Origin of the sequence: Paenibacillus sp. RC84 (genome assembly GCF_041260495.1) — a bacterium.
Lineage (GTDB): Bacteria > Bacillota > Bacilli > Paenibacillales > NBRC-103111 > Paenibacillus_F.
On record NZ_JBGBYL010000002.1, the window covers coordinates 230,686 to 288,356 of the forward strand.

The window sequence follows — 57,671 nt, forward strand, 5'->3', positions numbered from 1 at the left end:
GACCGGTGCGCTTAACCAGGAAGCTGCGGAGGCCATTATGAATCTACTTTCCGAAATCAACGCGGCGGGTACTGCGATTATGCTTGTAACCCATGACGCCAAGATTGCGGCGAAGACGGAGCGAATAATGTTTATGTGCGACGGAAAAATCGTGAGCGAAATGCGGCTTCCGAAGTATAGTGTTGTAGATATTGAGGATAGGATGGAGAAGGTCATGGCGAAAATGCGGGAGATCGGGATATAACTCTGCTTGATAAGAGTCAATCACTTACAAACCCGGCTCCGATGTAAGATTCGGGAGGAGCTATGAGGGAATTGACCGTTTGCTCCGGTTCTCTTGGTATTTGACAGTAGCTCGGGAAGCTTCACGTTTTAAAACTATAGGGCGGTGATGCATGTTGCTTAAAGAGGTAGCAATGCCGCCGTGCGTCAATGGCAGGAGGTAGCGGTGACGGTGTGGCGCCCCCTGGATATGGTGAGGAAGTACGCTTCCTACGGGTATCTGGCCTATGGCCGCCCACTGTCGAATGTCATATTGAAAAAGCCGGACGGTTCCCCATCCTGTTCCCCGTTGTCGGCGGCGAAATGTCGTGGCAAAAATCCATCCTGTAAATGGTTTGATGGTGGATATTTCCTCTTTGCTGCGCCTGCGGCAGAAAAAATACGCTGTGATATAATGGCTATAATTTAGAGCTTAATATGAGCTTGAAGGAAGGAATCGCTATCCATGATCATCGCTGTCGATGTGTATTATGAGGAAAATCAAGCGAAATCAGTGGGGGTTATTTTTCAGAGTTGGGAAGATTCTAAACCACTCGAAGTCATCATCTCTTATACGGAAAACCCTCACGAATACGAAACGGGTTTTTTCTATAAACGAGAGCTTCCTTGTATACAGGAACTGTTGAACCTTACTGATATAAATCAAATACATACCATTGTTGTGGATGGCTATGTGTACTTAAACAATGAGAAAAAGCCCGGGCTCGGACATTATGTTTACACGGATTTTGCAGGAAAAATTCCAGTGATCGGTGTTGCAAAAAGTGCCTTTCACGACAACGAAGCCTTTGTCCAAAAGATTTACCGAGGCAGCAGCTCCAAGCCTTTGTATATCACCTCTATCGGCATGGAGCTAGCAGTCGCTGCCGAGCACATACAGAGTATGTACGGAGAATACCGATTTCCGCATCTGCTGAAATTGCTGGATAAGCAAACGAAGGAAGCCCGGCTATAATCAACAGGGGGAATTCAATATGTTGTTTTGGAAGAAAGAAACGCAACTTGATCGAATAAAAAACAAGCTCGAAAAGGCCATGCGTAAAGATACGGCTTTTTCGGTGTTTGGAGCATCCTCACACAAATACAGGGTTTATGAAAAGCTTACAGCAAAAGAGCTTGCAGACTGGCAAGCAAAGAATCAGGTCACACTTCCGGAGCCTTATACGCAGTTTTTAACGAGAGTTGGAAATGGAGGTGCCGGGCCGTATTACGGGATTTATTCGATTGAAAAGGCAACTTCTTATACCGATAGTGCACTCACTACAAAATGCGTTCTGCACCCCGGAATGACAAAAGAGGAATGGAACCATTTGACCGAGCCCCTGATCAGTGATGAGGACATCTCCGATTTGGAATACGACGCCGCCCGTGATAGGGTGTTGGGCGGCATGTTGTGTATTGGCACACAAGGCTGCGAATACGATATGTATCTTGTAATTGAAGGGAAACACAGGGGGAAAATCGTTTACACTTCAGATTTTTATCCGGATCATCCCTTTTTCTTTGTCTATGAAGACAACTTTCTGGACTGGTATGAGCGCTGGCTGGACGAAATTATTCTGGATTATGATATCGCGTGGTTTGGCAGCAGAATGCCGGGCGATGAAAATGCATTGATACAGGTTTATCAAAACGCCCCAAACGAAGAAATCAAATCAAAAGCGCTTGATGGAATGTTCAAGTTTAAGAAAATCTCGCAGCCAACCATTGATTTTTTAGAAAGCGTTGCTGAGCAAAGACAAAATGATCGCACCACAGCCATTCAGCTAATCTGCAAAACCTCTGTTGACGCGGGAAGAGGCTATCTTCTGGAGCTGTTGCATTCGGATAGAAATGAGGATTTATTACACGCTTTACAGATTCTGAACTGGTACGGTAAATCTTTTGATTTAGCGGAATTTATACAAGTGATAGTGCAAAGTCTTGACAGGGTTCACGACCCGGAGACGCTGCGTCATGTGGGGTATGTTTTGGAATCTTCCGGCGCGATTACACTCCAAAACTTTGCGCCCTTTTTGTGTCACACCGACTCGAATATACAAACTGCCGCAATCTATGCGACACGCGATTGCAATGACAAATCGGAAAGTTGGGAGATCATTCGAGAGATGTTCATGGGTGGCGGCAAGGAGGTTGTGAAAAACACTATTCAATATTGGGGCCTTATCCCTCATGAGAAGTTATTGCCTTATTATAAGGCTGCATGGCCGGAATATAAAAGCAATCCTAATTTCAGGGAAAAATTTATGGCTTGTTTGAAAGAATTAAATTTGCCAGATGATTATTTTGACAAAGAATAATTTAACTACTCAATATCCATACAATTGAAAACTCGCGCAGCTTTGCGTAGGGCACCCAATTAGATGGTTCAACTTTGCATATCGCCGTCGGTCATGATTTTCTCGCTGTTCTGACACCCGCCAAAACTGAGTCATGATCAAAAAACTTCGGCATTATCGTGCCGGAGCTTTTTTGCATGCAATCAAAGAGCCAAACGGCATGAAATGTTGACATACATAGCCGACTGGCAGTTTTCATGTAGAGTGAAAAGATGTGATTGACACGACACTGAATGGTGTCCTATAATCGAAAGAGACACCAAATGGTGTCTAATCGAGAGTTAGTCATTTAGGAAGATATGGAACCTGAATAAGTTTCACTTAAAACAATGAGGAGGAAACAAAATGAGTACAATCATCAGTGCGGAAACAACCGCGAAAGTAGTAACCCGGCACCGCGGAAAAATGATTGCTTATTGGACCGTCACGTTACCCTCGGCTTAAAGAATGGGCTTACGCCGGTATTTTCTTCTTAATGACGGGTGCGGCTTTATCTCATGCGTTTGCTAACGATTATGGTGATTACGGGTTTCATTTTATCCTTCCGCTTTTCTATGCCGCACTAACTATCGCCTCGTGGGCGCTGCGTCCGAAAAGCCGCAAAATGTGCAAGGAGGTGGTGAAATTATCGGCCGCCCCTTCGTACAACCAATAGATGACTACTGCAAAACTAATAATTTGGAGAGACTGTATTCGGTACCCTCCTGTTTTAAGGAAACCAAAAAGATAAGAGGAGAGATGGAAATGTCGTCTATCGTTGATTTTAAAAATGTGTCCACGGTTGGTTTAGAGTCTTCACCTGTAGCAGAAGCGCTTGCTGGATTACGTGCTAATGAAGCCCGTTACTTTATGAACAAATACAAGCATGAATTTACGGTAGTACCCGCTAGCGAAAGTCAGGAGAACCTTGATTATGTGAACCGAATTTTGAAAGAAGAACGTGATCTTGCGTTTGCGGCCAAGCCTTTAGAAACGTCGCGTTTTCAAGTGGAAAATATCCGATTTACCTACGTCTTTTATGAAGACGGGCTTGCGCTCAATGTCATGTATACGGTTGATGACCCTAAGAAGCGGGCCGTTGGTTTTAAGCTTTCCGAGGGGATGGAGGTACCGCAGGAGTTAGAAGGGAAGTTTAAGTTTGCCAGGCAGAAGTCTAAACTAGCCGGAACCATTCGAGGTTCGTTTTTTGTAATCAAAGGAGAATATTAAGGGCAGCAAAAATGTAAGGGAGAAATCGTTGTCCGAGCATGACAAGACTTACAGGCTGCTGATCGAAAAAATTTGGAACGCTTTCCCCGGATTGGAGACCGAGCCTGTCTCATCAGTCCGCTCACAGGAAAAGCGGCCGCCTTCCTCTTCGGAAGGCGGCCGCTTTTTTTATTTGAAGAGGAGGGGCAGGGCCGGTTGGGTCCGTTGTGCGGGTAGGGGACTCGTTCCTCCTTTCTGAGATTATCCTATGCGAGATTGATAGAAAGATGGCGGCGGCCGCCCGAATCTATGAAAAAAGGGTTTATCGATCCGATATGAAAAAAGTACTTTTATGTTCACTATGGTTATGATACACTTAAAACGAACTTAAATAAACATAAACGCACCTTATAGGAGGTTACCCCATATGGAAATCCGTCACACGACAAACCCGGCTGACTTTAAAACTTTTACAACCGAACGCATGAGAAATGACTTTTTGATCGAAAATTTGTTTCAGGAAGAGCGCATTTCGATGGTCTACACCCATTATGACCGCATGGTCATCGGAGGCGCGGTTCCCGTCAAGGAAACGCTTGAACTTGAAGCGGCCGACACGCTCAAAACGGAGTACTTCCTGGAGCGCCGCGAGGTTGGATTCCTGAACATCGGCGGAGACGCCGTCATTACGGCGGACGGAGAGAGCTTCGAGCTGGGCCGTCTGGATGCGCTGTACGTGGGCAAAGGAAACAAGAAAGTAACGATCGCCAGCAAGGATTCTTCGAATCCGGCCCGCGTTTATTTCTGTTCGGCGCTCGCTCACGCGGAAATCCCGTCGAGAAAAATTTCGATCAAGGAAGCGAATCCGAACCACCTCGGCTCTCTGGAAACGTCCAACGAGCGGATTCTGAACCAGTACATTCATGCCGACGGCATTCAAAGCTGCCAGCTGATGATGGGCGTAACTCAGCTCAAAACGGGAAGTGTATGGAATACGATGCCGGCTCATATCCACGACCGCAGAATGGAAGCTTACCTGTACTTCGATCTGAAGGAAGACGCGCGCGTGTTCCATATGATGGGCGAGCCTTCGGAAACGCGTCACCTCGTGGTTTCCAATGAACAGGGCGTCATTTCGCCGAGCTGGTCCATCCATTCCGGAGCGGGAACCAGCAACTATTCGTTCATCTGGGCTATGGCCGGCGAAAATTATACCTTTAAAGATATGGATATGGTGCCTATGAACGAGTTAAAGTAGAAGCATGAACCTGTTTGACAGGCAAGGAGGAATTATTCATGCTGGCTGCTGAACGCCATCGTACCATTCTGGAAGAACTGGAAAGCCGGAAAAGCGTCAAAGTTTCCGAGCTTAGCGATAAATTTCAGGTCACGGAAAAGACGATCCGCGAGGATCTCGAGAAGCTGGAGGAGAAAGGGCTTCTGAAGCGGACCCACGGGGGAGCTGTCCCTTTGCCCGACGAAGAGAGCCTACTGCCGCAGATTCCGAATATCAAGCATGTCCGCGAAAAATCCGCCATCGCCGAATACGCGCTGACTTTCATCGAACCGCACGACATCATTGCGCTCGACGCCGGGAGTACGACGCTGGAAATCGCCCGCAAGGTAAAGAACATGCCGCTCACCGTCCTGACCAACGATCTGCTCATTATCCGCGAGCTCACGGCTAAGGACCAGATCCGGCTTGTCGTGCCGGGCGGGTACCGGCATCATAACCTGCTCGTCGGCACCGATCCGGATTGGGTGAAGAAACTCAACGTGCATAAGCTGTTTCTGTCCGCCACCGGCATTCATCCTGACTACGGGCTGACCATTTTCACAGAGGAGCTGACAAGGCTCAAGCGCGTCTACATGGAATGCGCCAAAACGATTTACTGCGTCGCCGACCACAAAAAGTTCGGCAAAGGGGCCTTGATCACGTTTGCCGGCCTTGACGAGATCGACTACTTGATCACCGACAGCGGCATCGGTTCCGAGACGCTGAGCAAATACGGGGAAGCCGTCAACATTTTGCAGGCCCCCCTCTAATAACCGTTAGGCTAAGGAAGGTGTACGGAATGAATTTATTTGATTTGTCCGGCAAAAAAGCCGTCGTAACCGGGGCGGGCCGCGGCCTGGGCGCCGCTATCGCGATCGGTCTGGCCGAGGCGGGAGCGGACGTGGCGCTGGTGACGAACCGGACTCCCGCGGATGACGTCAAGGCACGGGTCGAGAGCTTCGGCCGCCGCGCGGTCACCATCCAGGCGGATGTCTCCGACCGCAGTCTGCTGCCTGGCGTAATCGGCCAGGCCCTCGAAGGCCTGGGTGGACTCGACATCCTGGTCAACAACGCGGGCATCATCCGGCGCAAGCCGGCCGCCGAGCATGACTACCAGGACTGGCAGGATGTGCTGGACGTGAACCTGAACTCCGTGTTCACGCTCTGCCAGCTTGCCGGCCGCCATATGATCGCACAGGGTTCCGGCAAGATCATCAACGTGGCCTCCATGCTGTCGTTCCAGGGAGGCATCAACGTGCCCGGCTACACGTCCAGCAAGCATGCCGTAGCCGGCCTGACCAAAGCTTTGGCGAATGAGTGGGCCTCCAAAGGCATTCAAGTCAACGGTATCGCACCGGGCTACATGAGCACGGACAACACCGAGGCGCTGCGCGAAGATCCGGTCCGCAGCAAGCAGATTCTCGAGCGCATTCCGGCGGCACGCTGGGGCACGTCCGAGGATCTGATCGGACCGGCCGTGCTGCTCGCATCCCGGGCCTCGGATTACATGAACGGACACATTCTGTGCGTCGACGGGGGCTGGATGGTCCGCTAGCCGTCCCGTCCCGTCCGGCCCTTCCGTTTCCGCTTCATCGGGACAGGTCCGGACTCCCCCTGCATAAAGCCAAGCCCTTCCGGGTTACAATGAGAACATCCTTCTCGTTTAACCCGGCAAGGGTTTTTTTGCGTTGGACAAACAAGTTTAATCAATCGGGGTGGAAAAAGGGACTCATAAAAGACTTATTAGGTTTATAGGAATATGATTGACTAGAAACTTTTTAAACCCTATAATATTTCGTATGCAAAATATTTGGAGGCGAATAGTAAAGAAAGGAAGGAATCAGTCTTGGAGGAACAGGATCGCATTCACCGGATTTTTCAATCCTACCGTGAGGTCAATCAGGCTTTTTTCCAAGTCCTGATGAAGGCGGCCCAACTGTACGGCCTCACGCCGGTCCAACTGCTTACCCTTAAAAATCTGAAGGAACATCCTCTTATCGGATTGGGGGAACTTAGCGAGTATATTCTGCTGGGGACCAGCACGACGAGCGGGATTGTGGACCGTCTGGTCAAAGCGGGCCTCGTTTCCCGGGAGCGTTCGGAGACAGACCGCCGGTCCGTTACGCTCAAGCTGACGGAGAAAGGGCTGGAACAGTGGAACCTGGTCGAACGGGACCACATGGACCGATTGTATATTCTCGCTTCGGTATCCGAAGAGGATCAGCGGCAGCTGGAGCGTATCAATACACAAATCCTAGAGATTTTACAGAAAGTGAGAGATGAAGAAACCCATGAGTACAGAAGCACCCCAATTTAAGCGGGGGCCTATTGTGGCCTCCCTGCTGATCGGAGCGTTCGTCGCCCTGCTCAGCCAAACCTTCCTCAACGTCGCCCTGCCGGGCATGATGAAGGATCTCCAAGTAAGCGAGAATACCATCCAGTGGCTGTCCAACGGCTATATGCTGGTCAGCGGCGTTCTCGTCCCGATCAGCGCCTTTCTGATCGAACGTTTTACGACGCGGAAGCTGTTTATCGCCGCGGTCGGCTTGTTTACGCTGGGCACGATCATAAGCGGATTCGCCCCCGGGTTCGAGCTGCTGCTGACCGGCCGTCTTGTCCAGGCGGCAGGCGCAGGCGTGCTTATGCCGCTGATGTCGATCGTCTTCCTGACGATCTTCCCCGTGGAGGAGCGCGGCAAAGCGATGGGCATGATGGGCGTCGCCATGATTTTCGCCCCGGCCATCGGTCCTACGCTGTCCGGCTGGATTATGGAGCATTACAGCTGGCGGGCCCTGTTCTATATCATTATCCCGCTTTCCGCTTTTGCCCTGATCTTCGGAGCCGTATCGCTTAAAAACGTGACGCGCACATCCAAACCGCGCCTTGATATTCTCGGCGTTATTCTCTCCACCCTTGGTTTCGGGGGGCTGCTCTACGGCTTCAGTGACGCGGGTAAAGACGGATGGGACAGCACGATTGTCGTGACTTGCCTGACGGTCGGCGCCGTTTCGCTCATCCTGTTCATCTGGCGCGAGCTGGTGACCGAGAAGCCGATTCTGGAATTCCGTGTGTTCAAATTCAACATGTATTCCCTTACGACCGTCATTAACGTCATTGTGACGATGGCCATGTTCTCCGGGATGATTCTTCTCCCGCTCTATCTGCAAAACATCCGCGGATTTACGCCGTTCGAATCCGGACTTCTGCTTCTTCCGGGCGCGATTCTGATGGGGATCATGTCCCCGATTACCGGTATTATTTTCGATAAAGTCGGTGCCCGCTGGCTTTCCGTTATAGGCTTGCTGATCATGACCGTGACGACTTACGAATTCAGCAAGCTTACCATTGATACGACGTATACCACGCTCATTCTGCTCTACACGATCCGCAGCTTCGGGATGTCGATGCTGATGATGCCGATCCAGACCGCAGGGATGAATCAGCTTCCCCAGCGTCTGAATGCGCACGGTTCGGCCATGTCGCAGACGCTCCGTAACGTGGCCGGCGCCATCGGCACCGCCCTGCTCGTGTCCCTTATGACCAATGCGGCCAAGTCCCATGGAGCGGAGCTCGTCGCCGCGGGCGGCATCAATCCCGCCGATAAGGTCAAAATGGCGGAAATTGCCCAGCAGTCCGCGGTCTACGGCATCAACCATTCCTTCGTCGTGGCGACATGGATGACGGTGGCCGCTCTTGTTATGGCCTTCTTTATCCGTAAAGTGAAGCCGCACGTCGAGATCAAGCACGAGAGTGTCGTGATCGAAAACAAAGACGTCGAAACCGTCACGGTTTCGTCGAAATAAGGTAAAACGAACATCGTCCCGAACGCAGTCCCCGCGGCTGCTTCCGGACGATTTTTTTTGCTTTGGAACAGCATGCTCCAGGAAGGAATCTATCAAAGAGTTGTCGAATTTTGGAACCATGCAGGCTTTGCAGAGAGAGGGGACTTATAAAATGAAATGCAGCATTTGCCAATGGGTGAAAATCGTTGATATGAACAACGAAGCGCTGACACAGCAGCTCTTTGTACACGGGGAGATCGAAGGGGCGGCACTGACGGTAGGCGCTTCGGTCGTTACACATTCGCTCGGTCTCAAGAAATTCGAAGTCGTTTACGACAAGAGGGAAGGCATCGAATCGGCCCGCTTTAAAGTGGTCGACATCGAAGTCGACATGCTCCAGCACCCGTTTACGACCCGTGCCTACCTGGAGCCGCAGGTGCTCATTATCGGCCAGCACGACGTGGGTGAAACGGAGTAATCCGCAAGGCTCTCGGCAGGGCTGAAAAGGCGGCGGAAACCGTGTCCGGATTGGATTCTTCGCGGATAATCGGCTATCATGGGGAGAGACGACTTTGCTTACAAAGGAGAATGGAGACATGATGCGTTTATTCATGATGCTGGGAAGCATCAATATGTTTTTGGCGGTGGCGCTGGGCGCTTTCGGCGCTCATATGCTGAAAACAAAAATCAGTGCGGATATGCTTGCCGTCTACCAGACCGGCGTGCAGTATCATATGATTCATGCGGTCGGCCTTATCGCAATCGGTCTCGCCGCGGATCGTCTGACGCAGAACCAGTCCCTGGTTAATGCTTCGGGCTGGGCGATCCTGATCGGAATTATTTTATTTTCCGGGAGTCTCTATGTCCTGAGCTTGTCCGGTATTAAAGTGTTAGGAGCCATTACGCCGTTCGGCGGGGTTGCTTTCCTGGCAGGCTGGGTTATGCTGGCGATTGCCGCAATGAAATAAGAGCCGGATTTATTCCGGCTCTTTTCTTTTTTGTAAGGGGCTTAAATAATAGCAGGAAAATTTACCTAGTGCGTAGAAGTTGTTACCATTTGCACGTTTGCCTGTCGATTCAGGTGTTTGACGGAAGACGAAAAATGTCGATTGAGGGCGGATTTGCAGGATAATCTCCCCGTCCCGGTCAGCAACCCCCAAAATCCTTTTGGTTGAAAGGAATACCGGATGTATAAGTCATTCAGTCCAGATGAGGATAACGAATCGGGCTTTATCGCACCCGCTATGATTCCCGTGTTTGCCTACGCGTTCAAAGAGGCCTTGATCGGGATGGCGGTGGTGAATCAGCAGGGAGATATTCTTGAAGTGAATGAAGTGCTCTGCCGGATGCTGGGATATACGCGCCGGGAGCTTCTCGGGATGAACAAGGACGATATCGCTTACGCAGCGGTCGGCACGGAAGACTGGGTGAGCCGGTGGAAGGAACTGGCCGCAACCAAAAGGCTGCAGATGGAGAAAAGGTTCCGGCATAAAGACGGACACTGGGTCTGGGCGATCCTGAACGTGTCTCTTCTCCCCGGTATGGACGGCTCCTTTGTCTATTATGTGCAGCTGCAAGACCTGACGGGCCGTAAAGCCATGGAAGAAAAGCTGGAGCGGAGCCGTCAGGAGCTTGGGCCCCTTTTCGAGTATAATCCGGACATCGTCTGCATAGTGGATATGCAGGGGCATATTGTCAGCATTAATTCCACCATGAGGCAGGTCACGGGGTACGAGACGGGCGAATTGGCGGGGCATCCCTGCAAGAGTTTCATTTACCCGGGAGACCTGGAGACGGCGGCGGAGCTTTTCGAAGCTGCGAAAAGCGGCAGAACCCGGATGGGCGAATTCAATGTCTCGCGCAAGAACGGAAGCTGGGTCACCGTGGAGGTCAACACGCTTCCGATTCAGGTAGGCAGCCGCGTGGAAGGGATTTATGCGATAGCCAAAGACGTAACGAGGCGCAGGGAAACGGAAGAACGGCTGAGAACGTCCGAGAAGCTGTCGGCCGTAGGGCAGCTTGCGGCGGGTGTCGCCCATGAAATCCGGAATCCGCTGACGGCTCTGAAAGGCTTTACCCAGTTTCTGCAGTCCGGAGCAGAGGGGAAGCAGGAATACTACGAAATCATGATGTCCGAGCTTAACCGGATCGATCTCATCCTTTCGGAACTGCTTATGCTAGCCAAGCCCAAAGCGTCCGAATTCGCCTGGTTAAACCCGGAGCTTGTGATCCGGCATGTACTTGCGCTCCTTGAAGCGCAGGCCATTCTTAAGAACGTCGAATTCTTGACGAATGTGGACGGCAGTCTCTCCGGCATGATGGGGGCCGAGAATCAGCTGAAGCAGTTGTTCGTGAATTTATTGAAAAATGCGATCGAGGCCATGCCGGACGGAGGGCTTATCACGATCCGGCTGCAGGAGCAGGCGGACAAGCGGATTTGTTTCGCCATTGCGGATCAGGGAAGCGGGATCCCGCAGGATTTGATCGACAAGATCGGCGTTCCCTTCTATACGACCAAAGATCAGGGCAGCGGGCTGGGCATGATGGTCAGCCGCAAAATTGTGGAGGAGCACAAAGGCACCCTTCAGATTGAAAGCGTCATGGGGGAAGGGACGACCGTTTACGTTCGGCTGCCCATAAACAGAGAAAGCGGCGAAATGGAGGAAAAACGGAAATGATACCGGTTCTCTTAGGCGGGTATGCAGCAGTTATCGTGATCGGAAGTGTGCTGCTGAGAGCCTATGCAGTCTGGATCTGTCTGGGAGCCTCGGCCGTACTGGCGGGGGCGCTGTATACCCTTAACAAGCGCGGCAACCCCGCTGCTTCCGGGCAGGAAGGACTTACGGCATTGGACAACAAGCCGGTGGATCCGCCAATTGCGGATGAATCCTCCCGATTGCTGGACACTTTATTCGATTACAGCCCGAACGCGATCAGCGTAACGGATGAGCACGGCAAATTAACCCGGGTAAGCCGGACCATGGAACGGCTCCTCGGAGCGACGAACGAGCAGCTGGTCGGCAATTCTTTCGGAGCTTACGTATCCGACGAGCATCAGGATAAGCTCAAGCAGCGCTACGGAGAACTGCGCACAGGGACGCCGCAGCTGTTCGATATCCCGGTGCTCCACCGGAGCGGGTACCGGATCGACTTGTCGGCTACGGGCGTGCCGCTCGAGACGCAGGGGGCAAGCCGGCGGTTCCTGTTCATGTTCCAGGATATCACGGAACGGCGGAGAGCCGACGAGCAGTTCCGGCACATGGCCTACTACGACGATATGACGGGCCTTCCGAACCGTCGGCTGTTCAAGGAACAGCTTACGGAGGCGCTGCTTCTGGCGGAAAGCCATCATCAGCGGGTAGCGGTCATGTACGTGGACATCGACGGCTTCAAGCTGTTTAACGACTGCTTCGGTTACGACTACGGGGACATGCTGCTGCTTCAGGTGGCGGAGCGGTTCACCCGCTGCATCTCGGATAACGACTTCATCGCCAGAACGGAAGGCGACGAATTCGCTTTCTTCTACACGGGCATTCAGGGGAGGGAACAGGCCTTGCAGCTCGCCTCCCGGCTGCTGTCCGTGCTTGAGGAGCCTTTCATGCTGGAGCAGTATGAGCTGCACGTTACGGCAAGTATAGGCATCTCGCTGCTCTCGCGCGAATGCGAGGACGCGGATACGCTGATGAAGCATGCGAATATGGCCGTCACCCGGGCCAAGGAGAACGGAAAAAGCGACATCCAGATTTTCAACTCCGAAATGAGATCCGTCTCTCTTCAGAAACTTCAATTGGAAAACGACCTGAGGCGGGCCATTACAAACAACGAATTCGTGCTGCATTATCAGCCGCAGGTCGAGATCGAAAGCGGTCAAATCGTAGGGATGGAGGCGCTCATCCGCTGGAACCACCCCCAGAAGGGCTTTATTCCGCCGGGAGATTTCATCCCGTTTGCGGAGCAGTCGGGACTGATCGTGCCGATCTCGGAGTGGGTGCTGCACGAGGCGTGCCAGCAGAACCAAACCTGGCAGGATGCCGGCCTTCCGAAAGTTCCGGTATCCGTGAACTTGTCTTCCCGGCAGTTTCTCCAGCATAATCTGAAGGCGAAAGTCGATCAGGTGCTGCAGCATACGGGGCTGGCTCCACAGTTTCTGGAGCTCGAGATTACCGAGAGCATGACCATGGATGTGGAGCATGCCATCGCTTCGCTTCTGGAACTGAAGCAGCTCGGTGTCCAGGTGAGCATCGACGATTTCGGCACGGGATACAGCTCTCTGTCATATTTGAAAAGATTTCCGGTCGACCGGCTGAAAATCGACCGTTCTTTCGTCCGAGACATCATGGAGGACCCGAGCGACGCCGCTATCGTCGCCACGATTATTTCCATGACGCGGCACTTGAACTTGAAAGTGATCGCCGAGGGCGTGGAGACGGAGGAGCAGCTTTCCTTCCTGCACCGCAATCAGTGCCATGAGGTTCAGGGCTACTGGTTCAGCCCGCCTCTGACGGCGGATAAGATGGGCTCCATGCTGCGCCGGATCACCTGCAGCGCAGGGAGGCTCAAGGAAGCCTGAGGCCGGTCGGGACGGTGACGGTGCGGAGCAGTCGATAAGGCTGCAGGCATGTGGAAGAAACCGTGAAAGTTAAGCGGTAAAGCTTAGTCTGTTTTTTAGAGAACGGACGGTAAGGCCAAGGACGGCAAATCCCTGAGAAAGATGGCTGGCCGAAAAAACAACTAGAGCCGGATTTTTTTGGGAGTTTCCGGGAAACCGTTCTGCCAGACTCGCGATTGAGAGAAAGCGGCGCCGGGATGCAGTTCAGGTGCCCGATGCGGCGCCGTTTGACGCCAGTCAACCTCGCCGCCCTATAGAAGAAAGGCCCGAGCGCGTAAGCGCCGGGCCTTTTTTTAATGTAAAGACATATTGTCGATCTCGTTGAGCTTAAACAGATAAACTTTCTTTTCGTCCACATGGTAGACGGTAACGTTGCCCGATTCTTCATCGAAATTCAGAACCCGGCAGGGAAGACTGAGCCGGATGCCCGCCCCTTTTACGACGGAAAGGCGGATCAGGGTGTTGTCCTTGATCATCTTCCGGAGCTGGTCTTCCACCTGGGGCCTCTGCTGATTGGAAGCGGATGCAGCGGAAGGCGCAGACGATCCGGTTTTGGATGCCGGCTGTTTCCCGGATGATGCCGGTGATCCGTCCGATACGGCAGCATGTGAAGAAGCTGCGGTCGAAGATGTGCCAGAGGAAGGCGTATTTAATGCGATCAGCTTGCCGAGCTCAATCCCCTGTTCGATCGTAAAATCTGTGAAATTAGCATTATTCAAGACCTGCAGCAGCTTTTGAAGCGCAAGTCCATTCGTCTCTTCTTCCATCAAAATTTTAACGGTAAACAAATGGCCTTGTTTGGATGTTTGGTTCGTGTTAGTAGTCGTAATAAGACCTCCGTCTCATTGAATCTGGTCTTTTTACTATAGCATGAAATGGGTCTTTAGATACACCCTGTTTTTCCGGCACCAAAACTTCTTTCCGGGCATATACTGCCTATGATTTTGAAGCGAGGAGATGTGTCATTATGATGAAAGTGGAACCCATCGAATTGGATGGAAATACGGCCATTGCGATAGAAGTAAAGCTGCCCAAAACGACGCTGCTCGTCGTGACGACGGATAAAGGCTATATCATGTGCGGAGCACTTGATGTACCATTGCGGAGATACAGGCTTTTTCCCGGAGGAATTATGCACGATAAGGGGGGACAGGCCCTGTTAGGCTTATCCCACTATACGTTTGTGTACTTATATGTTTCGTAAAGCTTTGAGTTTTTGTGATCGTAGCCGTGATCAATCGTTAGAACATCAGGTTAAAAAGAGTTGTTTGTAACCGTATTCATAAGACTCCTCTTCATCCAGATCCGTTAGAATGCAAGAGTAGATTTTTTCCCAGAAGACAAAGTAGCCTTCGTTAATCTCACAAATAAAATCTTTATATAAAGGCGCATCCTGCTCTAGTTCCTCAAGGGTGGCTAACCTGCAGAAATCGGCAAGATATGCGTGATGTTCAAGGGTCGTATAATCGGAAAGGCCGTTTTTTTCATAGTAGTATATTTTGCGAATGAAAATAGCAGGGGGTGAATTGAAACTTTGTAAGCCGGACATGGCGGACTCCTCCGAATTTTTCTATAATGATCCTTATTAGGTATATAGTATCATTTTTTGTGTGGGTCCGTGTACCTGATATCCGGAAATAAATAGAGGAGCTGCGATCCACAGCATACAGATACACTATGGACTTGGCAGCATTTTTAATATAACGAATAGCCCTGATCCGGCTATTTGTCCGAGTTCATTCCTTCCGGTTCGGGTTCTACACTCAGCCCGTTCTGCTTGGCCGCGGCAACCGAGTTCAGAAAAGCCAGTTCACCGGCCGTCAACTGTTTGCTCCGGATCTTTGCGATCCACTTCCAATCGGTTATTTCTTGGCGGTTGTATCTTTGGGACCAGATGGCGTTTAGCATTTTCCATTCATAATCGTTAAGAGGCAAAGGCATGTTCTCTTCATCCTCCTTCCATAGGAGTTTTCCGTTGTTCTTTTTTAGATATTTCGTTAACTCGCCGATTTCAGCGAGGAATTTGTGCCAGAGCGCTTCGCCTTGAATGTTGTCTATCTGCAGGTTCTTCCGCATCCAGGCGATTTCGGCAGAAGTCCAGCCTTTGCCCATACAATGCCGATCGTCGAATAACAGGTCCATAAAAGGAAGCGGGCAGTCTTTATGGGTAATATCCCAATGTCTGCGAATGTCGGTACGGGGATTCCAGCCGTACAGGCGGCATAAATGAGCCATTGCCCATACTGCGCGTTTGTAAGATTCGCGAAAATTGCCGTTTGCATTCACACACAGCTCATACCCCAGTGTCGCACGGTTAGGATAGGCGCCGAATTGACGGGTATAGTAAGTGTTTGCTCCAACGTGATAGGCCATTTCGGCCTCTCCGGGAAGATAGGGGAGAGCAGCGAGGATTTCTTCCGAATCCCCGATCAGGTGCGCACTGCCGTAAGAGCCGTTCCGGTTGTTAAAAAAGTTCCGGTTCGCTCTGGCGTTCGCTCCCTTTCCTATATTTCCCGTCCAATGAATAATTCCGCCCGTGGGCTTAATTTTTTCTTTTGTGCGGGTCCAAGGAGATGGTGCGATGAACGCATTGCCGATGGAGTAGCCGCCGCAGGAGATAATTTCATGAGGAATAGACATATATGCTCACCCTTTAGCCTGCGGATCTTTTTCGTCCAGATTGCCTTTAAGTACGGACAAGGCTCTTTTTAGAACGGGAGGGATCGGGAGACCGATTCTTCCGAAATTTTCGAAAATGGAGATAAGCTCGTTAGCCAGCCAAAAATAAATACAGCCGCTCATACACCAGTTTACTCCTAAAGCTATGTCGATTTGATGACCGATAGAAACGGAAAGCAGCATCATCGTCTTTTTGATGAGCCCCCAAAATCCGACTTCACTGTTCAGGCCCTGCTTCTCTTTAAGAGAAGCAATGAGACCGGTCGAGTAATCGACGGCCATAATCATAAGCAGAAATTCCAGCAATTGTGTCCAACCTCCAAACAGATACGTAATTATTGAACCGATAACGGCTGGAACCGTATAAATTCCAAGTTCTTTCAAAGTTAAAAATTTGACGGTTAAATGCTCCAATTCATTCACTCCTGTGTAAAAAAATAAGAGCGCCGGAGGGCGCTCTACATAATGAAGACGTAAGACGAATCGTCCGAATCGTCGTAAACCTGAATGCGGCTCGTCAAGTCACTTGCGAATTTGGCGCGAACCTGAATGAAGGTTCGGATTTCTTTTGTTTCGGGTTTGGGAACCGTAATCGAGCAAGCGAAATATTCCGACGCTACGTAAATAGAGCCGACAAGCTCAGATTTTGTATAAACCCGCACATAACTTGACAGGTCCTCACTTACGGTTTGTCTCACCGTTAAGCGTCCGCTTAGCTGACTCTGTTCTCTCCGGGAAACCTTCAGGGTACCGGAAACGACGCTGCTGAGAACGACCTGCAGAGTGCCGGGAAGTGCGGGAAGGCTCACGCGTACCGATCCTGGAAGCGAGCTCTGCTCGGTTCGTCTGACCGTCAGCGAGGCAGGTATGTCTTTAACCTCGGTCCGCCGGACAATGAGCGTACCTGGCAAACGAAACTGGCTGACACGGAGGGTGGAAGGCACGGTAAGATCACCTTTAACCCGTACGGTCAGACGGCCGGTTTGCTGCGACTCGGCATTACGCCTCACGGTCAGTTGGCCCCATACGATGAGGCTCCTGACGAAGATGGTGCATTCCATAAAATCAGGTGAATGTACATGAATGCGGCCGGGAAGCTCTGACTTAAACCAGACTTCACGCACGTTGATTTTGCCTGCAAGGTCTTTCGTTCCGTTTTGACGAACGGTCAGTGTATTGTTTCGTAGTTCGGATCGTCCCGGGCTGTACACGTTCTGATCCAGGTACTCGATCTCAAGGAGAGGCGGAGTTTTGCCTTGTTCTCTTGTATAAAAACGCTGGTAGGCGCTTGTTTCATCAAGTGCCTTCAACAGAAGACCATAGTTGGCGGACGGAGTTTGGTACCACTTCTTTACAAGCTCCAGTAAATCGAAATTGATGTATCCTCTCGTTTTGCCTGCTTTTTCTTGAAGCTGAAGAGAGGTGGATACCGGCTGATTATCCCAAGTGATGCCGTCTTCCGTCCAAGGCTCTTGAGCTTCATAGAGCCCTATTAAAGCTTCCGGCACGTTTTCATAGTCGGAGAAGATCTTCAACTCCGCTTTCGTGAGCTTTTGGAGCGGAGGAAGTGCGGCTAAATCGAATCGGACCAGGGAGCGGTATCTCTCGTTTAACCCGGGATTGTATCCGGCGAACATATCCTGCTCCGAGCCGTAGTTCAGCTTCGGCATCCCTTCCCGCACGAATGCGTCCTGCACCGGCAGCAGAACCGCTTTCTTGACCGGCGGCGGCACAATATCCACGATGCCGAACATGCGGTTGTGGATAGGAACCTGAATCGTGCCGGGGAGAGAGTCGTGGATTTTGACCTGGATAGTCGAAGGTTTATTCTCAAAGAGAACCGGTGTAATGTCGACCTTTCCGACGAGCCGGTTATGCGGCGGTACATAAAGTGTACCGGTGATCTGGCTCGGTATCGGAACGGTGAGCGTGGAATAAGTATCCATCGCTTTATGCGGTGCATTCGGGGTTAACGATATTTCGCCGATGTTAAGGGCGCTGCCGTTGGTTTCTAAGAAATTAAACCGGTAGTACTCGTATGCCGTCATGTTATTAACAAAATATTCGCGTTTTCCGGAAGGATAAACCCAGTTCGTTTCATCCGTCCTAGTATCGAGGGTCACCCAGTCTATGGTGTTGTTGCTTGCTTGCAGGGTCCAGGATTTTGGACTGTATATTTTGTCGGCTTTAGGTCCCGCGGTTATTATATATCTGTTTACGACAAACCTGTTTTGATAGCCGGTAAATACTTGTACCCAGCTTGGTCCGGTTAAAGAGGGGGACCAGCTATCCCGCCAATCGTTGTTGGTAGTCCCGTTGAAGACTTTATAAACGGGGTTATCGGCTGTTTCGGATGAGGCAGTAATTTCGTACGGCTTAGGTAAATTGTTCGAACTCATGGGGGGAACAATGCTGACGTCTGTGTAACCGATCGGAGATAATATAATATGGTTACTTTTTACAGTAATAGACGATGACAGGTCATCGCGCGGCCTAACATAGACATCCCCCCGTAATTGATGTCCGATTCCTTCTTTCTCAGCAAAAAGCTGCAACTCTACGATATAATTAGTGCTGTAAACCGAGTCGAAAATAGTTAAACGATAAAATCTATAATTTCCCTTAAAGATTCGGTTAATTAAATAGGTCTTATTGGTATACGTTTTCCAATTTTCCGTCTGTCTATCGAGTTCAAACCAGGTGTCCTTATCTGAACTTGCCTCAATGCTCCATACGGTTGGAGCAGAAGAGTTGTTGGCAATAGTCATTTTATAGGCAGCTAGTTTAAAACTGTTATCCCAGCCTACATCAATTACAATGTTGTCGGTTTTACCATTGTACATATACCGGTTTGGTCCAGCATTAATTACGGAGCCGTCAAACATTTGATACGTATTGGACGTTTTATCGTAGTTGAGGGACTGAACCGAATAAGGCGGAGGAGAACTATTGGAGGTCATAGGCGGAATTACACTAGTGAAATCCGTCTTATAGTGAGGAAGGCCGATATATCCACTGTTTAACGGATAGTCGTTAAAATAAATTCTGAAATCGAACAATTTCGGGCTTTGTATCCCACGGGTAGATAAAGTTTGTTTGATTTTGATTTTGGTTTGCGATAGGTCCATACCGAGCGGAATGCCTTTAATGGCATTTCCATTTTCTATCTGCTCGTAGGCACTCCAGGACATTCCTTGGTCAAAGGAGTAGCTTGCTTCCACAAGGACATCGGTATTAAGCGGTTTAAATTCTCCCCAATATAACAAGGCTCCGTTAAAGTTTTTAAGAGTGGCAAGATCGTATTCTTTCTCACGGACGGCTTTATACAGACGACCTGGGTATAATTGACACTCAGAAATCCTTACCGTGTATTTGTTTGAAGGTACATTGTACACCTTAATTTTTACATATCTTGCGTCTGTACTGGAAAATTCCCCTTCAAGCATGACAGCCCAAGCTTTGGGATCTCCATAGTTGCCTTGATAAGTATAGGTTTTTCCATCCGTACTGGTAGAAACATCCATGATCTTGGGGCTTACGGCAGATGCAGCCGGGCCAAATAATTTAATTGCCGACAAAGGCCCCGTTTGCAATAAATCTAAAATTATTTCAACATAGATCATGTCGGTGTACGAAAAGTAAGAGGTGACGTTCCCGTCGGTGAGCATTTTGCCGCCTACGTCCGTATCGTAAACTCTTCCGTCCGAGGAATGCGTATACGGCTTGTTTAAAGCGAGATTAGTAGCATTATTGGTGTTAGCTAATTTTAACTCCCCGAACGGTGTGACTATCAGCCCTTGATCTAGTGATCCGGATTGAAAATCAGCTTGGGTGGTTTCTTTGATGACAAACATATCCCACCGCCTTTCCATTGTATTGGAGGTTTAAATCTTGTTGCATTTGGCACGGACTTCAAACATACCTCCAGTAGTTGCTTTCTCCTGGGTGACCACCCTGAAATAGATCGGAACCGCCTGCATCTTATTTATCGTGCCTGAGTAGAGGAGGTTTGTTTCGGGAATAAAAGGGTTGTCCGATTTGCTCATTTCTACAGTGAAATCGCTGTTGGTGTTTACAATGTCAACCTGAAGCTGGTTTACACTGGATTCATTAGCATTTTCAATAAGAACCTTCTTGGATAAGGTCGTTTGCCCCGCAATGATTTGACCGAAGTCAAGCAGCATTTTAACATTACCGTTATTGTCGCAATAATAATCGTTTGTGCTTTCGTCCTTGAAATATATGTTGTCATACGGTTCAAAGAAGAATTTGTAGAGGAATAAAGAGTTTACGGTCGTGCTGTCCAACGCGCAGCCTAAGTAAACGCCATCTTTTGAAAATTCAAGCCCTTTAGGTTCAGCATTTTCAGAAGTTGGAGGCATATTGACATTATTCGTGATTTTAATTCTGTCCCCAATCTCGCCTGTAAGGGGATTGAATTTATGAAAAATAATACGCGGATTGAGATTCCAGGAAGTGTATTGAGCAATTGCGATATATTGCATTCTTTTAGAAAACCTGATTTTTTTAGTTGGGGTGTCCGATGGAATAGAAGGATAAGCAGGTGTACCGATAATACCAAGTATAGGATCGTTTCTGAATACACACCAACCTGGGGCGTTATTAATTGCAAGAGCAATGAAATTCATATCGTCGGATAGATTAAAATCAGTAACTTTTCCAGGCAGAGCAGGAACAGTAATTTCATTTCCAATTACTCCAGAAGGACCAATCTTAAATATTTTAAAACTTCCGTCATCCAATACTGTATATAGTAAATTATCATTCTTATTGAATTCTACTTTTAAAGGTTTATAGGGTAAGGTTTTAATAAATTCATTACTTACCAGACCAGTACTGGAATCATACTTATACATCCTTAAGGATGAATAGGTGGCTATAACAAATAAGTTTTTACTATGTGAGAATGTAAAGTCACGAGTGTAATCAATAATTCTGGAAATTGCAGGCTGAATCACTTCAGTTGTGTACCCGCCTGTAAGAGAATCGTATTTGTAAAAACGAATGTTATCGTAGCCACTGTATATAAACAGTTTGTCATCCGGGGAAAAAATGGAAGTATATTCGCCGCGTCCCAGATATCCCCCATCCGGTGTGGGCAATTCCTTTAAGGTGTTATTGCTGCGGTCAATTTCGTAAATATAGGGTTTATAGCCTGTAACCGCAGTTACAGCAAGATACTTGCCGCTATCGGAAAACTTTAAATTCCATGCACGTGAAGGAAGCCCCGCCGGGTTATTCACAGCGGTTAACGTAGGGTCAACGGCAACCGGATACTGACGTGACAGATCGGAAAGCCATGAGTACGGCAGCCTGATTTTCAGAGAAACGAAGTTCTCCTCTTGTTTGGATAAGCTGTACGTACAGACGATCTGTTCTGTGCCATTTATCTCGTAAGTGATGGGGTCAGGTAGAGTAAAGATTTCCAGTCCCGACGCATCTTTAAAAACGATAGCATCGTGCGTTGTAAACTCGTTTTCTTGACGCATCTCATTCACATAAATAAAGACATCTTCGGAAAAGTCGATTTTTCCTTCAACAACAAACTGGATATCCCTTCCCGGCAGAGATTGATCGTACATAGGGAGCGAATTCAGCAAAGTATTATGCTTCAGTTTACCGCCAAGTACCTGAAATTCCTCGTCGATATCACCAATCACATTTTTGTAGAGGACAGTATTGTCCCGAACAACCTGCCCCTCACAATCTTCCACACGACCCAGCCATAACTCGTTCCCAAGCTCATCCTGAAATCCGGCCCCTAGCGGCGTCCATTCAAAAAAGGCGTCTCCGGTTTCCACTTTGACGGGGGCATAGCTGCATAGATTGGATTTAAAAAACGTTTTGATCGTATTGGTACAGTTTTCGAATCTATACGGGATAGTATTGCTTGATCGGACCTTCAGGTCGATTTCATGTTCTTCTCCGTTAATATCCGTATAGGTCTGCACCGGAAGCTTAATCGCTTCCAGATTGTTAAGTCCTAAGCCTGACATGAGCGTTTACCCTCCTTTATTGAAGAATCCAGTTGATTTCTCCGCCTTTGTTTTTGGACAATGGGGCATTGACGGCATCTTCCACGACTCCGTTACGTTTGATCACTAGCTCGCCGTCTAAGGTTCTGTCGCTGACCAATTTCACATAAAAATAGGCTGGTCGACCGTCCGTCGGGATTTTATACAGGATTTGAAAATGAAAATGGACCGAGCCAATCTGCAGCTCCGCTTTATAGCCGAAGTTATATTGAACGATCAGATTCGTGCCGTTCCCGGCTTCCCCATTGGGGTTGAAAGTGAATTCCATGTCTTTGTAAACGATGAGATCCCGATAAGGTTGTTGCTGTCCGGTAAGTGCATATTCTTGATCGTCATGTTTATAGACAAGCTCAATCATTTTGCCGTCTATTTTGAAAATACCGTTGGATACTTCGTAACAAAATCTGTGACCTAACCCGATTTGACCGAAACGGACCAGCTTATCCCGCTCAATAGCAGAGAAGCCGTGCTCTTCTTTCGTATCCGGATCATATTCGCTGAAGAATTCGCCGTTCTCATATTCGGCAAGCCAAATAAGAGACTGGGAAACGGGTGAGTAAGGGGGGAACGTTTGAAAATTCATTTGGTTACCTCCATTGTATTGGACTAATTTTATGGAAAAGAAAAGGACCCTATACGTATAGGGTCCCAAAGGGAATATTAACTAAACTTGATACACTACTCGCGTCAGAAACGCATAATTTCCTGCGGTTGCAGTAGTAGGTACATTCGCGTGCATCGTGATTTTGGCATAGTTGGGAACGGCATTCGCAATTGTTCCATCGTTAGCGGTTCCTTTGATTATTCCGGCCCCTGCCCCTCCACCGGCCTGAATAGGCCGGGTGTTAGCACCGCCAATTTGCGAGAAGGTCGTCTCGTTCATAGAATCACATTTGACTTCGATCCATTTGTTCAAGACCAATTCACCGGTATTCCCCCCTGCGCTGTCCTTGGTTGTAATCGTGCAGTTCAGCATGTCGGAAACGGCCGCTGAGCCGCCCCGGTTGTTCCAGATGTAAAAAGTTTTGTCCGTGGATACGGTACCGGCATCCACGGGACCGATATCCCAATTGTTTTCCTGACTTGTATTTGTCGCATTGAACCATTGTACTACTGCTGGCATATGATCACTCCTAGATTAATTTAAAGTAGAGTTTAAGATAAGGCTGCTGCTAGATTTGAATTTCAACCTGGACGGTTAGTCCTTTGAGATCGGGGTCTAACTGAAGCAGATTGATACGGAAAAAATCCTGGGGATCCACAGTGGCATTTAAAACGGCCGTGTTCGATCCCAGTATCTGATTGACGGGGATAATCACGGGGAAGCTGGTGAGCGGGGTCCAGGGATTTAGGTTTAACAAATTGGACTCGTCGATTTTTTCCACCATAATCTCGGTGTCGGACGTAAGGCCCGATCGCGAGCAATAACCGTGGACTTTTCTGACGGTACCTTTAAGGGGAAAACGGATGAGCTGGCTTTGAGGGCCGGGCTGCGGCGGTTTATTCAGCACGAATGTAATGGTTCTCAGCTCATGCTCATTATGAAATTTGGTGTAATCCTCTTTGCTCATCAAGCCGTCGACACTGTCTGAAACACGCGGAAGAGCGGAGGTCACCCAGTTCTCGATGAGCATCCATTTAGCGCCGTCATAGCGGTAAATCTCCCCGCTATTCTGGACCATTACGGTCCAGCCTACCTCGGGGAGGGGATAAGTGGACGCCAGGTGCTGCTTTGTGGGAACGGGTGCTTTGTACACCTTCCTGGCAAGATTTGCGGTATTTCGCGCTTCTTGTGCGGCTTGATTGGCGTTGTCCCGCGCCAGATTGGCTTGATCCGCAGACTGATCGGCCCGTTCGGTCGCTTGCTTGCACCGCAGAATGGCCTCGTTGACGAGACCGATGGCGATGTTCGCGTCGCGTATTTTTTGCAGCGATTCTTCGATAATTTGCTGAAGGTTCTTGACGACATCGGGATTTCCGCCGATGTGCGCATAGATACGTTCGGCCGGATACTGGATAATGCCGCGGCCTTTATATTGGGCGACGACGTGGACGCCTTCCTGTGAAGGATGGAAATGAACGAGACCGTTTTGATAGTTCACATAAAACTCATTTTGTTGCAAGGATTTATTTTTATCAAAATCCGTTTTGCGAATTTCGGTAAACCCGCTGATCCGCACTTTGTGGGTTTCAGACGGAATTTCATGCAGGGGAACTACCGTGTTCATAATGGTCCACGATTCTGTGCGTTCCACATAGGGGTCCTGCGCCGTTCCCGCCCGGAACGTAATGATCAGCGGATCGTTGTACGGCAGATAGGCTAGGGTCATAGTATCACCTCCTTTACTAATTTAAATGACGTTGACAAAGTCGCTCCCGGAATTAAGAGTGGTCGAGGTTCCAAGGCAGGTAGTCACTCCAGTGCCGATTAACGCGACGGGAATCCCGTTGATTTTAACGTGGCTGCCGCTGTTGTTTACGGAGCCGGTGCCGGACCCGTCAGGAGCAGGGGTAATATTTTCAACCCATCCTCCAGGACGAGCTTGTGGGTAAGGGTCAGCGACCCAATGTTCAGAAGTGGCATTCCTTTGAACCAGAAGTGACTTGCCATTGATTTTAACATGTGAGTTCGATGAGGCTTTTCCATTAATAACAGCATTAGTAGTTCTTCTTGCAGATTGATAAATCGGATAGCCCCATGAATCTGTACCATTCTGATACCACTCTGTATAAGTCACATGCCCCGTTTTAGTGGAAGGAGCGATGGTAGAGCCGTCCAAGGCAACACCTGCCATGGCAATCACCTTATTTCTTTACAAAATTGACTTCTTTCGAAGTAACGCGGAAATCATCGGCTTCGAAGGAAATGTTTTTGCCGGTAAACGTCATATTACCGCCGACCAGAGTCACTTCTCCGTTGGGACCGAAGACGAATTTGGAGGAGCTATTCTCGAATTGGACACTGAACTGCCCAGTCTTTTCGTCTTCAAGCTTAATCACGTAATCCTTGGACAAGGTTTCGATTGGGGCAAGCTGGGAATTCAGTTGAACACCCTTATCCGTAAACTGAAGGCTCCGATCATGAGGCAAATTGTTGGTGACATAACGGTAATCCAACCCTCCGTTATATTTCAGTTCATAGGCCCGGCCGGTGTTGTAATCAATATTATTGACCGTTAACGGGTTTGTTCCGCCGTCACCGTCGCCCATTACTCGCCTTGGAAGTGCGTGCTCGCCTTCATTGAGAAAATCGGTAATCATTTTTTCATGGATGTCCCCAAGCTTGAACTGGTAGGCAATATAACTGGTTTTTTCCTTGGTCAAAATCTGTCTCTTGTCATCGGTCCAATAAAGGAGATTGCCTTTGCTGTCCTTGCTCTGCTCCTTGGCTTCGACCTTCGCCGTAATCCATTTGAATTGTTTGTCCTGAATTTCCATGTAGTTGACGAATTGTCCGACGTCGGCGTCTTTGCCGAGGGTTTTCAACCTGGATACGGTCAGATTGCTGATATATCCGTCTTCGGCCGTAATGGTCGTAACGGCAAGCAGCTCGGCGGCGATGCGTCCGGCTCCTTCGATGTCGAAATTATGCAGGAACATTTTGCCCTTCTCGCTATCGACCAGCACCTCGTTCTTGCCGTTTGTGATGAGCGCCTTCCGGGCCTTCAAGGTACCGTCCAGCGAAACCGAAAACGGAGCGGAGCCGAAGCTTTGATGGCCGGCCCAAATGCCGATGTTGGGAAACACGCGGAAGGCCAGATCACCGGTACCGATGGTAAGATCGGAGCCGACAATATGGCCGTCTTTGAATTGGGACTGCTCGATTTCAGCCGTCACGGCATGCATGGCTCTCGTATAGAAGTTGCCGTAATAGTCAAAGCGGGAAGGAGCATTGGCCCAAACGGAAGAGCCGATGGCCACGCCGTCCTTGTCCACTTTGAATACCTGGTTGCCTTCACCGGCCTGGAAATTGCCTTTCATGAACAAGTCGCCGTCCAGCGAGGTGTACAACGTTTTCTCGAACCCGTTGGTCCGTTTGCGCTCCAGCGTAAGCCCGTTCTCGCTGTCGAGCGTCACTTTGTTGACGATACTAGACGCCAGGGAACAGTCCTGCGTATCGAAACGGTTGATCGTCAGTCCGAAACGATCGGGTTTCTCCTCGATAAGGCCGATTTTCATCACTTCGCGGTCGCACCGGTCCGTGATGGTCGTTTTGGCGCCTTCGGTCAGCCAGATCCCGTCATCGTCGCCGATAATGACCCGGTTCGTCGTCAGGATTTTGCCCATTAACCGCTCGGCTATAATTCCGTCCGGTGTAATAGCGGTCTCGTACCTTAAGCCGCCGGAACGGGTGAGGGCAAGAGACCCGTGCGTCGCACGCAGGAAGCGGTTCGGATCGGCGGGATCGGTGATCGTAAGTCCGCTGCGGTCGAGGGTGACATACTCGTTGTTGGCCATGTTAATTTCCTGGGTTACTTTGTTCCAGAAGTTTTCCATGAGCTGGCTGGTTTCGCTGGCGTCGATGACGGCCTTGCCCCAGCGGTCTTTGTTATGGTTCAACGTAGCGGAAGTCCCGATACTGGTCGCCATGAACTTTTCCATTTTTTTATAGGGGTCCGAGATATCTTTGACATTCGCAATGGTTAAACCGACGCTGCCGCTGCCGTAATCAAACGCCATTTCGATAATCCGCGCGGTCACCTTCGTTCTCATCTTCTCGTACTCAATCGTGACGGTGTCACCGAGAACGAGTTTGTCCCAATTATGCTGCTCCTCGACAATCTCCAGAAAGTTTACGATGTCGATATTGAAAAGCAGCTGAGGCTTCTGCATTTCCCGGAATTTTTCCATCAGATCTTTGTACAGATCTTTGTCGTGAATATAATTTTCATCCACGAATTCCTTCTCGATAATGAACGGGTTCAACTCATTCAACTGGTCGCGGGTAAAATTTTCTTCCGCGGAAAGGAGTTTTTTGAGCGCCGTAATCTGCACTTCAATCTGATCCATTTGGTCCTGAAGATTCTTAATCTCCGCGGTCTTGGCTTCGATCTGCATTTCTTTGTGATCCAAGCTGTATTTATTGATGAGCGCATCGTCATTGCCGGTGCCCGTAAATTCATCCTTGGTAATGGAAGCGGTTTGGATAAAAATTTCCGTATCTTTTGGAGAGCCGCTAAGCTGTACGACGGATTGCAGGGAACCGGAGATTTTGCCCGATAAAACCCATTCGTTCGCGGCCAGCCGGGACGGTGTGCCGTTTACGGTTACGGAAAGGTTTGAGACATCTGAAACTTTGCAGAATACCGCATACCGGTTGACGGAGGACTTTAGCGTCGTAACGACCGATCGTGAAGGACCCGAGTATGTGAACTTCTCGAACCACATGTTTTTATCGAACTGCTGGTTGTTTTTGAGAGAAGTAATCTGGGATTGCTCCAGTTTGAGCGCGTTCAGTTCGTTTTGTCTCGCGGATAACGATGCTTGAAGGGGTTCCTTCCGGTTCAGCAAAGACTCGAATGTGCCTTTGTTGGCTTCTACGAGCCCATCGTAATCCAGCAGGGCGTGACAGAGCGAATCGGTCATATAATCGCTGTGCTGAAGAACCTTTTTGGCCGCGTCGCGTTCGAACGGATAGAGGAAATAGCTGAGATCCTGGATATAAGGCTGCCCGGTCGGATTGACTCTTTCGATGGACAAGCCTTCCTTTCCGTAGCCCTTAAGCCGCGTCACCATCTCGTCTGCCTTCGATTCCCGGCCCATCCGTTTAAGATAATGGCCGTAGGAAAACTTCAGGCCTTTGTTCAGGCCGTACAGCTCCGGCTTCATCAGACTCACCTTGCGGTTGATCGTGTCCCATTTGACGATGGCGTTGTAGGTCTCGGCGACTTGATAGACGGCATCGAGCACCGTGTTGCTGGAAAACTCGAAATCGCGGTAAGCAAGCTCGAAATCGGCGTCGATATACCCGACGCTCCATACCGTCCGGGACAGAAGGTCATTCATAATCTGACCCGCATGATACGAAACCTGCTTGTAATCTTTCAGCATTTTATCCGAAAGCTCGTAAGCCAGGGAGTAGGCCGTCACGGTTCTCCGGTCGCCGTTATCCTCCATCTCGTCGCTGGGAGAGGTAATGATGTACCATTCCTCGCTGTCCCCGAGTACGACTTTCAGCAAATACCGTTCTTTGATTAACGGAATATGCTCGTTGGGAACAAGCTGGTGATGGACTTCCACTTCGTACGGCAGTTGGACGCGGATATCATTCAAAGCGTTCAGCTTAATGTTCTGCTGAGGCGGATAAGCTTCGCTGAGCTTTGCGATAATTTCCTTGTCCGGTTTAGCCAGAAAAATTTGCGGCTTGATCGGTTTTTTGAGGAGATCGATTTCTCCAAACACATATTCACCCCCTTAAGCCTGCAGCCTTTTAAATTCATATCTGAACTGCAGTTTTCCGTTTCCGTTGATTTTAAGAATATTGACTCCGTAAGGCAGCTCCAAATACTGGTCGTTAAAATTGGCATACCGGTATTTCAGAGGGATGCTCGTTTCAATCTGCTCTCGGTCCCCGTGAATGTACAACTCTTCCTGATCCAGGAGGCTTGTAAACTTAAATTCGCGGTTATGCTGGGACGTATTGATAATGGAAAAATCCCCGGAACCGTCCTTCGTAATCCAAATCTCGGGGCGGATGGTCAGATCGCCCTTGTTCTCGATTTCGATAACCGGCTCCAGCAGAAACCGGATCTCGTGAATAACGGGGCTGAGGGCCCTATCGTCCGTTTTCAGGAAGAAACGGAACTTAACCCGCGCATCCGTCAGCTGCGAATGCGTATAAATATCCGGAATGGCCCCGCCATTAACGGCTGCCTTCCAGCCGGACCAGGAGGTTCCTCCGTCCACGGATACATTCGTATACAAGGTGACGGAGGTGCCGGGCGGCTCGTCCGCACTCCAGGTCAGCTTCGTTAAAGCTCCGTTCCCGTCGAGCTGCACGGGTAATTCTTCCGATTCGTAATACCCGGTAAAGCCTGTTACATCTAGCCATGTCGCCATATGATCATCACCTACTCGATTTTTCCGAAAGGACGGAATTGGCAGGGTGTACCCTGTTCTTCCCAGGTTGCAATGGGGTAGGCGATCCAGGTCACGTTGTTGTCGACCGTTGCCGCTCCCTCGCTGGCAATCCAGTTCGGTTCGAAATTAAAGGAAAGCCCCGCTATCGTACAAACAAAAAAGTACCCGTTGGGTACTTTGGGAACGACGATATCATAGTGAACATAGTTTTTGGCGGGTGCCCAGGTCGTTGAGTTTTTGATGTCATCGACGGTACCCTTCGCGGTTGTCGGGAACGTCGGTTCGTGAACACCGCTGGTTCCGGGATGAATGCACTTGTAATAGTGCCCGTTATCCGCAGCCGGAACGACAAGATCGCCCGCCCGGTATCGGCGGAAGCTTTGCCACGCGGGCGCCGCTTCCCCGAAACGTAGATTAATCCAGCCGGCATAACCTCCGATCTTGAGGTCGGTATTCCAAATCCGATGGCCTTTCTTGTACATGCCGTTTACCGGAATCGTATCGGCCGCTTTTTCGCTTGCTTCATCGAGGATGCGGAAGTTGTCCGCCAGTTCGAGAATGGTTTGATGCTGTTCATCAGTCAGCTCCGGCATAGTGAGCTGCAAATTTTGAGTAAAAGTGGACATAGAGGCACCTCCTTAATCGATCCATCTTTTGTTGGCGGGTACTGAGGCCCACGTTCGTTTCTGGGGATCGAGTGTAATTTTGTCCAGTTGATTGAGAATAACTCCGTTCAAGGTTCCCTGCTTAAATGCAGACTGCTCGATCCGAATCGGCGATTCGTCCCATTCGTAGAGCCTTGAAGTGTACTTGGGGGAGTAGGCGTAAGGTCCGTCGCATCTCATCGTCAGGCGAATATAGCCTTGATTGCCCCCGTTGTGAAAGAGCTGGGAGCCGGAAACCGGCATGCAGTAATAAATATGCTCCGGGTTGGCTTCCGTATAAAATGGCTTGTAATAGTCCACATTTAACCAACGGGCAACTTTACGCAGATGTTCTTCGTCATAACCGTCTTCAAAAGCGAACGTCAGATCGAACGTCAACGGGGAAGAGGAAACTCCTTGAAAATAAGGATTTGCCCGTCCGCGGACGCTGTCTTCCTGCAGGGATCGCTCGGCCAAAAACGTTTCTTCGTAAAATCCGGTGTCCATGCTGCAGTTGATGAGTCCCATATCTACCGAGTAGAGGCCGTCGAAATAAAAGTGCATCGCTTCCTTCATGTCTGGATCCGAACTCCTCTCGCTTCAAGCCCGCTGATAAAGTCAAGCGCAAACCGTTTGCCGGCGCCCGGTTCCTTCACATCGGCAGGAATGGTGATTTCCATTTTTTGAATGTTGGTGCTCGTATTCGTTGCGGATGCCATGGCAAACGGATTCAGTCTGCTGAAGTCGAACGACTTCACCCCGTTGATAATGGAACGAGTCATATCGACTACTTTTAAAAGGTTCGACGTATCCGATTGAGCCAGAACGATTTCTTTCTGGTCCAGCAGCGCTACTTTGGGGCTCGCGCCGAAGGAAGGAGTCATTCCTCCCGTGTCAAAACGGGCGGCTGCTTTAAGCTCCGCGTAGGTATAGTCGTCGGATTGGATACCGTGTTTTTCCCGTAAGCGGGCATTGTCTTCGGCGGCTTTATTTCTTGCTCCTGTAGAAGATGACGGATTTTCATATGTTTCTTTGTTTTTTAAATAATCTTCGAGATCATCGCGAGGCATGCTCAACGGACTTTTATGAGTCTTATAAAAATCCTTTCCGTCTTGCGTCTCGTAGCTGCCCGTCGCCGGATTATATTGTATGTTAACTCCCTTACGCTGCAATTCTTCCATGAGTTCTTTGTTTTTCTTATGAAGGGCTTCCTTGAGAATGGGGTCGTTCGTCCGGTTATAAGCTTCGCTGTTGTTCTGCATATTTTTAAGAATCTCATCTACCGAGAGCGGGGAGGGGGCGGTAGGCGTATAGCTCAGCTTCTCGACCTCTTTAAGCTTCCCGATCAGGACGTCGAGCTGCTTGATGAGATTGTTTTCAATACTGGCAGAAGTTTGCATAAAAGTGGAAGCCATGGTTTCGGAAGTTGTCTGCAAATCGGTCGCAAACTGAGTGATTTTGCTGAGGAGATTTTCCGAAATGTTAGCGCCGATCGTCGTCATATTGCCGTTGATAAAAGCGCTGAAGACATTAAGCTCCTTTGTCGCATCCGCAATATTTCCTTTCAGGATATCCGAACGGATCTGGGCGAATTTCTTCTCGTTATTGATTTGTTCCTCGTAACGCTTCTCCTCGTCCTCTTTTCTCTTCTCCAGCTTGCCTTTTTCGTCATCGAATTTTTGATTTTCAAGCTGGGTCTGTTCTTCCATGTTTTTCTTCTTGTCATCCAGTTGTTCCTGAAGACTTTTCTTCTGCTGCTCACGGCTGCGATTGGTCGTTAAATCTTCGATTTCGGCCGTTTTATCAGCCAGTTGTTTTTCCAGCTCGGCGACCTTGGCTTTGCCTTCAACGGTCGTATTCAGTGCACGCTTCTTAATCTCATTAACTAATGCGTCTTTTTCCGAGGTCAGCTTGCCAAGCTGCTTGTTATAGTCATCAAGGCTGGCTTTATCGTCAATGGCCTTGAGCTGCGCATTGATCAGATCCTCGTGCTTGCGCATTTCTTCATCCAGCATGCTCATTTTTTCTTTGTGAGCTTTTTCCAGCGCCTTGCTTTCTTTCTCAATTCCGGCCAGGGCAACTTCTTTTTGTTTGCCGTACATCTCTTTGTAAAAGTTGATGACTTCATCGGCCAGCTTGCCCGCCTGAGCTTTAAGACCTTGGCTTGTGCTGTTCAAGGCGATCCTTAGATCGAGCTGATTCTTGATGGAGGTTTGGAGCTGTTTGTTGAAATCTTCCCACTGAACTTCCGTCAAACCGGCGGTTTTCATCTGTTCCTCAAGCGTGAGCTGTACCTGCTTCTCCGCAGCAATCTTGCTCTGGATAATCGTTCCCTGGTTTATCAGCTCTTTGCTGTACTCCGCCGTTCCCTCTTCCAAAGCTTCCATGCGCTTCTTGGAAACGTCCAGCATGTCCGAATATTTCTCAACCTCCAGCGCCGCTTCTTTAACCGTACTCTGTGCTCTTTTATAGACCGCTTCGCTGATCTCGTTCGATATGTTCATCGCATGCTTTTCGTTTTCTTCGATGGAGTCTTTTTCCTTCTGGATCTGTTCGGGAGTCAGCTTGCCGGAATCAATGTTATCGCGGGATATTTTCAGCTCCGCGTCGATTTTTGATTTTTTCTCGTTGACAAGCAGAAGCTGGTTGCTCAAATCCCTGCGGTAATTTTCTCCGGTCTCCAGATGGGTTCCCATACTGTTCTTAATCTTTTCAATGGAGCTGTCGAGATGCCCGAGCGAGTAGCTGAGACCGTCTTTGCGCAGACGAAGGAGGGAGTCGTACGAATTGTTCAGCGCTTCCGTCATCTCGTTAATTTTGTCACTGTTGGCGTTGTATGCGTTCTTGAGCGTTTGAAGCTTTTCGAACAAGCGCTGCACTTCGTCCTGTTCCTGCTTGATCTGTTCAAGTTCCTTGTTCTTCGACTCGTTGGACCTTCCCTTGGCATCGTGTACTTGCTGGGAGCGGACTTCATACGATTCCATCACATCGGAGAATGACTTCGTTCCCTCGTTATTGGGGTCGAACCACGTATCGAAGTAATCTTGGTTGCTCAAAGAGCTTTTGTTAAAGCGTGCCCCTTCCGTGCGGACGATACCGGCTTGTCCGCGCATCTTATCGTTCGCCGCATTAAGCTCTTCCAGCGATTTCTTCTGGGACTCGTAGAGGCGGGTGGTTTCCGCAATCGCTTCGTTATAGTTCTTGTTCTGTTCATGCAGCTTGATCTTCCGTTCGATCTGGTCATTGACGCGTTTGCGCGCTTCGTGTTCCTGATTGAACGTAGTGATAAGCTCCTTGGTCCTATCTTTCTCTTCAAGCGGGTCTTTCAGCGCTTCTTCTTGCTTGGCGGGGGAAGAGGAAGATTTGTCGCCTTTTTTGTCTCTAGTGGGCACACCGAAAGTGGGCGAATTAATAAGCTTTGATAATGCTTCTATTTGTTGATAAAGTACAATAAAAGCATCAAGCTTGTTTATGCCATCATCAATTTCGGGATTAGCTTTGTTTTCAACAATACCCTTTTTGAGAAACCCCAAAAAACCTTTGCTAGGGGTATTTAACTTTTGCTTGGTTTCAACAAGCTCCGCTTTTTTTTTCTTAGCGTCTTCAATGGATTGTATCCCGCTGGCTTCGATTCCATAAGCTTGAAGACGAAGCAGGGAGTTATGCAGTGCGGCTGCGGATGATTTTTTTTCCTGCTCCAGATCGCTGATTGCTTTCTCTGCTTTCTTTTTTCGCAGTGCCTCGAGAGCATCCATCTCAATAGTGTATCCGTTTGCTGTTTTAATAATATGACCGTTTAATTCGGGATATTTGATAATAAGTTCGGCTATCGCATCTGCAGAATAAACCTGTTTGTCTTTGACGTCACTTATTAGCTGGTTAAGGGGCCCGAGTTCTTCCTTCGCCTTTTTGGTAAGCTCGGAGAGGTCTTTAAAGCCCGAACCTTGACGGTCTAAAACGGCGCCGTTTTGAGCCATCGAAGAGAATGTCTTAGCAAAGTTTGTTTTGAAATTAGCTAAAACGCTCGTGCCTTCTTTTGATACGCCGTTTAAAGAAGTTAGCTGTCCAATCGAATCATTGATAGACTTAGATGTAGCTTCAAGATCGGCTTTCAGTTTGGTGTTATTGGGATCGTCTTTTAACTGATCCTTTAACTCTTTATACCGCTTAATTAAGCTATCGAGTCCACCGGTGTTGGACATCTGGGCAATTACATTATCCATGGATTTAAAGCTTTCAGATGGATCAATATCGGAAAAGGATAGTGCTTTAGCCACTTGAGCGGCGACTTGCCGGGACTCGTCTGTCAGGGTTCCGCCGGAATCATTGATTTGATTAGATAGGGCTTGAAATACATCGGCGGAGTTTTTCTTAAGTTCCTGGCTGGCATTCTCTGAACTTTCCATCCAATACGCTAGATGAGATTTATAGTATTTTAAGTTTTCTTTGAGATTCTCAATTTCCCTGGATGAAAAATTGCCGGAGGATGATTTTGAAACAATCTGCTCTTCTGTGTTTTTAATGTATGTTTGATATTCGGAAATCTTTTCCGCAGCAGTGTCTTTTTTTTTGATGGATTCTTTAACGTTTTTACGAATCGAGTCTCCGTTTCCTTCGACCTGATTTCTTAAAATTTGAGCTTCCGCTTCTTTTTGTCTTTTTAATTCTTCAATCCGATCTTTAATTAAAGCCGTGCTGTTGGAGTACGCAACTCCTTGAGCATCTATACCGGTTGCGGAAACTCCGTATACATTAACCAGATCCGTTTCAATCTTATGGAGTCTTTCTTTCTCGGCAGCGGTTAGTTCAGCCTTAGAACTTAGTTTGTCGTATTCCGCACTTAATCCGGACAACGATGAAATATTGGAATCAATTGCGTTAGCGGATTTATTGTATTCATCCGAGAAGTTTTTTGTTTCTTCGCTTAATGAGAAGAGTCCCGAAATCAATTTCTCCACAACGACGCTTAAAGCTGCCACTCCAATGCCGATTAGGGTTGATGCCGCAAAACTCCTTATTGCCACTTTGGCAATATCAAGAGCGGCTGCCATACTTCCTAAAACACCCGTAAAAAAAGTTCCCTGAACGGCAGCTGTCCTAAAACTCGAATTAAGCATGAGTACGGCAGCCGAAAAACCGCCCAACAACAGGGGAATAGGTCCTACTAAATCCACGAAAGAACTTAGTATATTTATCCCTAAAGTCATGACATTCATAAAGGTCACAATCGACTCGGATTGGAAGGAATTTTGCCACAGTCCTTCCAGTGCAACTTTAAACCGGTTAACAGCGGCTTCGCTGCCTTCCTGCCACTGGGAGAACTGCCGCTGGGTAGTGCCTGCCGAATTTAAAGCACCTTTATAATACTGGAGGCTGTCCCCGTAGCTTTCCATCAGACTTGTGAATCCGGCTTGCTGACTCGTACCCGCAACAGTGGCTGCAACGTATGCCTTCTGCTTGGCCGTGAGTCCTTCCCACTTGCTCCCGAGTTCGTCCATGACGTCTCCGAAGTTTCGGAAGTTTCCTTTGTTATCCGTCAGTTTAACGTTCACGTCGGCTAGTGCTTTCGTTACTTGATAAAGCTGAGTATTATCTTCCTTATCGTAGCCGGTTTTTTTGAGCGACTGCATTCTGCTCAGAATCGTTTTGACTGAATTACCGATGGAAGAAGCTGAATCTTTTGTTTTAGAGGAAACAGCGGTTACCCAGGAACCGACTTTCTCAAAGTTAATCCCGATATCTCCGGCAGATCCGCCTATAATTTGCATGGCTTCACTGATTTCACCGGCTGAAGATGAACTGGCGTCGCCCAAGTAGGCTAACACGTCTGAAGCACGCACCATATCCACGTTCATCGCCGCCACAGCGGTTGATAATATCTTGGTGGAAGCCGCATACTCCAGATTGGATACTTTGGCGAAGCGAATGGCATTTTCCGTTTGTTTAAACGTTTCCTGTTGGCTTAGCCCTTGTCTGGCGTATTCTACGGCAACTTTAGCAACATCTGCGGAACTTACGCTCATTTTCTGGCCAAGAGATTGTATGCGGTCTCCGTACTTCTGTACGTCTCTCTGGCTTTCATTAAAGACCATGGATAGCTGAGTCAGCGATTTGTTAAGGTCATTAACGTAGGTTATACCCGCTTTTAAAAATAGGAATGCGGCTTCCAAAGGTTCGGAACCCGCCAGGGTTTTGAAAATGCTTGTAAATTTCTCCTTGAACTTCTCCGCAAAACTTTTCGTCTGTACTTTATCCTCGGTTAGTTCAAGCTTAACTTTTAAAGTCTGAAGAGAGGATTTTTCCTGAATGGCTTTTATCATGTTGTTAATTTCATTCATGGATTTATCCGGATCTACTGAGAGTACGGTTAAAATTTTTAGATTGTTCATATTGTTCATATCGTCACTCCTTTCTTAAGATTGATAATCTTGGTTTGCAAGGCCTCATTTCCCGGCCGTTTCAGCCGAATCGGAAACGGACTCATCCAAAGGCTGATGCAAGACCGTCCTGATCTCGTACATGGCATCCTGCTGATCGAAGCCTTCCAGCGGAGTCTTGTTCAAAAACTTCAACAGATTCATCACCATATTCGGCGAAAGTTCATATCTAGGCATCGGCTTGACCTCCCGCGGGGGAATTGTCTGCGAATTCTTTTTGCAACGATTTATCCACTTCTGCTGTCAGGCTTGTGATGCTGCGCTGGATTTCCTCAAATACGCGCTCAACCTCGGAAAGTTCAAATGCATCCATAATAGTGTCCAAATAGCCTGCGTCTTTGAGCTGGCGAAGCATATCGAGATGCTCTTCGTAGGTGCTGGCATTTGTCTCAATGGAAGTGAAATACCGGATGACAAGCGCCACCGTAAGTCCCATTGCGGCCCCCGCGTCGAATGGCTTGGCTTCTTTCATGGCCTGCTGCATGAGACCGATAAATTCGGCCGTTAATTCGTTGGTTTTGGACGGGCGGAAAATCATATCGAGATCGAGTTTGGACTGATCCAGCACGATTCTCTTTTTGTCCTTATAAACCTGGTTGTTCTGTCGTTTGACCTGCAACAAGGACAAGTTCTTTTCTTTCTTGCTCATAATGGCACAGCTCTCCTTATCGGTTAAATAATCGGATTCAAGAACCCGCTATCCAAGTCCCTCAAGTTCGTTATTTAAAAAAAAGGACAGAGGGAAGCCCTCTGTCCGGTCTGTTCTTAATCTTCGTGTACGATCATGTCGTAGAGAGTATCCACGCCGCCCACTTTAACCGGGAACACGTCGAATACAAGCGTCAAGCTGCTCGGGTCGCCGGTAGGGGAGTTCGCGATGGTGAAGTTAGGCTGCAGCTTCGCTTTGAAATATTGCAGCTGAGCGGAAACCATTTCGCCGGAAACTTCATCCGCATACACGGTATCGCCGACCAGGAACACATACGGAGGGAATCCTTTGGCGGTGAAGGACAGCTTGTGCGCGTCCGTAGCCAACTGACGGTAGTAAACTTCCACTTCCGCACCGATCGCGACGCTGGCCGATGCCGCCAGTTTCAGCGTATTGGCAGCAATGGATTCCACGTCTTGGCCTTTGCCGAGAATACCGTTGACGTATTCGAATACGGCCACGTCTTTATTGGTGCCCACTGGCGTTTTGCTCAGCTTGATTTGTTTCTTGCCCGTGCCGTCGTCTTCGACTTTCAGCACTTCACGTTTGTAAACTTCGTGGGAGCCGGATACGATATCTTCGCCGGCCAGCATGGCAAGCTGCTGCATCGTGAAGATTTTGGTTTCGATCGTGACTTTGGTTTCTTTGTCACCGTGCCATGCGATGCGGCGGGCATTGCCGGCACCGCCGCGTGCGTACACCGTAGCGGCCGTGTTTTCCGTCTGTGCGGAAGTGGCATAGTCCATCGAGAGAAGCGGGGCTTTTGTCGCAAAGTTAAAAATTTGAAGATCCATGATTTCTCTGGATCCGTAACGTCCGAGATTAAGTGCCATAATAGTAAATCCTCCTAAGATTGTGGTTGTTTTTTTGGATGGTCATGCGGGGGTTATAAACGGCTTTTTACAATCCATTCGGGCAGTTGCTCGTCTTTGCCCAGATAGCCGTTAGCCCATACCCGGAGCAGGCGGGTATGCTGTTCCTTGAGGTTTAAACGTTCGAATTGTTCGTAAACCTGGTAAATGGTCAGCTGGCTGACGTTGAAAATATGGATCCCGTTTCCGTCGGCATTGCATAGAATGGACAGAATATCTTTGAGACCCAGTGAATCGGATGTGTTTGTTTTCTTGTACTGATCTCTCAATTTTTGCAGCTTGTTGTACATCTTTTTGGCTTTGTCGTTTTTAAATGAAACCGTCTGTTTATCCTGCTCCGAAATCCCGTTGGTCTCCTGAATGACCGAAATGAAATTTTTATAGTTCTTACGGTTAACCGAAGCCTCGCTTGTTCCGTAAAAAGCGTTTCTTTCTTCATCGAAAACAATCGGTTGTTTCGTAAAGAAGGAGAGCGCTTTGGCGATCTCATTACGAATGGGGAGAGAAGCCGTTAACAATTCGAAAGCATCCGCCTGCTGCAGAAGTTCAACGTTAGGCTCGGGTATCCTCAGCAGATATTTCAGCACGTTTTCTTTGTTAAAAGTGGCAAGCGTCAAATAGATGTTGTAAGCAATTTCGCCCAATTCGGCGATTTCATGAATCGTGGGAGAGTGGATAGGCAGACCCAGCACATCAACAGGTTTTCCTAAAAAAATACCGAGACGATTGTCCATTAGATAGCTCTACTCCATGTACATGATAGTTTGTTGCTGCAAGAGGGGAATCACCTTCCTTTCGAAGTGCCGGCGAACTTTAAAGGAATAGGGAATAAATGGAAGCCAGGACAGCTTCCCTACGCAAACAAAAATACACCCGTCCATTTAGGTGTATTATTGTAATTATTTATTTTTATTCCCATTCTGATAAATACCGGATAACGACTTCACGTCTTTCTCTTTTTCTTCATGCTCTGCGTCTGCCACTGAAGCTGCTTGCTGCGTTTGCAAGGATCACAGTACTGCTTTTTGCTGCTTTTATAGATGAACTCTTCGCCGCAAACGATACAGGGTTTCCTCTTCACGGGCTTCGGCCTGCGGTCACGGATATAGTTCTGCATGTATCCCGTCAGGCACCTGCAAAAGTATTTGATCGCGTAATTATCTTCGCTCCACCCGTCTATGGAAGCTTTAATTTCCCAACCGTGTCTGGATTCATATTCTTCTATAGATAGATAGTTGTCCATAATACGCCGGATAAACCCGTTTATGAGGTGTTTGTATTCCGGCCAGGACAGCTCCAGTTTATTGTGACGGCATTGCTGACGGATAAGTTCGGCCGCTGCGTATTCCCTAACTATATTCTCCCGGATGGTTTCAAGGCCTACTTCTTCGTTGTCTTTCAATTTCTGAACGGCTTTGTAATACTCCTTCTTGGGGGTCTGAAGGCAGACATAGTAGGCTTTGTCGTAATAAACATCCGGATCGCACAGCCGGGCATACACATTATTCACATGAATTCGAATATAATCGATAGGTTCCAGAGCGCCTTTATAGAAGCTTTTGGTTACCGTGTAAGGAATCCGGTTGTGTTCCGAGAAGAAATCTATAAGATCGGGACGGTTCCCAAGCAGGGAACTATCTACTTTGAAGGTGTAAAACCTCGCATAATTTTTTGAGGCGCAGCCGCTTTGCCACAGAAGGCGGGTAAATTCACGGACAAGCTCTTCCTTATCGGCGGAAGCGGCGTAATCCTCCAGAAGCTCGTTAAGAAACATAGGGCATCCTCTATTCTTCCGTCAGTTTGTAGTACTTGCCGAGAAACTCGTAAGCCCCTTCTTCGCTGGAATCGGCTTTGAGGATCTTACTGCGTCTTCCTCCCGGTGTGTTTCGTTTCAAATTTTCCAGCATGATATCACCGAAAACGGACCAGCATAAGATTTTGTCTTCCATAACCGTCCGGTAGGAGACTTTAATGAAATGATTGGCAAGGAGCCGTTCTTCAACCGGAATCTTGCGAATTTCCTCGTGATAGGATTCCATCATCCGGCCCAAATCTTCTTCTTCTCCGATTGCGTTCCTGAGATCGGTCTTGAAACGGTTTAACAGGCGCTTGATCTGTCTCATAAGCTCCTGATCCGTCAGCGTCAGTTCATGATCGATCAGCAGATCGCCGTTGCTGCCGGCTGTGCGATCCCAGATCAGATTCTTCCGCTCCCATTGCGCGGCGTAATCGCACAGTTCGTTTAAAGCGGAAGGGGATCTGAATGCGTTAAGCGGAATTTTATCGTCGTCGCCGGCCGTTTTGTTCGCTTCTTTGATTTTGTTGTAGACCTCCAATTTCTTAGGATAGTTATAGAGGAGGAAGTAAGGAATCTTTTTCATGTAAGTACGAAGCTGCTTGCTGAGTATCCATCTGTACCCGGTTTTGATAAAATCGATCTCTTTGCCCTGATACAGGCGGAGAAGAGAAATGTTGTCCTCGTTTCTTTTGCGGGAACCCTCGTCCTCCGTCACCTGATTTAAGATGGCCGTCGCGATATTGGTGATTTCTCCGATGCGGTTATCGCGGCTGTTGCATTCGTAATGAAGAATATTTTCCGCGTTGTAATCGACCGGAGTTACCGCCTGCTTGTCATCCATATCGATCACGATAGGCTTGTCTATTTTGCTGCCGATAAGAATTTCGTTCGTTGTGAGGAAGAAGCTGTCTCCGTCTTCGTCGGCGCCCCCCTGCTGGGGAAGCGTAAGATCGTGAAGATTAATCATACACAAATCTTGATCTTTAAAATATTTTAAGTATTTATTTGTTATCTCGTTACGGACCAAACGTATTTTATTCACTTCCGACGGGTCTACGAGCGGACTTCTAAAAGAGAGGCATTCTCCATCCGGAAGCGACGGAGCGTAAAACTGCCCCGCATCCAAGCAGCCTCTTACTTCAAGTCCGGCACAGTACTCGAGATAGCCGATAATATCTCCCACGATAATATGATAGAAGCCTTCCGTGTAAATTTTCCCGTATTTCATTTGGGTAATGGCTTTGTTTAATTTCCTTTTTAGCATGTTGCGAAAAGGAGGGTCCGTGAGCATCCGGTCGTTGATAAGAACGGCTTGAATATATTTGCTGGTCAAAGAATTGGTGTCGGTATCGTGAATGCCCAGAAACTTGAGGGTATAAAATTTGTTGCCTTTGATGATTTTTTCGAACAAATCGGTTGTGTACCTTGAGAGCCGGATGATTTTCCCGTGGTTGTTCTCATCCAGAATATCGTAATCCTTATCGGGTTGCTTAAATTGCCGGGAATAGGCGGGATTATTCAGATCCAGACACTGCAAATATTGAAAATTCAGCTTGGCATAGACGGGAATGTCTTTGGTGTGGTGAGTAAACTTGCTGAGGCCGATCTGATACCCGTATGTTTGGAGTCGTTCCAGATACGTTTTCCAGGCTTTTTCGCCAAACCCCTCTTTAAAGATTCCGTAGGCTTTCCACATGGAAACATTCCAGATGCAGTCGATTTTCTCCACAGGATGCGATTCGCCGAAAATATCCTGCACATGGGTGATGCCCTGATCCCGGTAAAAGTCACGGATCGGCGCCTCTACACTCATTCCTTTCAGAAAAGGAAGACGGATTTGATAGCCGGCAGGGGTATAATCCAAGCCGAGAGCCCGGCTGAAAACTTCACTGATTTCTTTCGTATGAACGCCGAATCCGTCAAAAGGGGACAGGCCGACGTCATGATAGCCTTCCTCTATCCGCTTCTGATTTTTGTACACGTTCGTTTCGCCGGTCGCGGGGTCCGTGTATTCCTTATCCTGTATAGTGGCATAACGGACATGCTGAGCCGGGAGAATCTTCTTGTATTCGTCTACCATCACGATATAGGGGAGCTTGTCCGTTTCGACGAATTGGCAGGAACTGAAAATCAGGCAGCGGTAGCTTTCATATTTGGGGATGACGCACTGCCGCACCGGAACACCCAACTGGCTGCGTTCCATCAGAGCGGCATAATAGGTTTGGTCTACAAATACGGTCATACCGTCCTTGGCCTGAGACGAACTTTTGCCGAACCGGATAAACCGTCTGCCGTTATAGAGGAACCCTTCGTTAATAAGAACCGCCAGAAGCTCCAGATTTTTTGGGGTATGCTTAGCTTCCACGATAATCAACTCGCTAACCCGTTCCCGCTCGCAGCCCCTCACCCTGTTTAACTGCCGGAGCAGGGGAGAGTCCTGCTGCTTGACTTGGCAGCTTTTTTCGTCGTCGGAACTTAATTTCAGATCGTAGTTAGATTTATGAATATCTTTAATATTTATTTTTAATAGCGTATAGGTTTTTTTTACGTTCACCGTAAGCTCCCCTTTTCTCTGCTTTTTTGGCGGATGCATATTTTTTCTTTCGTGCAGGTTCCTCAATCGGGCCGTCATAGTACTGGTCCTGCCAGGTACGGATAGAAAATCCGGTCATTTTCATCGGTATCCCTCCTTTTCCAAGATATAGTAAGGTAACATCCAGATCATAGCATATAAAGTAAAAAAATAAAATAAAAATCAGGCAAATAGTTCTCTTATCACCGGAAATCGGAATGGGACAATTCGGCGCCGGCATAAACTTGAACCGGAAATGAGGTGATCAGTCGAATGGCCTCTATATTTAAAAATAGCAAAACGGAGAAGTGGGAGTTCGTATTTGACTATTACAAGGACGGAAAGCGGAGACAAGTCCGGCGCAGAGGATTTAAAACGAAGCGGGAAGCGAGCGAGCATATGGTCGATTTGCAGAAAGCGGTCCGCGATCAAGCATATATCGAGCCCTGCCGGATGACGATCGACGACTTCCTCGCCTACTGGCTTCAGCACATAAGGAAATTTCAGTGCGAGGAGACGACTTATTACAACAACCGGTTGTACGTTAAAAATCATATCCGCCCCAGAATCGGATCTATCAAACTCCAGTGTTTGGATGACCATACTTGCCAACAGTTTGTGAACGATATGCACAGGGACGGTTTTGCCCGCAATACGATCGACCGTGTCGTTTCCGTACTCAAGCAATCGCTGGATAAAGCCGTCGATTTGAAGCTTATGAAACAAAATCCGATGAGAAAAGTCGCTTTGCCCAGAGCGGTCAGAAAAGAAGCGGCCGTGTGGACCGTGGAACAGGCGAATACTTTTTTGCGGAAGACGCGGAACAGCCGTTATCACTGTGCATACTCCCTTGCGCTGCTGACCGGAATGAGACAAGGCGAAATTCTCGGGTTGAGGTGGAAGGATATTCATTTCGGCAAAAAAATCCTGACCGTCAACCAGCGTCTGACCAACTACGGGAAGAGTATTAAGAGCGGAGCTAAAACTTCAGCGGGCGTCAGAACGATCTCGCTGCCGGACCGGTTAATCGAAGTGCTGAACAAACAGCGGGAACAGTACGAACAAGTAAAAAAAGAGCGGGGCAGCCGGTTCATCGACATGGATCTCGTCATTTTTAATCTCACCAACGGAAAAACGGTTTACCCCTCGAATCTAACCAAACGTTATCAACAAGATGTGAGTTTGGCGGGACTTCCCCATATTCCTTTTCATTCCATGAGGCATACCCATGCCACGATGCTGATCGAACAGAACATTCACGTGAAATTGATATCGGAGCGGCTCGGACATTCGAAAATAGGAGTGACTCTCGATATCTACAGTCACGTATCGCCAAGCATGCAAAGGGAAGTGGCGGACCGGATCAATGCGATTTTGAATCCGTGACCGGTTTGTGATCAACCCGTATGCGGAAGATGCTTGAGAGGGGAGCGGCGGGGAGTGCGGCCGGCTATATCATGTGCGGAGCACTTGATGTCGCTCTGCTGAACGAACGGCTGAGCGACCGCCAGATTATCGCCGCCCGTGCCACCGGTGTGAAAACCATCGGCGAGCTGCTCGACGCTCCGTTGGAATCCGTTACGCATACGGCCGAGGAGATGGGGATCTTCGCGGGCATGACCGGCCGTGACGCCGTACTTAAAATGATGTAGGAAACCCGGAAAGCCTCGGGTGCGGGTGCTGCCGCTGCGCAGACGCCCGCCTCTTTTTTTACGCGGAAAAACGTGCACGTTATCTTTCATCTAATTGTCCCAATAGATCATTTGAGGTATAATTCCCATGTAATGGAAAATGCGTTCTCAAATTCTTTTATTGACCGATGTCCTAATAGATTTATTTTGTGATAGGGAAACCGGCAGGATTCGGTGGTTTTCAGAAAGTGGTGATGGTTTGGGGCCAAAAATAACTTCGATTCGCACACAATTGAAGAGCTATCTAGATCGCCGGCAGATGACGATTAACCAATTTGCGGAAGTTTCCGGAATCAACTCCGGAACGTTAAGCATTATTTTGCACGGGAATCGTCCGATCGCCATGCAGCAGTTGGATCGAATGACCGCCGGTATGGGGCTTCACGAAGGCCATTTCTATGACGTTTACATTGAAGAATGTTTTTTTCATTCGAATCCGGATTGGCGCAGATTGGGACCGCTCATACACCGCTGTGCGGAGCTGGGCAAACTGGACCTCCTCTTGCGCGTGGTACGGCTGATGCTGGAAAATCTCTCGTATCTTCCTTTGTTATTTGAGACGGCCGAACACTTTCATTCGGAAGGAAGAAGAGAGGCTGCCGCGCTTTTGTATGAGTGCATTGCGGAAAGTGAAAAGTACCAGCATTCCGAAAGACTGGCCCTCTGTCAGTACCGGCTGTTTACCCTTGCCATAGGAGATGATCTAAAAGCTAATTTACGGGCGGCTACCTTATTCGAAAGCTATGTGCCCCGGTTAGACGTATCGGATCAGTTGGATGCGCTGAATCAATTGGCTTATGTATTCGGGACTCTGCACGAATGGGAGAAGGTCGATACACTAGCCCAAGAGCTGCACCGGATTGCGGCCATTCAGTACCGGCTTGAGCCGGCTTCGGAACCCGGCAGGGAGGCTATCAAGCAGCCCAAACGTCCGCTTTGCTATTATATCCTCCAGGCCCTGCTGATCCGTTCGGTGGTATGTGAGGAACGCGGCCAATTCGATCAGGCGCTGCATTACGTTTCCTTGTACGCGGAACCGGACTGGCTACGGGAACAATCGGATGAGGAGAAACGTATTGTCGAGCAGTTTAGAGAATGGGCGGTAGCGAACACTTATTTGTACCGCATCATGTCGGGAGAACTCATGGTTCTGCCCGAATACATCAACTGCATCGCGTCCCGCAAGGACGATATTTTCACGGCACTCTGCAAAATCGTACAAATAGCCAATCGGTACGGATATGAGATCGACGATATTCTGGACCGCTTTTCTTCTCATCTTCCCTATCAAACCTATCAATCTGAATTTGGCGAGTACAACAAGCCCGTGATGAAGGAGCGGTACGCCCAGTTTTTGAGCGATTTGGCGGCCTATCACTTGACTCAAAATCGTAGAAAAGGCATAAAGTTTGTACTGCACGGATTGGAATTTTCTGTTAGAATAAATAGTGAGAGAAATATTATTCAATGTATGGCGCTTTTTGAAAGATTTAGGCACTTGGCGGGCATTGAAGAAAAGAATGAATTTAAACATTTAGTGAATGAGGTGCGATTAGGATGAAAAGAAAATTATCTGTTTTGCTCGTGCTGTCGAGTATGGCAATTGCCGTTTTGGCTCCAAGCACGGGATTTTCAGCTCAACCGCAGACGCAAGTACATAAGATCGTACAATTGGGGCATGGCTGGGGAAATTAACCCGGCAAATGAAAAGGATAGCAGCAGAAAGGGCATTCCCGGGTAATCCGGGGATGTCTTTTTTTTATTCGGGGGAGAAGGCATCTAAGCGTAATGTCATTCGAACGATATCCTATAATTTAACAGAAGGATGTAAAATATGACAAGAACAGAGGTAAAGGACAGGTTTTACATATTACCTATAGGAGAGTATGAGGATGGACGAAATTCATCAGCATATTGAAGAAATTCGTAGAGAAATGATGCGGCTGGCAGGGGAATATGGATTTTCCGATTCCAGGGTTCTAACTAAATCTCAGGAATTAGACCGTGTTTTGAATACCTATCAGCGGGAGAAATGCAAGCTCAAGGAGCAAAAGTACCCGGGTGTTATTCATCTAAGCCTCTCTTCTGTAACCGGTCCCGCTGAATTCATAAATTAGGAGAATACCCGTATGCCTACTTCGATTATTCAATTGTTCAATTCCGACCAGCTCATCATTGTGATGTTTTTGATGTGGGTGCTCATAAGCGCCATGTTTATGGTATTCCATCTGGACGGTAAAAAAAGCAAGCGTACACGTGATAAAGTTGACCCGAAGCGGGAAGAACTGCCTGAACACGAGCATCGCAAAAATGAACGAGGGCTGCTTTAACGGTCAGAAAACCGATCAAAAGCAGCTCGGATAACTAAGAGCCTCCTTGTGCGTTTCGATCTTGTTCGAGCGCTTGTTTGCGTTAGATCGCAACTTGCCGAAAATCCTTAGACCCGAACAGGAAAGTGTTAAAAAGAGGGACCGCGGGCATCAAAGTTCACCTGGTCTAACTTGGGGAAAAGCCAGCCAAACGGAGCCGGAACACGCATCTGCGATTGCCGATTACGCATGCTTTTCAGCCCAAAAAAGCGGTTACCGCTGCGCGAAGACGCGAGGGTAACCGCTGCTTGCAAGGTGCCGTTATGCCGCTTTCGTTACGGAGTCAACTTCGGCAGTGTCGGAATGGTCTGGCTGCAGTCGCCTGCCAGAGGCAGGTTGCGGCACACATACTGGCCTGCGCTGTTCTCGGTGGCGCCGTCCGAAGGGGCCGGCAGATGAACGCGCTGCTTCCACAGCTGCCAGAGCATGAAGCCGTCAAACGACTTGCCTTTGTTTTTGACGTATTTGACAAGCGTCTCCACGTTGTAGTAAGCGGATGCGACGTTGTTCTGGCCGTTTAGCATCTCGGCGTCGTAGACGGTTCCCGGTGCAGCATTCAGCTTCAGTACGGCACCGCCGGAGCCTTCTGGCGCAATCTGCAGGCCCATGTTGATCGTCCCTCCGTAGATGGCGCGGTACGATTCGTAGCCTTCGCGCGGATCGTAATAGACGCCGCCGTCGTAGGACATGAGGTTGATCATGTCGATTTTGCTGCCGTGATCTTTCACGACGCGGTACATCGTGCCGCCGAACGGCGAGCCGTACTGGACTTTGCCTTCTTCGAACGGCGAGCCTTTCACGTAGTAGGCTCCCGTGGACCAGCCGGCGATGGAGATTTTCAGCTTCGCGCCCCGTGCCTTGATTTCGTTGTACAGGCTGTTGATGATGCCGGCGATTTCGGCGTCTTTGGAACAGCTGAACGATTCGGCTGCGGCTTTGTTGCAGTTGCTGCCGCTCGACTCCCAGTCGATATCCACGCCGGAAGCGCCGAGATCCAGCGCGAGGTCGACGACATGCGGCGCGTTGAAATTCGCCCACTGGCTGCCTTGGCTGTAAGACCAGCCGCCCACGGAGAGCCACGTGTCCGTTCCGCGCGCATCCAGTGCGGCGATGTTGCTGCGCAGATCCTGGGACTGTTGCGGCGTAAACTTCAGCTGGCCGCGGCCCGTAGTGGCGCCCTCGACAAACTCAAAGCCCGCAACTTCCTGGTCGAAGGCGTAAGAACCTTTGACATACTTCGTATCCGGTCTGGCGAAAGACAGGTTGACATCCGTGATGTAATTCGGGATGTTCTCCAGCTTCAAATCGTAGATGCTGGTGTTCCAGGTACTGGCGTAGGCCACGTACCTGCGGTCCGGGGAAGGCGTGGTTCCGCCTTCCGGTGTCGTCACGCTGACCGGAGCGCTTGCGGCCGATACGTTGCCGGCCGCGTCCTTGGCCTTCACGGTAAAGCTGTAGGCCGTCGAGGCGGTAAGGCCGGTGACGAGGGCTGTCGTTCCCGTCACGCTGGCGGCAAGAGCCGTTCCCTGATAGACGTCGTAGCCCGTCACGCCGACGTTGTCCGTCGAGGCTGCCCATGACAGGGAGACGCTTGTGCTCGTGGAGGCGGTTGCCTTCAGCCCGGAAGGAACGGATGGCGCCTGCGTGTCTGTCGTGCCGCCGCCGGTGGAGCCGCAGTCGCTCACATACTTCCAGGCGCCCCAGGTGTTCGCCGTGTTGGGCTGTTCCCCTTGCGTCCACCATTTGGCTTCGAAGGTCTTGCCGGAGTAGGAGACTCTTTTGCCGGCCGTGTAGGCGGTTGTAGAGTTCCAGGCGGGGTCTTGGCATGCCGCCGCAGCCGTACCGGCCGCATGAGCCTGGCTGGAAGCCAGAGCAGGCACTACGCCGAGGCCAAGCGTGAAGGCGAGGGCAAGGTGAATCATTTTTTTTCGGGGAGTTGCGTAAGAAGTCATCAATCGGTACGCTCCTTTTTAATTGAGATAAGTGCGGGTTCTGCCGGTAAGCGGGTTGAATAGGCCTCCTTTTTTGTAAACGGTTACAAATACACTTTTATTATCCCATGGAGGCTCGTCCCGATTAAGGATAAAAACCTATTATGGAGGGGGGAATTTCGACAAAGTCTTTTTAGCGGTAAAATATTCCGCGAATAAAGGCGGATTAAGGCGGCGGTTAGCAGTGAAGTTTGCGCCGGTATGAGGGCCGCGTTCATGCGGATTGTCGAAGAGAGAGGAGCGGATAAATTGACTAGCGGGAAGATGATTTACCGGATGACGGTGCTTCTGCTACTCGCCGGTTTGATTTATTTGATAAGAGGCTATGTGAGCGTTTATCCGGTGCGGTCCGTGGGCCTTACGGATTGGCAGGCTGCTCAGGTTGTATGGATCATGCTACTCGTGTGCTTGCTCGTGTGCGCGGCGATCGTCATCCTTCAGGGACTGCAGACTTATTTCAAAAAAAAGGGAAAGTTTTAAAAGAGCCAATATGCGGCAGATAATTGAGGCTGGACGAAGACGGATATGGAATCAAGTCCGCTTGTTCGCCGGGAAGCCGGAATGCTGGGTAATACTCAGCAGCGGCGAGTTGGAGGTATTGTTATGGTTAAACTATTGGTAAAGTGTTTCCTAATAACTGTGGCTGTGCTAATTGTTGTCGGAATTGTTCATTTCATTAATGGGCAGAGCTGAGTCGGGGGGCCTTCGGTATCCACAAAAAAACCTCCGGAGCTGCCGAAGCAGACCGGAGGTTCCGATGCGCTTAAGGCAGGAAGCTGCCTCTCGCGCTGACGTAAAGCGAATACCACTCTTCCCGGGTCATGAGCTCCGCCTGGCGCTCGGCGTCCTTGCAGGCGGTGATACGCTCCGCGTTGGCCGTGCCGATCACCGGCTGGATCATGGCCGGGTGCCGCATGAGCCAGCCGAGTACGACAGCCTCGCGCGTGGTCTCTTTCTCATCCGCAAGCTTGCCGACGAGCTCCGCCGTCTTGCGGATGTGCTCCGGCTCCGATTCTCCGAGGTTGCCGGAGAATTTACCCTGGGCCAGCGGGCCCCATGCCTGGATCTGGATGTTCTCCATCCGGCAGTATTCCAGCAGCCCCTCGGAGAAGTTCACCGAAGTGCCGGCCTTCTGGTTCACGTGAACCCCCTGGTCGAGCCAGTCGTGGCGCGCCAGACTCATCTCCAGCTGGTTGACGGCGAGCTGATCGGGCAGCGCACGCTGAAGGAAACGGGTTTGGGCGGCGCTCATGTTGGACACCCCGAAATAGCGGACTTTTCCGGCGGCTTTAAGACGGCCGAACGCTTCCGCGACTTCTTCCGGCTCCATCAGCGGATCGGGTCTGTGCAGCAGGAGGACGTCGAGATAGTCGGTGCCCAGACGGCGGAGAATTCCGTCGACGGCTTCGCCGATGTAGGCTTTGGAGAAGTCGTAACGCCCGGGTACATCCCCTTCGGCGAAGCGGATGCCGCATTTGGACTGGATCACCATCTCCTCGCGCAGACCCGGCTTGTTTTTGAGAATGCGGCCGAAAGTTTCTTCGGCTTTTCCTCTTGTATAGATATCGGCATGGTCGAACATGGAGATTCCGATGGAAAGAGCGGCTTCGACGGCTTTCTGCGCCTGCGTTTCATCTTCTTTGGTCACCGGATCGGAATTCCAGCCTCCGCCGAAAGGCATGCAGCCCAGTACGAGACGGCTCGCGTTCAGGCCGCGTTTTTTTAACGGTAGTATGTTCATCATCATTCCTCCTGTTGTAGGCGCTATGCGGCAGACGTATGTACGTTGTTCATTATACCGAATCCGGCGGAGAGTGCCAAAAAAACCAAAAGGAAAATCGGGGGAATTTACCGGAAGATTTCTTTCTCTTCCCTTCCTTTCATGCCACGCGCAGCTCGCCGGCGTACGGAGCGGTGTCATTGGTTAAGGAGGACCTTTTTGTATTATACTGGTAAAGAGATTAGTTCCTTAAAGGAGGCTGACAAGTATGTTCGTAAGTCTGAACGAGTTTCAACAGGAATGGAAGCGAGAGGCTTCGTTGACGGGAAAAATTTTAAATACGTTGACGGACGAGTCGCTCGACCAGAGCGTCGCGTTGGACCACTTCTCCCTTGGAGAGCTTGGATGGCATCTGTCTCAAGCCATTTACGGCCTTTTTTCGGCGGCAGGCCTGAAGTTCGAAGGACCTGAGCGAGGCGCGGGAGTTCCCGAGTCCGCCAAAGAAATCGCCGATGTCTACGAGCAGACAAGCTCGAACCTGCTTCGGGCGGCGGGCGAGCAGTGGACGGACGAGATGCTCAAGCAAAGCATTACCGTGTTCGGCCGGGAAACCACGATTCATGGCATCATGCGCTTCGTTATTCAACACCAGGCTCATCACCGGGGCCAAATGACGGTCCTTATGCGCCAGGCCGGCTTGGTTGTGCCGGGCATTTACGGCCCGAGTAAGGAAGAACGCGAGCAGATCGGCAAATAATCGGTCCGTGGCAAGCCACGAGCAAGCCCCGAGCGGGACCTGCAAAGCTTTGCCGGAGGCAGCGTACATAGCTTCTATTTGAGAACATCAAGTGAATTTCGCTTGGTGTTTTCTTTGTGAACCGGAACAAACCGCAAAGCGGGAGAGGACATCGGGCCGACGATCAGGGAGCCGGAAACGCGCTAGGCTGCGAGTATCCTGCCGGACGGATATAAGGATCGCCGCATAGGTGGAGAACGTACGGAATCATGATCCGCAGGCTGCCGATTTCTGATCGTCACGAGGGTCTGCACCAGCAGGGCCCGTCCGTTTATACCCGCGTGGCTGCTCCTTGCATGCGATACCAGACTGCACGCCGGGAGATGCCCAGGGTGAAATACAAAGAATGTGTGCATGACATGCACGCGTTTTTTTGCGTTTCCGCGCCGGATCGATCCGCTAAGGAGCTGTTCAAGAACCGTTCGTTTCGCCGGAAAATACGGAAGAAATCGGCAAACGACTTTTTTTGTTTACCTTCTTTTAACGAAAATTTTCTTTTTCAAAAAGCATTTTCAAATGAGACTAGGGATGCTACTCTAACAGAAGGATCGACTTACAAATCATGGGAAGAGGAGCTTGCCATGCGAAGCGAAAAGGGGACGGAACCCGTGAACGGAGGGAGACGGCTGCTTACCTGGCGCTACTACAGCCTGCTTCTGCTGCTTACGGTCGGATTGGAATACGGGGCTCTCGTCGCGGTGCATCTGCCGTTCGGCGATGAACTGACGGGCTTTCTGGTCATGATGGCCATGCTTGCTTTTAGTGTGTTGCTGGCGATATTTACCTTTGTTTTCGGTCTGCTGACGTGTCTGGAGAACAGACAGCCTATGCTTATCGTGCCGTGCGCTCTTCTGACCGCCGGTTTATATTTGGCCATAATCAGATGGGAAGGAATGTGATCTGAAATGATCCGGTTTGCGTATTTCGGAGAAGAGGATTTTGACCAGCTTATCGAATGGAGCGGAGACGAGGCTTTTCTGCTTCAATGGGCGGGGCCCCAGTTTAAGTACCCACTAACCGCATCGCAGCTGGAGGCTTATATGGAAGGGGCCAACGATCTTGAACAATCCGGCCGGCTCGTATATAAGGTTATCGATTCGGAGACCGATTTGACGATAGGGCATCTTTCGATCGGAAATATCGACCGGCATAATCGCTCCGCAAGGATCGGCAAGGTGCTCGTGGGCCATACGGCCCGGCGGGGCCGAGGAACCGGACAAGCGATGATCCGCGAGGCGCTCCGGATCGGATTTGAAGAACTCCGCCTGCATAAAATGACGCTCGGCGTTTTCGACTTTAACGAAGCGGCAATCCGCTGCTACGAGAAGGAAGGCTTCGTGAGAGAAGGCCTCATTCGGGACTCCAAACGAATGGGAGACACCTACTGGAATTTGATTGAAATGGGCATTTTGGAGAGCGAATGGCACGGACGCGGCCGGTAAAAATACCCGACTACAGACACCGGTATACAAGCCTAGTCGGATAGGCGGACAGATAGAGCAGAGGGGGAGAAGGCAGTGGAAGACATCCTGCGCGCAGCGAAGAAGGTGGGCATCCAAGCCGCTTTACAAGCCGGGCAAGAAGCGAAGAACCGGTTTGAGAATATTAACAGCATTCTGGAAAAGGACGATTTCGGCGACGTTGTAACGGAGGTGGATCACCTCGCGGAGGAAATTATTTTGAGCCACATCGCGAAAAGCTTTCCCGATCACTGCGTGGACAGCGAAGAGATCGGGCACAACGGCAGGCAGAGCGACTGGATGTGGATCGTGGACCCGCTCGACGGGACGAACAATTACGCGATAGGTCTTCCGCTTTTCGCCACGTCTATCACGCTGATGCACCAGGGAAATCCCGTGCTGGCCGTAATTTACGAACCGATGGTGGACAGGCTGTTCCTCAGCGCGGCGGACAAAGGGGCCTTCTGCAACAATATCCGTATTCAGACCAAACCTTGCCCGTCCATTCAGCGCGGCACGATCGGCTGGATACAAGGGCACAAGGTCCAGAACGAGGCGCGTGCCGTTAAGCTCCGCCATCATCTGGACGTCCGGTTCAAGCGGATGATGAGGGTGTGGGCGCCGACTCTCCAGTGGTGCATGCTCGCCAAGGGAGACTTGGACGGCATCGTTCTGTACAACTCGGAGGGGACCGACCTGTATTCGGGCATCCTGATGGTACAGGAGGCGGGCGGACTCGTCATGGATTATGAAGGCAAGCCGTTCAGAGGAATGAGCCCGGAGCCTTACCTCATTGCCTGCCACCCGGCGCATAAGGAGCATTTTTTGAAAACGGTGGCCGAAGGGTTGGGCTGATCGGTTCAAACACCCGCTGCCGGCGATCCTGCTCGTACACGATTTTCCCCAAAAACCTAACGAAGGCGGGCTGCAGATGAAGCATAAAATTATGATGGTAACCGGGGCCAACTCGGGCATGGGTCTCGCCACAACGATTGCGTTGGCCCGGCAGGGGGCGAAGGTCCTTATGGTATGCCGCAGCGAAGAGCGGGGGCAGAGCGCTCTCCGGGAAGCGATAGCGGCCAGCGGCTCCGGAGACATCGAGCTAATGCAGTGCGACCTCGGTTCGCTCCGGAGCATCCGGTCTTTTGCCGCGGATTTCAAGAGCCGCTACGATCATCTGGACGTGCTGATCAATAATGCCGGCGTCGTATCGCTCAAGAGAGAGACCACTTCCGACGGATTCGAAGTTATGATGGGCGTCAACCATCTGGGCCATTTTCTGCTGACGAATCTGCTGCTGGGGCCGCTGAAGCGGGCGGAGCAGGGCCGGATCGTCGTCGTCTCCTCCGGTGCGCATAAAATCGGCAAAATCCGGTGGGAAGACCCGTATCTGACGAAGGGGTATACGGTATGGACCGGATACGCGCAGTCCAAGCTGGCGAACATTCTGTTCGCCAAGGAGCTCGCCGCCCGGCTGAAAGGGACCGCCGTTACGGTGAACGCCCTGCACCCGGGAGCCGTCGGCACCCAGATCGGCGTGGACCGGAATACGGGCTTCGGCAAATCGGTGCTCGCTATGCTGCGGCCGTTCTTCCTCACACCCGCCCAGGGGGCGGAAACGGCGGTTTACCTGGCTGCCAGCGATAACGTATCGTGCGCCACGGGCGAATATTTTTACCGGAAGAAGATTGCGCCGGTGTCCGCTCGGGCTAAAGACAAGGAGCTTGCCGCGAAGTTCTGGGATTGGAGCGTGCGGGAAGTGGGACTGCGGCCTTTGGAAACGGAGTGACGCGGGCGGATACGGATTAATCGGGATAAAAGCAAGTCAGCGGCGGTAATGAGATAGACGGGTCCTATTCAATAGAACCGGCTTGATAAGCGGCCAGGAGCGGATGCTTCCGGAGCCGTTTTTTTGCGTGGACGAAAGCCGAAGCCGGGTGCCGTCTTCCGGATTTGCGAGATTAGAATTCATTTTTGCACAAAGGAGCCTCCACGAATTGAACTGTCTTTCGTTTATTGTCCATGGGTATAATCAAATCGAACAAAGAACCACACTAAACGGTAAAGGAGGTGATGCCGTATTCTGGACGAACGCAGTACCCGGATTTTGACGCTGCTGCAGCAGGCAGCCGATTATGTATCTCTGGAAGAACTGATGCAGAAGCTCGGCATCTCCAGACGAACCGTTTATTACGATATGGAAAAAATCAACGACTGGCTGAAAACGATTCATCTTCCGCCGGTCGAATATGTCCGGGCGGCCGGCTACTATTTGCCGGATGAAAGCCGCAAGGGCATTCCGCATCTTGCCGGACAGCTTCCGGTCCAGCAGTACTACTTGTCTCCGCGGGAGCGGTTGGCCTGGCTGGCCGTTCATCTGTTATCGCCGGCGGAGGGATCGCTTTTCGTCCATCACTTGACGGATCTCCTGCAAGTCAGCCGGGGAACCGTACTGAAGGATTTGAACATTGTCCGGCCGGAACTGGAATCCCTGAAGCTTAAGGTCGCTTACGACCGCAAGCAGGGCTACCGGGTCCGGGGGGAAGAGAGCGACAAGCGGAAGGCGCTCACGTACTACTTCGGGCAAATCTTCGGAAGCGTGGGCTGGGAGCAGGCGCTCAGCCGGAGCGAAGACCCGGGCAGTCTTGACCCGGTGCTGGACCTATTCCCTCCGATGAAGCCGGATCACCTGAAGCGGGTTTACCGGCTCATCGCCGACAGCGAACGCACACTCGGCGTGGAATTAACGGACGAGATGGTGTTTAACCTGACCACTCGCTTCCTGCTCTATACACGCCGAATCCAGAACAAGCAGCTCATCTCGATCGACGAAGATGAGCGGAGCGTGCTCGGGCGCATGCCGGAATACGAGGCCGCCGCCCGCATTGCGGAGGGCCTCGGCGATCTGTTCGACGCCGCCATACCGGACGAGGAAATCGCGTATTTTACGATGCACCTGCTCGGGGCGCGCGTCAACCGGATGGAGCAGTTGACCGGCTCCGAGGAAGTGATCGAGAAGCTCCGCGATGCGGCCAGGGAAATGACCGACGCCTTCCAGCGTCACGCCTGCGTGTTTCTGCCGAACCGGGAATCGATGGAGGAGAATCTGCTCGTTCATCTGAAGCCCGCGTATTACCGGATCCTGTACGGGCTGGAGCTCGATAACCCGCTCCTCGGCAACATCCGCTCCAAGTACGGGGAAGTGTTCGAGCTGACGCGGCGCTCCGCGGCACCGTTCGAGGAGCTTGTCGGACGCAGGCTCGACGATGACGAGATCGGCTACCTCGCCATGCATTTCGGCGGCTGGCTGCGGAGGGAGAACACGGAGCCGGTACAGAGGCGCCAGGCCGCCATCGTCTGCGTCAACGGCATTTCCGCTTCGAGGATGCTGAAGTCCCAGCTCGAAGATTTGTTTTCGGCGGTGGACATTACGGCCATACTCTCGCTGAGGGATTACGAAGCGTTTGAAGAGGAGAGCGTCGATTTTATTTTCTCGACGGTCCCGCTTCCGGACAGCAGCGTCCCCGTGTTCGTCGTGAATCCGATCCTCAGCGACAAGGACAAGGAGCATCTGCTGAACCAGATCAACACGGTCGTCGGCCGCAAGTCCCGGGCCCAGGCCAGCTCGGTTCAGGCCCTGCTCGACATTGTCCGCAAATACGCGAAGGTGACGGATGAAGCGGGACTCGCGGAGGAACTGAACCGCTACATGTCCGTGGGGAAAACGTGGCTGAGCGAAGCCCGCAAGCCGTCGCTGGCCGACCTGCTCACCGGACCGATGGTCCGGGTGGAGGAGGAGGCCGCCGACTGGCGCTCCGCCATCCGCGAGGCGGCCCTGCCTCTTCTCGAGGACGGGCGCATCGAGGAGGCCTACATCGGGGCGATGATCGCCAAGGTGGAGGCGCTGGGCCCCTACATCGTCGTGGCTCCGGGCATCGCCATCGCGCACGGCAAGCCGCAGGAGGGAGTAAAGCGGCTGGGAATCAGCCTGCTGCGGCTTGCAAAGCCCGTAGCCTTCTCCGAAGAAACCCGCTATCAAGTACAGGTGATCCTGGTGCTGGCGGCGATCGACGGAGAATCGCATCTCAAAGCGTTGTCGGAGCTGACGCTCCTGCTCAGAGAACAAGACAGCCTGACCCGGCTGAAGAACGCCGGGACCAAAGAACAGATATTACAGCAGATACAAGCAGGTCCCCGCAGTTAGACTACCGGATTTGGGAGAGATGAGAGATGAAATTTTTAGAACCGTCCTTAATTGCACTTGATGTCGAAGCCGAGACGGCGGAAGAAGCGATCCGTCTGGCGGGAGGACTGCTGGCGGATGCGGGTGCCGCGGAAACGCGCTACGCCGAAGCCATGGTGGACTCCTACCGGGACAAAGGCCCGTACTTCGTCCTGGCGCCGCATATCGCTCTGCCGCACGCCCGTGCGGAAGACGGAGTGAAAGAAGCGTCCGTCTCGCTGCTCCGGCTGAAGAAACCGGTCGAATTCGGCCACGCGGCCAACGATCCCGTTCAGCTCGTATTCGCACTGGGCGGGTCCACCAGCTCCGAGCATATCACCATGCTGCGCAAGCTGACGATTTTGCTAAGCAACCCGGACAACGTGGAAGCGTTCAAGCAGGCAGCCGATGTAGATACTATTCAACAACTTATTAGGGGGAACGAACAATGAAAATTTTATGCGTATGCGGTCTTGGACAAGGAACCAGCCTGATTTTGAGAATGAACGTGGAAAACGTGCTGAGCGGCTTGGGTGTAAGCGCCGATGTGGAGCATACCGACGTATCCACGGCATCCGGCACGGCGGCGGAGTACATCATTACGAGCAATGAACTGGCACAGAGCCTGCAAGGGCACGCGGCCAAAATCGTGATCGTCAATAACTATTTTGACAATGACGAAATCAAACAAAAACTGGAAGAAGTGCTGTAACCCATTAAGGAGGGGTCTTTATGGACGTGCTTTTTTGGATCGCCACCAATATTTTCGGAACACCGGCCATTCTGCTCGGGTTCATCGTTCTGGTCGGGCTTCTGCTCCAGAAGAAGTCGACTAGCCAGCTCGTAAGCGGTACCTTTAAAGCTATTATCGGTTTCCTTGTAATCGGCGCCGGTTCCGACGTCATCGTCAAAGCGCTGAATGTCTTCGAGCCGATGTGGAAAGAGGTCTTCGGACTGGAGGCCGGCTCGCTCGGTACGTTTATGGGGCAGGAAGCGTTTAACGGCAAATACGGAAGCGCCGTCACGCTGGCGATGCTCGTCGGCTTCCTGATCAACGTCGCGCTGGCCCGTTTTACCCGGTTTAAATTCATTTACCTGA

Annotated in this window: 54 protein-coding genes (2 of these 54 only partly in view); 30 read left to right on the forward strand and 24 right to left on the reverse strand. The window is 50.1% G+C overall.

Annotated elements, in window-relative coordinates:
- From ABH899_RS04740 to ABH899_RS04805, 14 genes are all read left to right on the forward strand, one after another.
- A protein-coding gene (locus ABH899_RS04740) for an ABC transporter ATP-binding protein (RefSeq protein WP_369994430.1) crosses the window boundary here: on the forward strand, positions 1-244 show its 3' portion. It extends 521 nt beyond the left edge of the window; 244 of the gene's 765 nt are visible here — the last part of the coding sequence; its start codon lies beyond the left edge, outside the window; the stop codon is at positions 242-244.
- A 483-nt stretch (positions 245-727) separates the two neighbouring features.
- The gene (locus ABH899_RS04745) at positions 728-1,237 is read left to right on the forward strand and encodes an endonuclease V (RefSeq protein WP_369994433.1); all 510 of its coding nucleotides are present in this window, start codon (positions 728-730) and stop codon (positions 1,235-1,237) included.
- Between the two features lie 19 nt (positions 1,238-1,256).
- On the forward strand, positions 1,257-2,582 hold the full coding sequence (locus ABH899_RS04750) for an SMI1/KNR4 family protein (protein WP_369994436.1): 1,326 nt from the start codon (positions 1,257-1,259) through the stop codon (positions 2,580-2,582).
- 448 nt (positions 2,583-3,030) lie between these two features.
- Complete coding sequence (locus tag ABH899_RS04755; protein WP_369994439.1) at positions 3,031-3,276, forward strand: DoxX family protein; 246 nt, start codon at positions 3,031-3,033, stop codon at positions 3,274-3,276.
- Positions 3,277-3,365: 89 nt separating this feature from the next.
- Positions 3,366-3,830, forward strand: a complete 465-nt coding sequence (locus tag ABH899_RS04760) for a phage tail protein (RefSeq protein WP_369994442.1) — start codon at positions 3,366-3,368, stop codon at positions 3,828-3,830.
- 406 nt (positions 3,831-4,236) lie between these two features.
- On the forward strand, positions 4,237-5,067 hold the full coding sequence (gene kduI / locus ABH899_RS04765) for a 5-dehydro-4-deoxy-D-glucuronate isomerase (protein WP_218229179.1): 831 nt from the start codon (positions 4,237-4,239) through the stop codon (positions 5,065-5,067).
- Between the two features lie 38 nt (positions 5,068-5,105).
- Positions 5,106-5,855 (forward strand): DeoR/GlpR family DNA-binding transcription regulator, encoded by a 750-nt coding sequence (locus ABH899_RS04770; RefSeq protein ID WP_009677137.1) that lies wholly within the window; start codon positions 5,106-5,108, stop codon positions 5,853-5,855.
- 29 nt (positions 5,856-5,884) lie between these two features.
- The gene (gene kduD, locus ABH899_RS04775) at positions 5,885-6,640 is read left to right on the forward strand and encodes a 2-dehydro-3-deoxy-D-gluconate 5-dehydrogenase KduD (protein WP_218229180.1); all 756 of its coding nucleotides are present in this window, start codon (positions 5,885-5,887) and stop codon (positions 6,638-6,640) included.
- Between the two features lie 291 nt (positions 6,641-6,931).
- The gene (locus ABH899_RS04780; RefSeq protein WP_009677172.1) at positions 6,932-7,402 is read left to right on the forward strand and encodes a MarR family winged helix-turn-helix transcriptional regulator; all 471 of its coding nucleotides are present in this window, start codon (positions 6,932-6,934) and stop codon (positions 7,400-7,402) included.
- A complete protein-coding gene (locus tag ABH899_RS04785; RefSeq protein WP_016423884.1) occupies positions 7,377-8,888 on the forward strand; it encodes a DHA2 family efflux MFS transporter permease subunit in 1,512 nt (503 codons plus the stop codon). Before ABH899_RS04780 ends, ABH899_RS04785 begins: the two co-directional genes overlap by 26 nt.
- Positions 8,889-9,039: 151 nt before the next feature.
- Entirely contained in the window at positions 9,040-9,345 is a 306-nt protein-coding gene (locus ABH899_RS04790) for a hypothetical protein (RefSeq protein WP_009677148.1), read from the forward strand.
- 118 nt (positions 9,346-9,463) lie between these two features.
- The gene (locus ABH899_RS04795; protein WP_009677133.1) at positions 9,464-9,835 is read left to right on the forward strand and encodes a DUF423 domain-containing protein; all 372 of its coding nucleotides are present in this window, start codon (positions 9,464-9,466) and stop codon (positions 9,833-9,835) included.
- 219 nt (positions 9,836-10,054) lie between these two features.
- Positions 10,055-11,545, forward strand: coding sequence for a PAS domain-containing sensor histidine kinase (locus ABH899_RS04800; protein ID WP_218229181.1), 1,491 nt, complete (start codon positions 10,055-10,057; stop codon positions 11,543-11,545).
- On the forward strand, positions 11,542-13,437 hold the full coding sequence (locus ABH899_RS04805) for a putative bifunctional diguanylate cyclase/phosphodiesterase (RefSeq protein ID WP_369994449.1): 1,896 nt from the start codon (positions 11,542-11,544) through the stop codon (positions 13,435-13,437). Before ABH899_RS04800 ends, ABH899_RS04805 begins: the two co-directional genes overlap by 4 nt.
- A 332-nt stretch (positions 13,438-13,769) precedes the next feature.
- Here ABH899_RS04805 and ABH899_RS04810 read toward each other — a convergent pair whose 3' ends face one another.
- Positions 13,770-14,264 (reverse strand): hypothetical protein, encoded by a 495-nt coding sequence (locus ABH899_RS04810; protein WP_369994451.1) that lies wholly within the window; start codon positions 14,262-14,264, stop codon positions 13,770-13,772.
- 179 nt (positions 14,265-14,443) lie between these two features.
- On the opposite strand from ABH899_RS04810, the gene ABH899_RS28580 reads away from it, so the two are divergent.
- A complete protein-coding gene (locus ABH899_RS28580; protein ID WP_483312616.1) occupies positions 14,444-14,680 on the forward strand; it encodes a hypothetical protein in 237 nt (78 codons plus the stop codon).
- Between the two features lie 45 nt (positions 14,681-14,725).
- Here the strand turns inward: ABH899_RS28580 and ABH899_RS04820 are convergent, their stop codons facing one another.
- The 21 genes from ABH899_RS04820 to ABH899_RS04920 form a co-directional block, all read right to left on the reverse strand.
- A complete protein-coding gene (locus ABH899_RS04820; protein ID WP_369994452.1) occupies positions 14,726-15,025 on the reverse strand; it encodes a hypothetical protein in 300 nt (99 codons plus the stop codon).
- 173 nt (positions 15,026-15,198) lie between these two features.
- On the reverse strand, positions 15,199-16,116 hold the full coding sequence (locus tag ABH899_RS04825) for a peptidoglycan recognition protein family protein (protein ID WP_369994455.1): 918 nt from the start codon (positions 16,114-16,116) through the stop codon (positions 15,199-15,201).
- A gap of 6 nt (positions 16,117-16,122) precedes the next feature.
- Positions 16,123-16,569 (reverse strand): phage holin family protein, encoded by a 447-nt coding sequence (locus ABH899_RS04830; RefSeq protein ID WP_369994457.1) that lies wholly within the window; start codon positions 16,567-16,569, stop codon positions 16,123-16,125.
- Positions 16,570-16,613: 44 nt separating this feature from the next.
- Entirely contained in the window at positions 16,614-20,009 is a 3,396-nt protein-coding gene (locus ABH899_RS04835; RefSeq protein ID WP_369994460.1) for a DNRLRE domain-containing protein, read from the reverse strand.
- Between the two features lie 30 nt (positions 20,010-20,039).
- Positions 20,040-22,172 carry an NHL repeat-containing protein gene (locus ABH899_RS04840; RefSeq protein ID WP_369994461.1) on the reverse strand — a complete coding sequence of 711 codons (2,133 nt, stop codon included), beginning with the start codon at positions 22,170-22,172 and terminating at the stop codon, positions 20,040-20,042.
- Between the two features lie 16 nt (positions 22,173-22,188).
- Positions 22,189-22,794 (reverse strand): hypothetical protein, encoded by a 606-nt coding sequence (locus ABH899_RS04845; RefSeq protein ID WP_369994463.1) that lies wholly within the window; start codon positions 22,792-22,794, stop codon positions 22,189-22,191.
- A gap of 81 nt (positions 22,795-22,875) precedes the next feature.
- Positions 22,876-23,334: a hypothetical protein gene (locus ABH899_RS04850; protein ID WP_369994464.1), complete on the reverse strand. Its 459-nt coding sequence runs from the start codon at positions 23,332-23,334 to the stop codon at positions 22,876-22,878.
- A gap of 49 nt (positions 23,335-23,383) precedes the next feature.
- Positions 23,384-24,541 (reverse strand): hypothetical protein, encoded by a 1,158-nt coding sequence (locus ABH899_RS04855; protein ID WP_369994466.1) that lies wholly within the window; start codon positions 24,539-24,541, stop codon positions 23,384-23,386.
- A 21-nt stretch (positions 24,542-24,562) separates the two neighbouring features.
- The gene (locus tag ABH899_RS04860) at positions 24,563-25,006 is read right to left on the reverse strand and encodes a hypothetical protein (RefSeq protein ID WP_369994468.1); all 444 of its coding nucleotides are present in this window, start codon (positions 25,004-25,006) and stop codon (positions 24,563-24,565) included.
- Between the two features lie 10 nt (positions 25,007-25,016).
- Positions 25,017-28,613, reverse strand: a complete 3,597-nt coding sequence (locus tag ABH899_RS04865) for a phage tail spike protein (RefSeq protein ID WP_369994470.1) — start codon at positions 28,611-28,613, stop codon at positions 25,017-25,019.
- Positions 28,614-28,625: 12 nt separating this feature from the next.
- A complete protein-coding gene (locus tag ABH899_RS04870; protein ID WP_369994471.1) occupies positions 28,626-29,270 on the reverse strand; it encodes a phage tail family protein in 645 nt (214 codons plus the stop codon).
- Positions 29,271-29,281: 11 nt separating this feature from the next.
- Positions 29,282-29,917: a hypothetical protein gene (locus ABH899_RS04875; RefSeq protein ID WP_218229194.1), complete on the reverse strand. Its 636-nt coding sequence runs from the start codon at positions 29,915-29,917 to the stop codon at positions 29,282-29,284.
- Between the two features lie 12 nt (positions 29,918-29,929).
- Complete coding sequence (locus ABH899_RS04880; RefSeq protein WP_369994474.1) at positions 29,930-30,511, reverse strand: phage tail domain-containing protein; 582 nt, start codon at positions 30,509-30,511, stop codon at positions 29,930-29,932.
- Positions 30,508-36,333 (reverse strand): phage tail tape measure protein, encoded by a 5,826-nt coding sequence (locus ABH899_RS04885; RefSeq protein WP_369994475.1) that lies wholly within the window; start codon positions 36,331-36,333, stop codon positions 30,508-30,510. The genes ABH899_RS04880 and ABH899_RS04885 overlap by 4 nt, the downstream gene beginning before the upstream one ends.
- A gap of 45 nt (positions 36,334-36,378) precedes the next feature.
- Entirely contained in the window at positions 36,379-36,549 is a 171-nt protein-coding gene (locus tag ABH899_RS04890; RefSeq protein WP_181024339.1) for a hypothetical protein, read from the reverse strand.
- Positions 36,542-37,021: a hypothetical protein gene (locus tag ABH899_RS04895; RefSeq protein WP_369994478.1), complete on the reverse strand. Its 480-nt coding sequence runs from the start codon at positions 37,019-37,021 to the stop codon at positions 36,542-36,544. The genes ABH899_RS04890 and ABH899_RS04895 overlap by 8 nt, the downstream gene beginning before the upstream one ends.
- A gap of 116 nt (positions 37,022-37,137) precedes the next feature.
- Complete coding sequence (locus ABH899_RS04900) at positions 37,138-37,914, reverse strand: hypothetical protein (RefSeq protein WP_369994479.1); 777 nt, start codon at positions 37,912-37,914, stop codon at positions 37,138-37,140.
- A 53-nt stretch (positions 37,915-37,967) separates the two neighbouring features.
- Positions 37,968-38,687 (reverse strand): hypothetical protein, encoded by a 720-nt coding sequence (locus ABH899_RS04905; RefSeq protein ID WP_369994482.1) that lies wholly within the window; start codon positions 38,685-38,687, stop codon positions 37,968-37,970.
- Positions 38,688-38,896: 209 nt separating this feature from the next.
- Positions 38,897-39,727 (reverse strand): hypothetical protein, encoded by an 831-nt coding sequence (locus ABH899_RS04910; protein ID WP_369994484.1) that lies wholly within the window; start codon positions 39,725-39,727, stop codon positions 38,897-38,899.
- Between the two features lie 10 nt (positions 39,728-39,737).
- Complete coding sequence (locus ABH899_RS04915; protein WP_369994485.1) at positions 39,738-42,305, reverse strand: RNA dependent RNA polymerase; 2,568 nt, start codon at positions 42,303-42,305, stop codon at positions 39,738-39,740.
- Positions 42,262-42,429 (reverse strand): hypothetical protein, encoded by a 168-nt coding sequence (locus ABH899_RS04920; protein WP_369994488.1) that lies wholly within the window; start codon positions 42,427-42,429, stop codon positions 42,262-42,264. Before ABH899_RS04920 ends, ABH899_RS04915 begins: the two co-directional genes overlap by 44 nt.
- Before the next feature lie 167 nt (positions 42,430-42,596).
- On the opposite strand from ABH899_RS04920, the gene ABH899_RS04925 reads away from it, so the two are divergent.
- The 5 genes from ABH899_RS04925 (at position 42,597) to ABH899_RS04945 (ending at position 46,344) form a co-directional block, all read left to right on the forward strand.
- The gene (locus ABH899_RS04925; protein ID WP_369994490.1) at positions 42,597-43,709 is read left to right on the forward strand and encodes a site-specific integrase; all 1,113 of its coding nucleotides are present in this window, start codon (positions 42,597-42,599) and stop codon (positions 43,707-43,709) included.
- Between the two features lie 20 nt (positions 43,710-43,729).
- Entirely contained in the window at positions 43,730-43,975 is a 246-nt protein-coding gene (locus ABH899_RS04930) for a YunC family protein (protein ID WP_369994493.1), read from the forward strand.
- 139 nt (positions 43,976-44,114) lie between these two features.
- Entirely contained in the window at positions 44,115-45,575 is a 1,461-nt protein-coding gene (locus ABH899_RS04935) for a helix-turn-helix domain-containing protein (RefSeq protein ID WP_369994495.1), read from the forward strand.
- Positions 45,576-45,906: 331 nt separating this feature from the next.
- Positions 45,907-46,131: an aspartyl-phosphate phosphatase Spo0E family protein gene (locus ABH899_RS04940; RefSeq protein ID WP_009671513.1), complete on the forward strand. Its 225-nt coding sequence runs from the start codon at positions 45,907-45,909 to the stop codon at positions 46,129-46,131.
- A gap of 12 nt (positions 46,132-46,143) precedes the next feature.
- Positions 46,144-46,344: a hypothetical protein gene (locus ABH899_RS04945; protein WP_369994497.1), complete on the forward strand. Its 201-nt coding sequence runs from the start codon at positions 46,144-46,146 to the stop codon at positions 46,342-46,344.
- A 314-nt stretch (positions 46,345-46,658) separates the two neighbouring features.
- On the opposite strand, the gene ABH899_RS04950 is transcribed toward ABH899_RS04945, so the two are convergent.
- Positions 46,659-48,335 (reverse strand): fibronectin type III domain-containing protein, encoded by a 1,677-nt coding sequence (locus ABH899_RS04950; protein WP_369994499.1) that lies wholly within the window; start codon positions 48,333-48,335, stop codon positions 46,659-46,661.
- 255 nt (positions 48,336-48,590) lie between these two features.
- On the opposite strand from ABH899_RS04950, the gene ABH899_RS04955 reads away from it, so the two are divergent.
- Complete coding sequence (locus ABH899_RS04955) at positions 48,591-48,854, forward strand: hypothetical protein (RefSeq protein ID WP_369994502.1); 264 nt, start codon at positions 48,591-48,593, stop codon at positions 48,852-48,854.
- Positions 48,855-49,137: 283 nt separating this feature from the next.
- Here the strand turns inward: ABH899_RS04955 and ABH899_RS04960 are convergent, their stop codons facing one another.
- Positions 49,138-50,115 (reverse strand): aldo/keto reductase, encoded by a 978-nt coding sequence (locus ABH899_RS04960; RefSeq protein ID WP_369994503.1) that lies wholly within the window; start codon positions 50,113-50,115, stop codon positions 49,138-49,140.
- Positions 50,116-50,362: 247 nt separating this feature from the next.
- On the opposite strand from ABH899_RS04960, the gene ABH899_RS04965 reads away from it, so the two are divergent.
- The 9 genes from ABH899_RS04965 to ABH899_RS05005 all read left to right on the forward strand — a co-directional run.
- A complete protein-coding gene (locus ABH899_RS04965) occupies positions 50,363-50,851 on the forward strand; it encodes a DinB family protein (protein WP_369994505.1) in 489 nt (162 codons plus the stop codon).
- A 620-nt stretch (positions 50,852-51,471) separates the two neighbouring features.
- On the forward strand, positions 51,472-51,789 hold the full coding sequence (locus tag ABH899_RS04970) for a hypothetical protein (RefSeq protein WP_369994508.1): 318 nt from the start codon (positions 51,472-51,474) through the stop codon (positions 51,787-51,789).
- 6 nt (positions 51,790-51,795) lie between these two features.
- Positions 51,796-52,332 (forward strand): GNAT family N-acetyltransferase, encoded by a 537-nt coding sequence (locus tag ABH899_RS04975; protein ID WP_369994510.1) that lies wholly within the window; start codon positions 51,796-51,798, stop codon positions 52,330-52,332.
- A gap of 75 nt (positions 52,333-52,407) precedes the next feature.
- Positions 52,408-53,205 (forward strand): inositol monophosphatase family protein, encoded by a 798-nt coding sequence (locus tag ABH899_RS04980; RefSeq protein WP_369994512.1) that lies wholly within the window; start codon positions 52,408-52,410, stop codon positions 53,203-53,205.
- A gap of 76 nt (positions 53,206-53,281) precedes the next feature.
- Positions 53,282-54,139, forward strand: coding sequence for an SDR family oxidoreductase (locus ABH899_RS04985; RefSeq protein WP_369994514.1), 858 nt, complete (start codon positions 53,282-53,284; stop codon positions 54,137-54,139).
- Positions 54,140-54,433: 294 nt separating this feature from the next.
- Positions 54,434-56,554: a BglG family transcription antiterminator gene (locus ABH899_RS04990; protein WP_369995127.1), complete on the forward strand. Its 2,121-nt coding sequence runs from the start codon at positions 54,434-54,436 to the stop codon at positions 56,552-56,554.
- A 26-nt stretch (positions 56,555-56,580) separates the two neighbouring features.
- Complete coding sequence (locus ABH899_RS04995) at positions 56,581-57,024, forward strand: PTS sugar transporter subunit IIA (protein ID WP_369994516.1); 444 nt, start codon at positions 56,581-56,583, stop codon at positions 57,022-57,024.
- Positions 57,021-57,284 (forward strand): PTS sugar transporter subunit IIB, encoded by a 264-nt coding sequence (locus ABH899_RS05000; protein WP_009671516.1) that lies wholly within the window; start codon positions 57,021-57,023, stop codon positions 57,282-57,284. Before ABH899_RS04995 ends, ABH899_RS05000 begins: the two co-directional genes overlap by 4 nt.
- 20 nt (positions 57,285-57,304) lie before the next feature.
- Positions 57,305-57,671, forward strand: partial view of a PTS ascorbate transporter subunit IIC gene (locus tag ABH899_RS05005; protein ID WP_218229216.1) — the beginning only. 929 nt of this gene lie beyond the right edge of the window; the window shows 367 of its 1,296 coding nt (coding positions 1-367); its start codon is at positions 57,305-57,307; its stop codon lies off the right edge, out of view.

Bases quoted from the DNA above. Each gene is read 5' to 3' on its own strand.
- ABH899_RS04835 (WP_369994460.1), bottom strand. From the start codon at position 20,009: ATGTTTGTCATCAAAGAAACCACCCAAGCTGATTTTCAATCCGGATCA.
- ABH899_RS04845 (WP_369994463.1), bottom strand. From the start codon at position 22,794: ATGAATTTTCAAACGTTCCCCCCTTACTCACCCGTTTCCCAGTCTCTT.
- ABH899_RS04825 (WP_369994455.1), bottom strand. From the start codon at position 16,116: ATGTCTATTCCTCATGAAATTATCTCCTGCGGCGGCTACTCCATCGGC.
- ABH899_RS04985 (WP_369994514.1), top strand. From the start codon at position 53,282: ATGAAGCATAAAATTATGATGGTAACCGGGGCCAACTCGGGCATGGGT.
- ABH899_RS04945 (WP_369994497.1), top strand. From the start codon at position 46,144: ATGCCTACTTCGATTATTCAATTGTTCAATTCCGACCAGCTCATCATT.
- ABH899_RS04800 (WP_218229181.1), top strand. From the start codon at position 10,055: ATGTATAAGTCATTCAGTCCAGATGAGGATAACGAATCGGGCTTTATC.
- ABH899_RS05000 (WP_009671516.1), top strand. From the start codon at position 57,021: ATGAAAATTTTATGCGTATGCGGTCTTGGACAAGGAACCAGCCTGATT.
- ABH899_RS04840 (WP_369994461.1), bottom strand. From the start codon at position 22,172: ATGTCAGGCTTAGGACTTAACAATCTGGAAGCGATTAAGCTTCCGGTG.
- ABH899_RS04880 (WP_369994474.1), bottom strand. From the start codon at position 30,511: ATGAAGGAAGCGATGCACTTTTATTTCGACGGCCTCTACTCGGTAGAT.
- ABH899_RS04940 (WP_009671513.1), top strand. From the start codon at position 45,907: ATGGACGAAATTCATCAGCATATTGAAGAAATTCGTAGAGAAATGATG.
- ABH899_RS04785 (WP_016423884.1), top strand. From the start codon at position 7,377: ATGAGTACAGAAGCACCCCAATTTAAGCGGGGGCCTATTGTGGCCTCC.
- ABH899_RS04760 (WP_369994442.1), top strand. From the start codon at position 3,366: ATGTCGTCTATCGTTGATTTTAAAAATGTGTCCACGGTTGGTTTAGAG.
- ABH899_RS04970 (WP_369994508.1), top strand. From the start codon at position 51,472: ATGCGAAGCGAAAAGGGGACGGAACCCGTGAACGGAGGGAGACGGCTG.
- ABH899_RS04870 (WP_369994471.1), bottom strand. From the start codon at position 29,270: ATGGCGACATGGCTAGATGTAACAGGCTTTACCGGGTATTACGAATCG.
- ABH899_RS04895 (WP_369994478.1), bottom strand. From the start codon at position 37,021: ATGAGCAAGAAAGAAAAGAACTTGTCCTTGTTGCAGGTCAAACGACAG.
- ABH899_RS04910 (WP_369994484.1), bottom strand. From the start codon at position 39,727: ATGTTTCTTAACGAGCTTCTGGAGGATTACGCCGCTTCCGCCGATAAG.
- ABH899_RS04965 (WP_369994505.1), top strand. From the start codon at position 50,363: ATGTTCGTAAGTCTGAACGAGTTTCAACAGGAATGGAAGCGAGAGGCT.
- ABH899_RS04935 (WP_369994495.1), top strand. From the start codon at position 44,115: ATGCGTTCTCAAATTCTTTTATTGACCGATGTCCTAATAGATTTATTT.
- ABH899_RS04855 (WP_369994466.1), bottom strand. From the start codon at position 24,541: ATGACCCTAGCCTATCTGCCGTACAACGATCCGCTGATCATTACGTTC.
- ABH899_RS04750 (WP_369994436.1), top strand. From the start codon at position 1,257: ATGTTGTTTTGGAAGAAAGAAACGCAACTTGATCGAATAAAAAACAAG.
- ABH899_RS04925 (WP_369994490.1), top strand. From the start codon at position 42,597: ATGGCCTCTATATTTAAAAATAGCAAAACGGAGAAGTGGGAGTTCGTA.
- ABH899_RS04885 (WP_369994475.1), bottom strand. From the start codon at position 36,333: ATGAACAATATGAACAATCTAAAAATTTTAACCGTACTCTCAGTAGAT.
- ABH899_RS04900 (WP_369994479.1), bottom strand. From the start codon at position 37,914: ATGGCACTTAATCTCGGACGTTACGGATCCAGAGAAATCATGGATCTT.
- kduD (WP_218229180.1), top strand. From the start codon at position 5,885: ATGAATTTATTTGATTTGTCCGGCAAAAAAGCCGTCGTAACCGGGGCG.
- ABH899_RS04920 (WP_369994488.1), bottom strand. From the start codon at position 42,429: ATGAAAATGACCGGATTTTCTATCCGTACCTGGCAGGACCAGTACTAT.
- ABH899_RS04820 (WP_369994452.1), bottom strand. From the start codon at position 15,025: ATGTCCGGCTTACAAAGTTTCAATTCACCCCCTGCTATTTTCATTCGC.
- ABH899_RS04850 (WP_369994464.1), bottom strand. From the start codon at position 23,334: ATGCCAGCAGTAGTACAATGGTTCAATGCGACAAATACAAGTCAGGAA.
- ABH899_RS04905 (WP_369994482.1), bottom strand. From the start codon at position 38,687: ATGGACAATCGTCTCGGTATTTTTTTAGGAAAACCTGTTGATGTGCTG.
- ABH899_RS04955 (WP_369994502.1), top strand. From the start codon at position 48,591: ATGCGGATTGTCGAAGAGAGAGGAGCGGATAAATTGACTAGCGGGAAG.
- ABH899_RS04770 (WP_009677137.1), top strand. From the start codon at position 5,106: ATGCTGGCTGCTGAACGCCATCGTACCATTCTGGAAGAACTGGAAAGC.
- ABH899_RS04790 (WP_009677148.1), top strand. From the start codon at position 9,040: ATGAAATGCAGCATTTGCCAATGGGTGAAAATCGTTGATATGAACAAC.
- ABH899_RS04960 (WP_369994503.1), bottom strand. From the start codon at position 50,115: ATGAACATACTACCGTTAAAAAAACGCGGCCTGAACGCGAGCCGTCTC.
- ABH899_RS04950 (WP_369994499.1), bottom strand. From the start codon at position 48,335: ATGACTTCTTACGCAACTCCCCGAAAAAAAATGATTCACCTTGCCCTC.
- ABH899_RS04795 (WP_009677133.1), top strand. From the start codon at position 9,464: ATGATGCGTTTATTCATGATGCTGGGAAGCATCAATATGTTTTTGGCG.
- ABH899_RS04890 (WP_181024339.1), bottom strand. From the start codon at position 36,549: ATGCCTAGATATGAACTTTCGCCGAATATGGTGATGAATCTGTTGAAG.
- ABH899_RS04805 (WP_369994449.1), top strand. From the start codon at position 11,542: ATGATACCGGTTCTCTTAGGCGGGTATGCAGCAGTTATCGTGATCGGA.
- ABH899_RS28580 (WP_483312616.1), top strand. From the start codon at position 14,444: ATGATGAAAGTGGAACCCATCGAATTGGATGGAAATACGGCCATTGCG.
- ABH899_RS04875 (WP_218229194.1), bottom strand. From the start codon at position 29,917: ATGTCCACTTTTACTCAAAATTTGCAGCTCACTATGCCGGAGCTGACT.
- ABH899_RS04930 (WP_369994493.1), top strand. From the start codon at position 43,730: ATGCGGAAGATGCTTGAGAGGGGAGCGGCGGGGAGTGCGGCCGGCTAT.
- ABH899_RS04745 (WP_369994433.1), top strand. From the start codon at position 728: ATGATCATCGCTGTCGATGTGTATTATGAGGAAAATCAAGCGAAATCA.
- ABH899_RS04995 (WP_369994516.1), top strand. From the start codon at position 56,581: ATGAAATTTTTAGAACCGTCCTTAATTGCACTTGATGTCGAAGCCGAG.
- ABH899_RS04975 (WP_369994510.1), top strand. From the start codon at position 51,796: ATGATCCGGTTTGCGTATTTCGGAGAAGAGGATTTTGACCAGCTTATC.
- ABH899_RS04860 (WP_369994468.1), bottom strand. From the start codon at position 25,006: ATGGCAGGTGTTGCCTTGGACGGCTCTACCATCGCTCCTTCCACTAAA.
- kduI (WP_218229179.1), top strand. From the start codon at position 4,237: ATGGAAATCCGTCACACGACAAACCCGGCTGACTTTAAAACTTTTACA.